53 protein-coding genes and 1 pseudogene are annotated in these 57671 nt (G+C 37.4%); 36 read left to right on the top strand and 18 right to left on the bottom strand.

What is annotated here, in order from left to right:
* Positions 1-95 precede the first annotated feature (95 nt).
* The 3 genes from Q360_RS24645 to Q360_RS25740 are packed head-to-tail and all read left to right on the top strand — an operon-like array spanning position 96 to position 1826.
* Complete coding sequence (locus Q360_RS24645) at positions 96-662, top strand: alpha-amylase family glycosyl hydrolase (RefSeq protein WP_051554643.1); 567 nt, start codon at positions 96-98, stop codon at positions 660-662.
* Between the two features lie 36 nt (positions 663-698).
* Positions 699-1673, top strand: a complete 975-nt coding sequence (locus Q360_RS24640) for an alpha-amylase family protein (RefSeq protein WP_051554642.1) — start codon at positions 699-701, stop codon at positions 1671-1673.
* Positions 1674-1826 carry a hypothetical protein gene (locus Q360_RS25740; RefSeq protein ID WP_156950064.1) on the top strand — a complete coding sequence of 51 codons (153 nt, stop codon included), beginning with the start codon at positions 1674-1676 and terminating at the stop codon, positions 1824-1826.
* On the opposite strand, the gene Q360_RS0108705 is transcribed toward Q360_RS25740, so the two are convergent.
* Genes Q360_RS0108705 through Q360_RS0108695 form a run of 3 tightly spaced genes read right to left on the bottom strand, consistent with a single transcriptional unit; the run spans position 1817 to position 4590 of the window.
* Positions 1817-2953 carry an ATP-binding protein gene (locus tag Q360_RS0108705; protein ID WP_027076742.1) on the bottom strand — a complete coding sequence of 379 codons (1137 nt, stop codon included), beginning with the start codon at positions 2951-2953 and terminating at the stop codon, positions 1817-1819. The two genes, Q360_RS25740 and Q360_RS0108705, sit on opposite strands and share 10 nt — an antisense overlap.
* Positions 2950-3705: an SDR family NAD(P)-dependent oxidoreductase gene (locus Q360_RS0108700; protein WP_027076741.1), complete on the bottom strand. Its 756-nt coding sequence runs from the start codon at positions 3703-3705 to the stop codon at positions 2950-2952. Before Q360_RS0108700 ends, Q360_RS0108705 begins: the two co-directional genes overlap by 4 nt.
* A gap of 9 nt (positions 3706-3714) precedes the next feature.
* Entirely contained in the window at positions 3715-4590 is an 876-nt protein-coding gene (locus Q360_RS0108695) for an aldo/keto reductase (protein WP_027076740.1), read from the bottom strand.
* 249 nt (positions 4591-4839) lie between these two features.
* Between Q360_RS0108695 and Q360_RS0108690 the strand changes: the two genes are divergently transcribed.
* The 15 genes from Q360_RS0108690 to Q360_RS25735 all read left to right on the top strand — a co-directional run bounded on the left by Q360_RS0108690 (position 4840) and on the right by Q360_RS25735 (position 22130).
* Positions 4840-5841: an AAA family ATPase gene (locus Q360_RS0108690; RefSeq protein ID WP_027076739.1), complete on the top strand. Its 1002-nt coding sequence runs from the start codon at positions 4840-4842 to the stop codon at positions 5839-5841.
* Positions 5842-5925: 84 nt separating this feature from the next.
* A complete protein-coding gene (locus Q360_RS0108685; protein ID WP_027076738.1) occupies positions 5926-6789 on the top strand; it encodes a DUF58 domain-containing protein in 864 nt (287 codons plus the stop codon).
* Complete coding sequence (locus Q360_RS0108680; protein WP_245603227.1) at positions 6786-8474, top strand: hypothetical protein; 1689 nt, start codon at positions 6786-6788, stop codon at positions 8472-8474. Before Q360_RS0108685 ends, Q360_RS0108680 begins: the two co-directional genes overlap by 4 nt.
* A complete protein-coding gene (locus tag Q360_RS0108675; protein ID WP_027076736.1) occupies positions 8475-9473 on the top strand; it encodes a vWA domain-containing protein in 999 nt (332 codons plus the stop codon).
* A 3-nt stretch (positions 9474-9476) separates the two neighbouring features.
* Positions 9477-10523: a VWA domain-containing protein gene (locus tag Q360_RS0108670; protein ID WP_027076735.1), complete on the top strand. Its 1047-nt coding sequence runs from the start codon at positions 9477-9479 to the stop codon at positions 10521-10523.
* A 1-nt stretch (position 10524) separates the two neighbouring features.
* A complete protein-coding gene (locus Q360_RS0108665) occupies positions 10525-11373 on the top strand; it encodes a tetratricopeptide repeat protein (protein WP_027076734.1) in 849 nt (282 codons plus the stop codon).
* A gap of 7 nt (positions 11374-11380) precedes the next feature.
* The gene (locus Q360_RS0108660) at positions 11381-13159 is read left to right on the top strand and encodes a BatD family protein (protein ID WP_027076733.1); all 1779 of its coding nucleotides are present in this window, start codon (positions 11381-11383) and stop codon (positions 13157-13159) included.
* A gap of 4 nt (positions 13160-13163) precedes the next feature.
* Positions 13164-13922 (top strand): tetratricopeptide repeat protein, encoded by a 759-nt coding sequence (locus tag Q360_RS0108655; RefSeq protein WP_027076732.1) that lies wholly within the window; start codon positions 13164-13166, stop codon positions 13920-13922.
* Positions 13923-14606: 684 nt separating this feature from the next.
* Positions 14607-15236, top strand: a complete 630-nt coding sequence (locus Q360_RS0108650) for a carbonic anhydrase family protein (protein ID WP_027076731.1) — start codon at positions 14607-14609, stop codon at positions 15234-15236.
* 189 nt (positions 15237-15425) lie between these two features.
* Positions 15426-17306, top strand: coding sequence for a SulP family inorganic anion transporter (locus tag Q360_RS0108645; protein ID WP_027076730.1), 1881 nt, complete (start codon positions 15426-15428; stop codon positions 17304-17306).
* Between the two features lie 150 nt (positions 17307-17456).
* A complete protein-coding gene (gene pheS, locus Q360_RS0108635; protein WP_027076729.1) occupies positions 17457-18476 on the top strand; it encodes a phenylalanine--tRNA ligase subunit alpha in 1020 nt (339 codons plus the stop codon).
* Positions 18477-18522: 46 nt separating this feature from the next.
* On the top strand, positions 18523-18918 hold the full coding sequence (locus Q360_RS0108630) for a hypothetical protein (protein WP_027076728.1): 396 nt from the start codon (positions 18523-18525) through the stop codon (positions 18916-18918).
* Positions 18919-19177: 259 nt separating this feature from the next.
* Positions 19178-19876 (top strand): carbonic anhydrase family protein, encoded by a 699-nt coding sequence (locus tag Q360_RS22840; protein ID WP_084273400.1) that lies wholly within the window; start codon positions 19178-19180, stop codon positions 19874-19876.
* 32 nt (positions 19877-19908) lie between these two features.
* A complete protein-coding gene (locus Q360_RS0108620; protein WP_027076727.1) occupies positions 19909-21570 on the top strand; it encodes a SulP family inorganic anion transporter in 1662 nt (553 codons plus the stop codon).
* 311 nt (positions 21571-21881) lie between these two features.
* Complete coding sequence (locus tag Q360_RS25735; protein WP_156950063.1) at positions 21882-22130, top strand: hypothetical protein; 249 nt, start codon at positions 21882-21884, stop codon at positions 22128-22130.
* Here Q360_RS25735 and Q360_RS0108610 read toward each other — a convergent pair.
* Positions 22117-22599 (bottom strand): CYTH domain-containing protein, encoded by a 483-nt coding sequence (locus Q360_RS0108610; protein WP_027076725.1) that lies wholly within the window; start codon positions 22597-22599, stop codon positions 22117-22119. The genes Q360_RS25735 and Q360_RS0108610 overlap by 14 nt on opposite strands.
* A 36-nt stretch (positions 22600-22635) precedes the next feature.
* On the opposite strand from Q360_RS0108610, the gene dinB reads away from it, so the two are divergent.
* Both dinB and Q360_RS0108600 read left to right on the top strand, forming a co-directional pair.
* Positions 22636-23739, top strand: a complete 1104-nt coding sequence (dinB, locus tag Q360_RS0108605) for a DNA polymerase IV (RefSeq protein WP_027076724.1) — start codon at positions 22636-22638, stop codon at positions 23737-23739.
* Between the two features lie 411 nt (positions 23740-24150).
* Positions 24151-24672 (top strand): PAS domain-containing protein, encoded by a 522-nt coding sequence (locus Q360_RS0108600; RefSeq protein ID WP_027076723.1) that lies wholly within the window; start codon positions 24151-24153, stop codon positions 24670-24672.
* A 69-nt stretch (positions 24673-24741) separates the two neighbouring features.
* On the opposite strand, the gene pyk is transcribed toward Q360_RS0108600, so the two are convergent.
* The 5 genes from pyk to Q360_RS0108575 form a co-directional block, all read right to left on the bottom strand.
* On the bottom strand, positions 24742-26184 hold the full coding sequence (gene pyk, locus Q360_RS0108595; RefSeq protein ID WP_027076722.1) for a pyruvate kinase: 1443 nt from the start codon (positions 26182-26184) through the stop codon (positions 24742-24744).
* A 2-nt stretch (positions 26185-26186) separates the two neighbouring features.
* The gene (locus tag Q360_RS0108590) at positions 26187-26651 is read right to left on the bottom strand and encodes an IPExxxVDY family protein (RefSeq protein ID WP_027076721.1); all 465 of its coding nucleotides are present in this window, start codon (positions 26649-26651) and stop codon (positions 26187-26189) included.
* Positions 26652-26764: 113 nt separating this feature from the next.
* Positions 26765-27499 carry a ribonuclease III gene (gene rnc, locus Q360_RS0108585; RefSeq protein ID WP_027076720.1) on the bottom strand — a complete coding sequence of 245 codons (735 nt, stop codon included), beginning with the start codon at positions 27497-27499 and terminating at the stop codon, positions 26765-26767.
* Positions 27500-27507: 8 nt separating this feature from the next.
* Positions 27508-28758, bottom strand: a complete 1251-nt coding sequence (gene fabF / locus Q360_RS0108580) for a beta-ketoacyl-ACP synthase II (protein ID WP_027076719.1) — start codon at positions 28756-28758, stop codon at positions 27508-27510.
* 110 nt (positions 28759-28868) lie between these two features.
* Positions 28869-29102 carry an acyl carrier protein gene (locus tag Q360_RS0108575; RefSeq protein ID WP_008269813.1) on the bottom strand — a complete coding sequence of 78 codons (234 nt, stop codon included), beginning with the start codon at positions 29100-29102 and terminating at the stop codon, positions 28869-28871.
* 283 nt (positions 29103-29385) lie between these two features.
* Between Q360_RS0108575 and purN the strand changes: the two genes are divergently transcribed.
* The 4 genes from purN to Q360_RS0108555 all read left to right on the top strand — a co-directional run bounded on the left by purN (position 29386) and on the right by Q360_RS0108555 (position 33749).
* Positions 29386-29958, top strand: coding sequence for a phosphoribosylglycinamide formyltransferase (purN, locus tag Q360_RS0108570; RefSeq protein WP_036195579.1), 573 nt, complete (start codon positions 29386-29388; stop codon positions 29956-29958).
* Between the two features lie 117 nt (positions 29959-30075).
* Positions 30076-30711, top strand: coding sequence for a ribonuclease H1 domain-containing protein (locus Q360_RS0108565; RefSeq protein ID WP_027076717.1), 636 nt, complete (start codon positions 30076-30078; stop codon positions 30709-30711).
* A 170-nt stretch (positions 30712-30881) separates the two neighbouring features.
* A complete protein-coding gene (locus Q360_RS0108560) occupies positions 30882-31808 on the top strand; it encodes a PfkB family carbohydrate kinase (protein ID WP_027076716.1) in 927 nt (308 codons plus the stop codon).
* Positions 31809-31850: 42 nt separating this feature from the next.
* Positions 31851-33749 (top strand): amidophosphoribosyltransferase, encoded by a 1899-nt coding sequence (locus tag Q360_RS0108555; RefSeq protein ID WP_027076715.1) that lies wholly within the window; start codon positions 31851-31853, stop codon positions 33747-33749.
* A 1561-nt stretch (positions 33750-35310) separates the two neighbouring features.
* On the opposite strand, the gene Q360_RS0108545 is transcribed toward Q360_RS0108555, so the two are convergent.
* Entirely contained in the window at positions 35311-35919 is a 609-nt protein-coding gene (locus Q360_RS0108545; protein ID WP_027076714.1) for a superoxide dismutase, read from the bottom strand.
* 119 nt (positions 35920-36038) lie between these two features.
* Here Q360_RS0108545 and Q360_RS0108540 point away from each other — a divergent pair, with 119 nt between their 5' ends.
* The 4 genes from Q360_RS0108540 to Q360_RS0108525 all read left to right on the top strand — a co-directional run bounded on the left by Q360_RS0108540 (position 36039) and on the right by Q360_RS0108525 (position 44605).
* Positions 36039-39140, top strand: coding sequence for a UvrD-helicase domain-containing protein (locus Q360_RS0108540; RefSeq protein WP_027076713.1), 3102 nt, complete (start codon positions 36039-36041; stop codon positions 39138-39140).
* Positions 39141-39147: 7 nt separating this feature from the next.
* On the top strand, positions 39148-40341 hold the full coding sequence (gene kbl / locus Q360_RS0108535) for a glycine C-acetyltransferase (protein ID WP_027076712.1): 1194 nt from the start codon (positions 39148-39150) through the stop codon (positions 40339-40341).
* A 114-nt stretch (positions 40342-40455) separates the two neighbouring features.
* Positions 40456-41796 (top strand): OmpA family protein, encoded by a 1341-nt coding sequence (locus Q360_RS0108530; RefSeq protein ID WP_027076711.1) that lies wholly within the window; start codon positions 40456-40458, stop codon positions 41794-41796.
* Positions 41797-41866: 70 nt separating this feature from the next.
* Positions 41867-44605 (top strand): PD-(D/E)XK nuclease family protein, encoded by a 2739-nt coding sequence (locus Q360_RS0108525; RefSeq protein ID WP_027076710.1) that lies wholly within the window; start codon positions 41867-41869, stop codon positions 44603-44605.
* Here Q360_RS0108525 and Q360_RS0108520 read toward each other — a convergent pair whose 3' ends face one another.
* On the bottom strand, positions 44606-45307 hold the full coding sequence (locus Q360_RS0108520; protein ID WP_036195530.1) for an SDR family oxidoreductase: 702 nt from the start codon (positions 45305-45307) through the stop codon (positions 44606-44608).
* A 105-nt stretch (positions 45308-45412) separates the two neighbouring features.
* Between Q360_RS0108520 and Q360_RS0108515 the strand changes: the two genes are divergently transcribed.
* The 4 genes from Q360_RS0108515 (at position 45413) to Q360_RS0108500 (ending at position 50024) form a co-directional block, all read left to right on the top strand.
* A complete protein-coding gene (locus Q360_RS0108515; RefSeq protein ID WP_027076708.1) occupies positions 45413-46750 on the top strand; it encodes a sugar porter family MFS transporter in 1338 nt (445 codons plus the stop codon).
* A 271-nt stretch (positions 46751-47021) separates the two neighbouring features.
* The gene (locus Q360_RS0108510) at positions 47022-48266 is read left to right on the top strand and encodes a mechanosensitive ion channel family protein (protein ID WP_027076707.1); all 1245 of its coding nucleotides are present in this window, start codon (positions 47022-47024) and stop codon (positions 48264-48266) included.
* A gap of 51 nt (positions 48267-48317) precedes the next feature.
* The gene (locus Q360_RS0108505) at positions 48318-49538 is read left to right on the top strand and encodes a sulfite oxidase (protein ID WP_027076706.1); all 1221 of its coding nucleotides are present in this window, start codon (positions 48318-48320) and stop codon (positions 49536-49538) included.
* A gap of 3 nt (positions 49539-49541) precedes the next feature.
* A complete protein-coding gene (locus tag Q360_RS0108500; RefSeq protein ID WP_027076705.1) occupies positions 49542-50024 on the top strand; it encodes a hypothetical protein in 483 nt (160 codons plus the stop codon).
* 1145 nt (positions 50025-51169) lie between these two features.
* Here the strand turns inward: Q360_RS0108500 and Q360_RS26340 are convergent.
* The 6 genes from Q360_RS26340 to Q360_RS26315 all read right to left on the bottom strand — a co-directional run bounded on the left by Q360_RS26340 (position 51170) and on the right by Q360_RS26315 (position 53200).
* On the bottom strand, positions 51170-51604 hold the full coding sequence (locus Q360_RS26340; protein ID WP_211251589.1) for an MFS transporter: 435 nt from the start codon (positions 51602-51604) through the stop codon (positions 51170-51172).
* A gap of 38 nt (positions 51605-51642) precedes the next feature.
* Positions 51643-51870 carry a hypothetical protein gene (locus Q360_RS26335; protein WP_051554641.1) on the bottom strand — a complete coding sequence of 76 codons (228 nt, stop codon included), beginning with the start codon at positions 51868-51870 and terminating at the stop codon, positions 51643-51645.
* A 99-nt stretch (positions 51871-51969) separates the two neighbouring features.
* Positions 51970-52362, bottom strand: a complete 393-nt coding sequence (locus Q360_RS26965; protein WP_027076704.1) for a glutamate synthase-related protein — start codon at positions 52360-52362, stop codon at positions 51970-51972.
* Between the two features lie 43 nt (positions 52363-52405).
* Complete coding sequence (locus Q360_RS26960) at positions 52406-52579, bottom strand: glutamate synthase-related protein (RefSeq protein WP_211251588.1); 174 nt, start codon at positions 52577-52579, stop codon at positions 52406-52408.
* A 114-nt stretch (positions 52580-52693) separates the two neighbouring features.
* A complete protein-coding gene (locus Q360_RS26320) occupies positions 52694-52939 on the bottom strand; it encodes a hypothetical protein (RefSeq protein WP_027076703.1) in 246 nt (81 codons plus the stop codon).
* 66 nt (positions 52940-53005) lie between these two features.
* Positions 53006-53200: a hypothetical protein gene (locus Q360_RS26315; protein ID WP_027076702.1), complete on the bottom strand. Its 195-nt coding sequence runs from the start codon at positions 53198-53200 to the stop codon at positions 53006-53008.
* A gap of 322 nt (positions 53201-53522) precedes the next feature.
* Here Q360_RS26315 and Q360_RS0108470 point away from each other — a divergent pair, with 322 nt between their 5' ends.
* From Q360_RS0108470 to Q360_RS0108455, 4 genes are all read left to right on the top strand, one after another.
* Positions 53523-53939: a hypothetical protein gene (locus Q360_RS0108470; RefSeq protein WP_027076701.1), complete on the top strand. Its 417-nt coding sequence runs from the start codon at positions 53523-53525 to the stop codon at positions 53937-53939.
* Between the two features lie 193 nt (positions 53940-54132).
* Entirely contained in the window at positions 54133-55167 is a 1035-nt protein-coding gene (locus Q360_RS22825) for a sensor histidine kinase (RefSeq protein ID WP_084273399.1), read from the top strand.
* The gene (locus Q360_RS0108460; protein ID WP_027076700.1) at positions 55164-55925 is read left to right on the top strand and encodes a LytR/AlgR family response regulator transcription factor; all 762 of its coding nucleotides are present in this window, start codon (positions 55164-55166) and stop codon (positions 55923-55925) included. The genes Q360_RS22825 and Q360_RS0108460 overlap by 4 nt, the downstream gene beginning before the upstream one ends.
* Positions 55926-56095: 170 nt before the next feature.
* Positions 56096-56767 (top strand): Rossmann-fold NAD(P)-binding domain-containing protein, encoded by a 672-nt coding sequence (locus Q360_RS0108455; protein WP_027076699.1) that lies wholly within the window; start codon positions 56096-56098, stop codon positions 56765-56767.
* Positions 56768-57140: 373 nt separating this feature from the next.
* Here the strand turns inward: Q360_RS0108455 and Q360_RS22820 are convergent.
* Positions 57141-57647 (bottom strand): annotated as a pseudogene (locus Q360_RS22820) (DDE-type integrase/transposase/recombinase); the annotation flags it as partial.
* Positions 57648-57671 lie beyond the last annotated feature (24 nt).

Genomic DNA, 57671 nt, shown 5'->3' with positions numbered 1-57671 from the left:
GGCTCTCTACCAACTTGTCTCTTATCAGTTCTCTATTTTTCTCACTTTACCCAAAGGAGGAGAGTGAGCTATTTTTTCATCAGCTTTTAAACCGTATGGAAGAACTGTTTTCTAACAGACCTAAAGAACTGAAAAAATTAGACCTAGGACGTTTACAAGATGGAAATTGGTACCAAAGTGAACGGTTAGTAGGAATGCAACTATATGTAGACCGGTTTAATAAAAACATACAGGGCTTGTATAACAAACTTCCTTACTTTGACGAGTTAGGCGTCAATTTCATTCATCTAATACCTATTACCACAATACCTTCCGGAGAAAACAATGGCGGGTATGCTGTAAACAGCTACCATGAAATAGATTCTAAATATGGTACTAATAAAGAGTTTTCTACTTTCACCAAGCAAGCACGGAAAGAAAATATGGTGCTCATGCTCAATTTTGTCGTAAACCATACTTCGGACGAATTTGAATGGGCAAAAAAGGCCAAGACCGGGGATGTAAAATATCAAAACTATTATTACACTTATCCTGATAGGCAGATTCCTGATGAATTTGAAAAAACCATACCCGAGATTTTTCCAAAGTCCGCGCCAGATACTTTTACGTACGATAAGGCAATGGATAAATGGGTAATGACCTGTTTCAATACCTACCAATAAGATTTAAACTATACCAATCCTGAGGTATTTATAGAAATGCTTGCCAATTTGGTAAGATTGGCAAATATGGGTGTAGATGTCATTCGCTTTGACGCACTAGCCTTTCTTTGGGGAAAAATAGGGACGGACTCACAAAACTTACCAGAAGCCCACCAACTTATACCCTTGTTTAGCATGTGCTTACACGTCATCGCTCCAGGAGTAATTCTATTAGCCGAAGCGATTGTTGCACCAAGAAATATTATAAAATATTTTGGCGAAGTTCCATTAAAGGGGAATGAATGTGAAGTTGCCTATAATGCATCGCTCACGGCCTTGCTTTGGAACTCTATTGCAACCAAAAAAACATCCTTACTTCATAAAAGCTTAGAAGAAATCCCGCCTAAACCAGTAGATGGCATATGGGTAAACTATATACGGTGCCATGATGATATAGTCCTAGGGTATGATGATGATTTTATAAGAGCGATTGGATGGTCCCCTAGCGAACATCGAAGTTTTTTGCTAGACTACTATTCCAGAGGTTTGGAGTGGTCCCCTGCCAAGGGCCTAATGTTCATGTATAATCCAAAGAACGGGGATGGTAGAATTACAGGAAGTGCAGCCTCTTTATTAGGTCTGGAAAAAGCACTGGAACAAAAAGACACAACAAAAATTAACCATGCGGTATCCAAAATTCTAATACTACACGGCATTATCCTTAGCTATGGAGGAATACCATTGATTTATGCCGGAGACGAAATCGGCACCTTGAACGACTATTCATTTACCAAGGACGATGACCACAAAAATGATAGCCGTTGGATAAACAGACCCATGCAAGATTGGAAGACTATTGAAAATCATAGGAGTCAAATTTTCAAAGGACTCAAGAAGATGATACAGCTTCGAAAAAAACTATCCGTTTTTGCCGATACGCGTACTGCTCTAATACATCCAAGTCCAAATGAACATATTTTCCTATTGAACGTAACGATAGAGAAACTAAAGTTTGGGTCGAATCAAATTTAGATGAGAATACGCAATTTCTGGATGTTTTTTGGTTATTTTCTATTGGCATATTCCTTAATTGACCTTATTAACGGAAGGAAATTAAACCTTAAAAATAATCATTTGGAACTAGGTGCTTATGAGCATTTATGGGTTGGGATAAATCAATTATAATCTACCTTTCTAAGAATTCGTAATGTGGCCTTTAAAGAGGTGTACACCTCTTTAAAATTTTCTTTAACAAGACTTCGGGCCAGTTCCATTTGCTCCAGTGCTTCTTCAAATCCGTTTAAGTAGCAAATCAAATAGGTATCGGGCAAGTAGGCTAAATCTTCCTTTTCAGATGTGCTCAAACTGATTCCACTCTTAATTTTTGAAAGGATGCAATTATTTGTATTGTAAGTATGGTGTAGTACTTTTTTGTTATAAAGCGGTGGCTCAAATACGAGCTCTGTTTGTATTTGATACGTACCGCTTTCTTTGAAGGTTATCGTTAATTGCTCTAAGGGATAATACCGCTGTTTCCCACCAAGTCCTAATCTTACAAACTCCATTGTTGTAAAAGAATTTTCGTCATACGTTATGGTAACCTCATCCAAATTGGAATAGAATAGTTTTACCTGCTCGTTAATTAATTCTATATCTACTCGGCTAAAATACGTTTGTCCTTTTACAGCTCTCTTTTTACCTGCCCAACACACCACAAACTGCTCCTTGAACACCTTATAATCACTTTCAAGGTCTTTATGACGGTTATTGATAAAATCAATTACCCCATCTAAGGTTAACTCTATATTGTTACGAGCATGTTGCTGAATAGTAGCTACCGCCTGAGAATTTAGGTCCCTTAGCTCAACATCATAAGCCTTGGGCATACTTATACTACCCTCTCTAAAGAACACAGATCCACCGTAGTATTTCCATATATTCTTACGCAAGGAGCACACCTTCCCATTGGACTTTATGGTGACCAGTCCTACCACCTTTCCTTCTTCCAAGTGCGGAAAAGGAATGTTCTCATAGGAAATTAAGGGCGGATTATCTAGATAGGCATTTACCAAGTTTTGAATTTTACTGTCGTCAAAAAAATCAACCCCGACAATATTATTATCCTCATCCTCTACCCCCACCACAATAAATGAATTATTCTTAGGGTTACTATTCGCCAAGGCGCAAACATGTTTGAGAAACTTAGCCTTTCCTTCTTTATGATTAATGGTAATAAAACGCTTTTTGTCATAGAAACTATTCTCGTCATTATGGGCGAGTAAGTTTTTAACCAATAAGCGTTTATTAATCATAAATTTTTATTGATGAGGGTGGATGAAGCCTGAGCTGTGGGCATCACAACAAGATCTGCGATATTTACATGATATGGCCTAGTAACCACAAAATGAATGATGTCCGCAATATCTTCCGGTTTCAATGCCTGATAGCCTTTGTACGCATTTTTGGCGCGTGCTTCATCCCCCTTAAAACGCACGTTACTGAACTCGGTCTCCACTAGACCGGGATTTACGGCTCCAACCCGAATGCCATGTTCATTCAGGTCCATCCGCATTCCTTGGTTTATAGCATCAACCGCATGCTTACTTGCGCAGTACACATTACCTTTCGGGTACACCTCCTTGCCTGCCGTAGAGCCTATATTGATAATATGTCCTTCTTTTTTAGAAATCATCTTGGGCAAAATGGCTTTCGATACATACAAGAGTCCTTTTACGTTAATATCCAGCATGGCGTCCCAGTCTTCGAGGCTACCCTCTTGGATGGTGTCCATCCCGTGCGCATTACCTGCATTATTCACAAGAATAGAAATATCTGCAAATGCTTCTGGCAAGGAATCTATTGCACTTTGCACAGCAACCTTATCCCTCACATCAAAATTTAGAAGGTGTACGTTAGTCTGCGCACCTAATTCCTGTTTCAATAAATCTAATCGTTCTTGTCGCCTACCGCAAAGCACCAAGTTATACTTATGTTTAGCGAAAAGCTCGGCCGTTGCTTTTCCAATTCCACTCGTTGCGCCTGTTACAAATACTGTTTGGTTCATATCTTTTTTTTATGCTACTTCATATCCGTTACTGGCTTCCAAAAGCAGAAACCAATCCTGTAATTCCATTTCAATTTCTAATGCTTTCATTGCCATTGCTAACCTGTCTGGTGTTGCCGTGCCCACCACTGGGCAGACCTCAGCTGGATGCTTCAATACCCAACTCAACAACAACTGGTCTTCGGTAGCATTGTACTTATTACAAAGACTTTTCAATACTTTTTTAATGCGCTTGGTCTTAAGGGAATCTTCCTTAAAATAACTTCCCAAGGGACTCCAAGACATGGCCAAACGTTTATTAATTATACAATCGTCCAAGGAGCCATCACCCATGACATTATTGGAGGTAAGGGAAAATTCCAGTTGATTTCCCTCTATGGGCATAACCGTTTCGATTAGGGCAATTTGAGAGGGATTAAAATTGGACACCCCAAATTGTCTTATCTTACCTTCTTTTTTTAATTTGGCAATTGCCTCCGCAATTTCACTAGGATGCATAAGCGGACTGGGCCTGTGTAGCAAGAACATATCTAAATATTCTGTTCGCAACGCTTTTAAAGAACGCTCGGCAGACCAAATAATATAATCCTTACTATAAGCATAATGTTTTATGTTGTTGCTTCTACTTTTAACATCGAATTGGATACCACATTTACTTATCAGTTGTATATCCTCGCGGTTAATATCGCTTGTTGCAAATGCTTTTCCAAACTGCTCCTCGTTTGTATAATCCCCATAGATATCCGCATGATCAAAAGTGCTAATATACTGCTCGAGACAATGGTGTATCAACTGCTCTATTCGCTGCTCCGAAAGTTGTTTCCCCCAGTCACCCCAAGTCATAGTTCCCGCGATTATTCTGGAATAATTGGTGGTTTTGGTCATCTATTTGAGATTCACTTTATAATTAATACTTATTCATTTAAACGGATTGAAATCGTCAATGTCCGCCTAATTGCTGTTTGTAGGTTTTCATGGCCAAGTGAAATTAAAAAGAATCCCTTAAATACTTCATAAAAATAGGGGCTTTTCCTTTTTTTTAACCAATCGTTAACAGCTACTCAGTGAATAAATTTTCAATTTGCGTAACTGTTAAATTAATAGCCTATCATTACTTAATATATATTTTAATAAATGGAAGAAAATACACCAGTTGACATTAGCGCTGTAAATGAGAAAATAGCTCAGGAAAGCGCTTTCATAGATTTACTAATTCCCGAAATGAATAAAGTAATTGTGGGTCAAAAACATATGATCGAAAGGTTGCTTATTGGACTTTTAGGGCAGGGTCATATTTTGTTAGAAGGTGTTCCGGGATTGGCAAAGACCTTGGCAATCAACACGCTTTCTAAAGCTGTAAAAGGAAGTTTTAGCAGGATACAGTTTACACCAGATCTTTTACCTGCGGACGTTGTGGGTACCATGATTTACAACATGAAGGAGAATGACTTCTCTATTAAGAAGGGACCGATTTTTGCCAACTTTGTATTAGCCGATGAAATTAACCGTGCTCCAGCAAAGGTGCAATCTGCTCTTTTAGAGGCGATGCAGGAGAAACAAGTCACTATTGGGGACACTACGTTTATTCTTGACAAGCCCTTCTTGGTTATGGCTACACAAAACCCGGTAGAACAGGAAGGCACCTATCCCTTACCGGAAGCCCAAGTTGACCGTTTTATGTTAAAAACGGTAATAGATTACCCAAAGATGAACGAGGAGCAAATGATCATGCGCCAAAATCTTCTTGGCGCATATGAAACTGTTAATCCAGTAGTCTCCGTAAAACAAATCCTAAGTGCACAAAAAGCGGTTCGCGAAGTGTACATGGACGAGAAGATTGAAAAATATATATTGGATATTGTCTTTGCAACCAGGTATCCAGAAAAATATAATCTAGAAAATCTAAAACCACTTATAAGTTTTGGGGCATCACCAAGGGGAAGTATAAACCTTGGTATTGCTGCTAAATGTTATGCTTTTATAAAACGAAGAGGATATGTGGTGCCAGAGGATGTTAGGGCCGTAGTGCTTGATGTGCTTAGACACAGAGTAGGCATTACCTACGAAGCGGAGGCAGAAAATATCACCTCAGAAGAAATTATTAACAAGATTGTAAACGAAATCGAAGTACCCTAGGAGCAGCAGATTACAGATAGAACTAGCAGCTACTTTATTTCTGCTATTAAATACTGTTCCCTCTAAACTGTTTACTAAAACCAAATGGATACTAAGGAATTACTCAAAAAAGTACGTAAAATAGAGATAAAGACGAGACGTCTTTCCGACCATATTTTTGGTGGGGAATATCATTCTACGTTTAAGGGAAGGGGTATGACCTTTAGCGAGGTTAGGCAATATCAATTTGGGGATGATGTTCGGAGTATAGACTGGAATGTTACAGCTAGATATAATGAACCTTATATTAAGGTGTTTGAGGAAGAGCGCGAGCTTACCATGATGCTTGTAGCGGATATAAGCGGTTCTGAACTATTTGGAACTACCAATCAATTTAAAAACGAAATAGTAACCGAAATTTCCGCAACCTTGGCCTTTAGCGCGTTACAGAACAATGATAAAGTAGGGCTTATTCTGTTTTCGGACCAAGTAGAGCTTTTTATTCCACCCAAAAAAGGGAAGACCCATGTACTACGAATCATTAGAGAGTTACTGGAGTTTAAGCCAAAAAGCAATAAAACAGATATTACCCAAGCCTTAAAGTTCTTGACCAATGTAATGAAGAAGAAAGCAATTGTTTTTGTGCTATCGGATTTCATAGCATCGGATTACGAACGTAGCTTGAAAATTACAGGCAACAAACACGATGTCACAGGAATACGAGTGTACGATGAGCGAGAGGAAAATATTCCAAATTTGGGTATGGTACAGATGATGGATGCAGAAACAGGTGCGTTACAATTAATAAATACAGGCTCCAAAAAAGTCCGCAATACCTATGCAGAATTTCACAGGGAAAGGCTTGATTATTTTAAAGAAACATTCAAAAAATCAGGTTGTGGCGTTTTGGACTGTCGTGTAGATGAGAGTTACGTTAAAAAATTATTGGGCTATTTTAAACGAAGATGATGATGCTAGAGACCAATACTAAAACCTACCCATGCCCTTTTGGGCAACGCTACCGCAATTCTGCTTCTAAACTACTAGGCTGTATTCTTGTCATTTTGTTATTGATAGGATTTCAGGGATTTTCTCAGTCCAAACCAACCATAAAAACCCAAATTGATACTACCTATATTAGAATTGGCGAACAAATACAATGGCAGGTCTCCGTCGAAATAGATTCTACTGACCAAGTCATCTTTCCAGAAGGCCAAACCTTTTCACCACTAGAAACGGTAGAAGCCTATGCCACAGATACTACAAGAAAAAAAGACCGTCTCACCTTACAAAAAATATACGCGCTTACACAATTTGATTCCGGTTCTTATAAACTACCAAAACAACGTATAGAAATTAATGGAGTCGGCTATTTTACAGATTCGCTCCAAATAAACGTTGAAACAATTCCTGTGGATACCTTAGCGCAGAAGATGTATGATATTAAACCCTTGATAGCGGTTGAAAAAACAAATCCCGATTGGTGGAAGTACCTATTGGGAGGGATTCTAATTCTAGCTATTTTAGGTGGACTCTTTTATTGGTTTGTTCTCCGAAAAAAACTATTGAGCGAAGAGGAAAAAGAAGCCCTATTGCTGCCATACGATCGTGCGCTGCTGGAATTAAAACGTTTGGAAAATTCCAAATACCTCATTCAAGACGAGTTTAAAGAATACTATTCCGAACTTACAGATATCGTGCGTTCCTATTTGGAAGAAGACGCCCAGATTTCGGCCATGGAAAGCACTACAGGCCAGTTGATAGACAAACTTGAACTATTGAGCGATTCGGGAGAATTAGAGTTAGAAAAAGACACTATTGATCAGTTTAAGAATATTCTACAGACCGCAGATTTAGTAAAATTCGCAAAATCGAAACCTTCTATGTCAGTTGCCGAACAAGATTGGAAAACTGTAGGTCAAATTGTAGAAAAAACCCATAAGGCCATCCCCGAACCTACAGCGGAGGAACTCATGCAACTGGAGGAGTACCAAGAAGAATTGGAGCGTAAAATAAAGAAGAAAAAAGTCATCCTGGGGTTAGCGTCCTTAGCAGCATTATTGATTGTTGGCGTTGCCATAGCAGGTTTCAAATATGGCTTTACCTATCTTAAGGATTCTGTAATAGGCAATCCCACTTTGGAATTACTAAAGGGTAGTTGGGTGTCTAGCCGATACGGGTTTCCTCCTATCATTGTAGAAACGCCTAAAGTCCTTGTAAGACAAGAAATTAAACTTCCACCAGAGGCAAAGGCAAACATTAGTGAGATACAAGCATTCGCCTACAGAAGTGCTGTAGGGCTTTTCACAGTAGCTACAACCTCAGTTACCTTGAGCCAAGAAGCAGAACCTGATTTTACCCAGACGATAGAACAAATAATTAAAAACTTCGAGGTCCAAGGAGCCAAGAACATTATAACAAAACAAGAAGACTTCGTTACCATTAGTGGTGTTAAAGGCCTAAAAGTGTATGGCAGTGGTAAATTTGCTGTACCAGAATCCAAGGTATTAATCAAAGGAAAATATGCCGTTTTGTTATTTGGCGGTAAAGGGTTTCAGCAATATATTATTTTAACCTGGCTAGACGATGACCCTTACGCACAAGACATTGTAGATAGAATATTAACCACTGTTGAAGTAAAAACAGAAATTTAGATGTTAGAGAACATAACATTCGCAAATCCAGACTTCTTTTGGCTATTTCTATTATTGCCATTCGCTGTTATATGGTATTCCTTTAAACAAAAGGAAGAAACGGCATCTGTTCGAATTTCAAGTTTAAAAGGATTTAGTTATACTAGTTTTTTGCCAAAACTTAAACCCCTTCTTTTTATACTTCGCCTGTTTGCGCTTGGTGCCATTATCGTAGCAATGGCAAGACCACAAACCGAGGATATTTCTACCAGAACAAAAACTACGAAGGGAATAGATATTGTTATGGCCATAGATGTTTCTTCGAGTATGTTGGCCCGTGACCTAAAACCTAATCGCTTGGCGGCATTAAAGAAAGTAGCAGCCGATTTTATTAAACAAAGACCTAACGATCGCATTGGATTAGTGGCCTATGCCGGTGAAGGGTACACCAAAACTCCCATAACCACGGACAAGACCATCGTACTTAACTCCCTTAAGGATATTACGTATGGGCAATTAGAAGACGGCACTGCCATAGGCATGGGGTTAGCAACCTCAGTAAACAGATTAAAAGATAGCAAGGCTAAAAGTAAAATTATTATTCTTTTAACGGACGGTGTCAATAATTCTGGCTTTATTGAGCCCCAAACCGCTGCCGACCTGGCAATTGAATTTGGCATAAAGACATATACGATAGGTTTAGGCACCAACGGAAATGCCCTTACGCCTATTCAATACAATCCAGACGGCTCTTTTAGATACGGTATGCGGCAAGTAGAAATAGATGAGGAATTACTAAAAGACATAGCCAAAGTGACGGGTGGTAAATATTTTAGGGCCACCAATAATGAGGCCTTAGAGGAAATTTACGATGAAATAAATAAATTAGAAAAAACCGAGATAGAAGAATTCAAGTACTACCGCTATGAGGAAAAATTTAGACCTTGGATATGGGTTGCGGGTATTTTGTTACTTCTTGAATGGTTACTAAGAAACACAGTATTTAGAAGTTTTGTATAAATCATGATACAGTTAGACGAGAAAATATATTTTTATTTGCTGCTCATCATACCGGTGGTCATCGTACTGTTTCTGATTTTGCTCGTCTGGAAAAAAAAGACACAGCAGAAATTTGCGAACGACTTCCTTTTGAAAAGGTTGACGCCCAATCGCTCCTATTACAAAGGTACCCTAAAATTGATTCTTTTTCTTTTAGGCCTTTGTGGGTTGATTATAGGTCTTGTGAATCCTAAAATCGGTACCAAGCTAGAAACGGTAAAAAGAGAAGGTGTAGATATTGTTTTTGCAATAGATGTTTCCAAAAGTATGCTGGCAGAAGACATTGCACCCAACAGAATAGAAAAGGCCAAGAGATTGGTATCGGAAATCATTAACCAATTGGCAAGCGACCGCATCGGTATTATTGCCTATGCAGGACAAGCTTTTCCGCAACTTCCTATTACCACAGATTATGGCGCGGCAAAAATGTTTTTACAGAGTATGAACACAGATATGTTGAGCTCGCAAGGTACCGCCATAAACGAGGCCATAGAATTGGCAACTACCTTTTACGATGATGATGAACAGACCAACAGAGTCCTTTTTATAATCTCTGATGGGGAAGATCACTCTGAAGGTACTACGTTGAACTCCGTAGAAGATGCCGTAGATGAAGGTATTCGCATTTATACTATAGGTGTTGGAAAACCCAAAGGAGCTCCCATTCCCCTAAAACGCAACGGTATTCTAGAAAGTTTAAAGAAAGATTCTCAAGGCGAAGTAGTAATTACCAAATTAAACGAAGAAATACTGGTTGACATATCGGATGAAGGTAATGGGAAATATATTGATGGCTCCAACACAGAAGAGGCCGTAGAATTCATAAAAGAAGAGTTGCTTCAAATGGATAAGAAAGAATTTGAGGCCAAGCAATTTGCTGAATATAAAAATCAATTTCAATGGTTTCTAGGAGCAGGTTTTTTGCTGCTATTTCTAGAGATTTTTGTTTTAGACCGAAAAACAAAATGGTTAAAAAAATTGAATTTGTTCAACGAAAAACAGATAGATTAAGATGAAAAAAATCACATACCTAATTCTGATTTTTATTGTGTCAACACCACTCTTTGCACAAGAAGAGGACTTAAAGGCAAAAGAAAAAAGTCTTAAAAACTCAAAAAATTATACCTGGGAAGGAAATAAAAAATTGTCAGAAGATAATTTTATAGCTGCCGAAGCTGATTATAGGGTAGCTATTTCCGAAAGTCCAGAAAATGCGATAGCCCCTTTTAACCTCGGTAACGCATACTATAATAATGAAACCTATAGTGAAGCCTTTGGTAGGTTTAAAGAAGCCGGCGTGAGCGCTACAGCCAAAACAGAAAAGCACAATGCCTACCATAATATGGGTAATGTTTTTATGAAGCGTAAGGACTATGCCAAAGCGGTGGAAGCCTATAAAGAAGCCTTACGAAACGACCCTACCGACGAGGAAACCCGATACAATTTAGCCCTAGCCAAAGAACTCTTGAAAAAAGACGAAGAAAACAAAGACAAAAATCAAGATAACAAAGACGAACAGGATAAGGAGGATAAAAAAGACCAGGATAAAGAGGGGGACAATGAGGACGAAAAAGACCAAGACAAGAAAGACGAGGGCGATAAAGGGGATGAAGGAGATCAAGACGATAAGGGCGACAAGAAAGAAGATGAAGGTGATGGCGATGATAAAAAAGAACAAAATAAAAAACCTGAACAAGGAGATAACCAAAAAGATCAACCTCAGCCCAAACCCAACCAACTCTCCAAACAACAAGTAGAAAACCTGTTAAGGGCGATGCAAAATGCAGAAAAAAAAGTACAGGAAAAAATTGATGCAAAGAAAGTGCAAGGAGCAAAAGTAAAAACAGAAAAGGACTGGTAGAATAAAAATGGATTTTAAAAAAAGTATCGTATTCGTAAGCATATTTCTGTTTGGCTTCCTCTTAAAAGCACAGGACATGGCTGGCGTTACGTTTGAAATGAAGTTGAGCAAGCCCAAGCTAGGGCTTAACGAACGCTTAAGAGTAGATTTTACCATGAATAAGGACGGAGATAATTTTAATCCACCCGACTTTGCTGGTTTTAAAGTGCTCATGGGACCATCTCAATCTATAAGCTCTTCATGGGTAAACGGTGTGCGCAGTTATTCCAAATCCTACTCCTATACCTTGGCTCCAACAGCCAAGGGAAAACTAAGGATTAACCAAGCAACTATCATAATCGGTGGAAAAATCTATAAATCGCTCCCTGAGGAAATTGAAGTTACCGCTGCCGTAGATAAGCCTAGCGACCAGATGACTGCAGACGATATAGCTGATGAAAACCTTCATTTAGTAGCTGAAGTTTCTAAGAGTAATCCCTACATGAACGAAGCGATTACCGTAGTATATAAACTATATGTAAGCCCATCTATAAGCGTATCCAACTATCAACCTTTAGACAATCCGAAATACAATAATTTTTGGAGCCAAGATATTAAAGTTACCAGCCTAAATGCCAAAAATGGAACTTTTAAAGGAAAACCCTATCGCTATGTCATATTAAAGAGGGTGGTTTTGTATCCTCAGAAATCTGGCAAGCTAGAAATAGAACCGCTTTCGTTGGATGTTACCGTAGACGTTCCGACGAATAAACGTGATTTTTTTGGTGGTAGAGTTTATGCTCAAACTAACAAAACAGTTTCTGCCGGTAATAGAAACATTAATGTAAAAGCACTACCGTTAGAAAATCAGCCAGCGGATTTTAAGGGTGCTGTAGGCGATTTTAATTTTTCAGTCACCACGAGCAAGCCAAGTCTAAACGCTTCGGAGTCCTTGCAAGCAGTAGTTGAAGTAACGGGAAAAGGAAACTTAAAACTATTTAAACTACCTGAATTGAATCTTCCCAGTTCCTTAGAGGTATACGAACCAGAATTTACAGAAGGTGTGCGCACCACACTAGGTGGTATGCAGGGAAAAATAAACAACAGCTATACTATTGTGCCTTCCTTTAAAGGTAAGTATCCATTACCATCCATACCTTTTAGTTTCTTTAACCCGAAGACAGAGACCTATACTACTTTAAAATCTAGTGAAATTATCATAAACGTTTTGGAAGGGCCTAACAGTGCTGCGAGTAATACCCTTAATTCGTCTAGCACAAACAAGCAAAGTGTAATTGCAGCTAATCGTCAGTTTAACTTTATAAAGCTAAACGCGAATCTTAGTCCCATTGGCAGTGCGTATTTCTTTAGGTCTACTCTATTTTATTCACTGTTATTGATACCATTACTATTCATTCCTGTTGCAATCTTGTTTCGTAAAAAACGAGAAGAAATTGCAAGTGATGTAATGGGAAACAAAGCAAAAAAAGCAAACCGGTTGGCCAAACGCTACTTATCAAAAGCAAAAAAAGAATTGGGTAACAAGGAGTCCTTTTATGTAGCTTTGGAAAAGGCCCTGCATAATTATCTAAAAGCTAAATTAAAAATAGAAACATCAGAGTTCAGTAAGGACAAGATATCTGAACTTCTACTACAAAAAAATGTAGATGAAGCTACAATAAACGGCTTTATAGCATTACTAAAAAACTGCGAAGCGGCAAGATATAGTCAATTTTCCAATGTACAGATGCAGCAAGACTACGAAAAAGCAAGTGAAGTAATATCGCTAATAGATAAGCAAGTATAAAATCGTGAAAAACATCATCATCATATATCTTTTATTTTTAACCTTTATTGGTACAGCTCAAAATACGCCTGCTTTTGATCAAGCTACTACCTCTTACAACAATGGAGTGTATGAAATAGCCATTGAACATTATAAAACTATTTTGGATAGTGGTGCACATTCGGCTGAACTGTATTATAATCTTGGCAATTCCTATTACAAATTAAACGATATTCCTAATAGTATCTATTACTATGAAAAAGCACTGGTATTAGCACCTAATGATACTGAAATACTGAATAATTTGGGGTATGCACAGCAAATGACCTTGGACGCGATAGACACGCTACCGAAAACCGGTTTGTCCCGATTCTACAAAAAAATAACCAATGCACTTCACTTTGACCAGTGGGCCTATATGGCTGTTTTTTTTATGATTCTGTTTGTATTACTGTATATTTTATTCTATTATTCTAAGTACTCTTCAAGAAAAAGGTGGGCATTTATTGGAAGTATTACCTGCTTATTTATTTCACTAATCACCATTACATTCGCCTATATGGCTCAAAGTGATTCTAATGCGAACCAACCTGCAATTATCTTCACGGACGAAATTGGTATTCAGGCAGAGCCTAATACCACAAGTGGTGAGGTTTTTGTTTTACATGCAGGTACCAAAGTCAACGTATTGGAAGAGCTAAACGACTGGAATAAAATAAGGCTAGCCGATGGGAAAACTGGTTGGGTAGCTTCTGAGCATCTAAAATTGTTAAAGGATTTTTAGTTAATTTTAACATATTCCAATAGTATTACTTTTATATTTACTTCTTTAGTATGAGCGTGTTACTATGAAGCTTTCTGTCGTTATATTTTTTTTCATCTTGTTTACATGTATTATTCCTCCTACGTGCCTTTTAGCCGAAGGAAGAAAGTTAAAGAGACCTTGAAGTGTCCTATTTTACGTGTAACCTTATTGTTGTTTATAACAATGAAACAAAAGTATGTCTATCGAACGTTACCATGACAAATCTTTAGAGGTGATTCTTGCACTACCCAAATAAAATGGATGCTTTTATAAGACTACGCTTCGCAAAACTAATTTTAACATATTTCTGTATCGTAAATCATTTATATAGCATTGTTTTTTTAAGGGTTAACTAATACTACTTTATGGTCTCTTACAAACATGGTAGTATTAATTTATATTGATTTTACAAATGGCTATGGCCTATGTATAGGGTGACACGGTATTGAACACAGTTTCAAAACAATACAATCGGCACGTTATGTAGTAAAAAAATAAAAATAGTACTTAGCTAATAGAATAATAATTTTTTAAGGAGAGTAGCTATTGCCAAATGACTAGAGATTAAGATTTCTTTAACAACATTTATTTAAAACACAATACTGGATAAATGCCGAGAAATAAAAGTAAGATTAGTCATGTACTCGATTAACGAAAATAAATATGAAAACACATACAAAAGAAACACAATCAACTATTACCCCAGCAAAGTCATTACAATTCCTAAAGGAGGGAAACCAAAGATTCCAAGATAACTTAAAAGCGAATAGAAACCTGTTAGAACAAGTTAATGATACGAGCGAAGGACAATTCCCCTTTGCTACTATTTTAAGTTGTATTGATTCAAGAGTTTCAGCAGAATTAGTTTTTGACCAAGGACTTGGTGATATCTTTAGTATAAGAATTGCAGGTAACTTTGTTAACGTAGATATTTTGGGTAGTATGGAATTTGCATGCAAGCTTGCCGGAACCAAATTAGTCGTTGTTTTAGGTCATACCAGTTGTGGTGCTATTAAAGGTGCTTGCGATCATGCACGAATGGGTAACCTTACTGCTTTAATAAACAAATTGGAACCTGCTGTTGCTGCGGTTAAAGAACCAAAGGATGAACAGATTAGAAACTCTAAAAACCTTGAATTCGTAGACAGGGTCTCCGAAGAAAACGTTCATCTAACCATAGAAAATATTAGGGAACGTAGTCGAATTTTGGTTGATATGGAGCAGAACGATGAAATAAAAATTATCGGAGCAATGTATGATCTTTCTACCGGGACTGTATCTTTTTATGAATAAAAAATTAAGTAGTCCTGCATAAACAAAATCATGTGTTCTTTTCTTTGAAGAAGCTTAACACTACTCACACATATACCACACTGCTGAAGAGAATGCTTAGGACATAAAAAATAATTAAGAAGACCATCAAATGGTAAAACGAACTGTTAAACGACATGGCTCGAATACCATATAACACTGTATTCCATGATTAAAAACTTATTTTCAAATTTTAAAGGAGATCTCCTAGGAGGTATTACTGCTGGTATAGTTGCGTTGCCCTTGGCACTTGCCTTTGGTGTAAGCTCAGGCCTTGGCCCTACCGCTGGACTTTACGGCGCTATTTTCATCAGTTTTTTCGCAGCGCTTTTTGGTGGCACTGCTACACAAATTTCAGGGCCTACGGCTCCAATGACAGCTGTAAGCATGGTTATAATTGCCGGTATTATAGCCACTTTTGATGGTAGTATAGAAAAGGCTCTACCTGCCATTTTAACGGTGTTTTTATTGGCAGGCCTAATGCAGATTGCACTCGGAATGATTGGTATTGGCAAATATATAAGGTTTATTCCCTACCCTGTTGTATCTGGTTTTATGACTGCAATAGGTGTAATCATTCTTGTTACTCAGATACTCCCCGCTCTAGGCTATTACCCCAAAGAAGATATGTCATGGGTAACCCCCTTCAAACCTCAGGCAGAGGAGTTAATACTGGAAAACATACTTAAAGAAGAGGCAAACGAAGGTATATTGGTTCTTGAAAATTTTGAACAGACCATTGCTCGTTCTGGAGAGATTACGGAAACCACTATCATGGAAGAGGCTGGAACCTTAGCAGCCAAAGAAGCCTCAGGTGTTTTAGGAGCCCTTAAAGTGTTGCCAAAAGCTCTAAGCAATATCAACTGGTTGGAATTGGCTTTGGCATTAATCACCATTCTCATTATTTATGGTTTCAAGCGCATTACCACAACCGTACCAAGCACGTTGGTCGCCCTTTTATTAGTTTCCGGATCCGCGTACATCTTAGGGCTCGATTATCGTTCCATTGAAGAAATACCTCAGGGTTTTCCTATGCCTAATTTTGAAATCTTTACTGAATTTAAATTGTCTACGGTAACCCCATATATTTTTACTGCGTTGACCCTAGCGTTGCTTGGCGCTATAGACTCGCTATTAACCTCTGTAGTTGCAGATAATATGACCAAGACAAAACACAAGCCTAATAAAGAACTAATTGGTCAAGGTATCGGTAATAGTATCGCTGCTCTTTTCGGAGGTCTTCCTGGAGCTGGAGCTACCATACGCACTGTCGTCAATATCAATTCAGGAGGCAAGACACGTTTGTCTGGTATGTTCGCAAGCGTATTATTATTAGTTATACTCTTAGCCTTGGGGCCAATAGCCTCCCAAATTCCTGCTGCAGTATTGGCAGGTATTCTAATAACAGTGGGTATTTCGGTTATGGACTATAAAGGACTTAAGGCAATTCCTAACCTGCCAAAAGACATCAATATTGGACCTTTAAGGTTAAGCTCCGAAGTCATTATTATGATTGTAGTATTGGTGCTCTCTACATTTTGGAACCTTGTATATGCGGTGGGAATAGGTCTTATAATTGCCTCATTAATGTTTATGAAAAAAATGGGGGATTTGATGGCTTCAAGATCTGATGTAAAATCGTTAACCGACGAGAAAGTTTGGGCAGACGAAGCAAACTTTCCTTCTGCCTTAAAAGAAGAAGTATTTATCAAGCATATTAGGGGGCCATTGTTCTTTGGAACAACGGGTGATTTTCAGACTTTGACAGATCAAATTCCGAAAACGGCCTCCTATGCTGTAATACGCTTAGGCCGAATGCAATACATGGACCAATCGGGACTTTATGCGATGGAAGATGCGCTTCAAGAATTAAATAAAAATAATATTACGGTCCTTTTTGTAGACTTATTACCACAGCCGAGATATATGATGGAACGTATCGATATTATTCCCGATTTTATTCCTGAAGCTCATATTTTTGACACTTTCGAGAACTGCACCACTTGGATTAAGGACCATGTGAAAGACACTATCGAACTTTTAGACGCTTAAACAGTACATCAAAAATAAGACTGTCATCTTTTGAGGTATTAAAAAGAATGGGGGCGTATTAAATTCTAGGCGTTTTGAGCACCAAATGTTGTTAGCAAACAAAATAAAGGTTCCGTAAAATGTATTAAATTTGTACCATTAAATAAATCCATGATTAATACATTAAAAGAGCATATTGCAGAAGTCGAAAAGTTCTCTGCGGACACGAAAGAGGCTATTGAAACGTTTCGCATTAAATACCTAGGTAAAAAAGGATTATTAAATGATTTTTTTGCTGAGTTCAAAAATGTGCCCAACGCACAAAAGAAAGAATTTGGCCAAACCATAAATGAATTAAAACAAACCGCTACAGACAAGGTCAACGAACTAAAGAATGCCTTGGAAACCACATCCGAAGAAAAGGGCAACTATGGCGATCTTACAAGACCTGGGCACCCAATTGAATTAGGAGCTAGACATCCTATATCAATCGTAAAAAACCAAATTATTGAAATTTTTTCGCGCATAGGTTTCAATGTTTCAGAAGGTCCGGAAATCGAGGACGATTGGCATAATTTTACTGCCTTGAATTTACCGGAATACCACCCAGCTCGCGACATGCAAGATACTTTTTTCGTACAGACTGATCCAGACATTCTGTTGCGTACACATACTTCATCCGTTCAAGTGCGTTACATGGAAAATAACAAACCTCCAATTCGTACAATATCTCCGGGTAGAGTATACAGAAACGAGGCCATTTCTGCACGATCCCACTGCTTTTTTCATCAAGTAGAAGGATTATACATTGATAAGGATGTGTCCTTTGCAGATTTAAAACAAACCTTACAATACTTTACCACTGAGCTTTTTGGCAAGTCTAAGATTCGCCTAAGACCCTCCTACTTCCCATTTACCGAGCCTAGTGCAGAAGTAGATGTGTACTGGGGACTTGAAACAGAATCGGACTATAAAATGACAAAAGGCACTGGTTGGCTAGAAATTATGGGCTGCGGTATGGTAGATCCCAATGTGCTTAAAAATTGTGGTATAGATTCAGATGAATATTCTGGGTTTGCCTTTGGAATGGGAATAGATCGTATTGCATTGCTACTACATCAAATTTCCGATATACGTTTACTGAGCGAAAACGACATTAGATTCCTTGAACAATTTAAAAGCGCATTGTAAAGTTTATGCCAAACCTCCCGCATAGCTTAATATCCACATTTTTTTTATGAAAAAGGACATCGAAATATTCATTGCAAAAGATGTACATGTGGCATTGATACACGAATGGAACGAGGAGTTTTTGTGCAAAGAATGGAATGCTTATGTGCTAAACGATACAGATTCTCCCATAGAGATGGTAATGGCAGTTTCCAAAGGCTTTGATGATGAAAGAAAAACATCTACCATCCGCCATGCTCTTGGCGTTATTGCGTCAAAATCTTTTAAAAAAATAGAGGGAGTACAAGAAGATGTTCTTGCCCTTAATAACGAGTTTTTTGTTACATATTATGCTGGCAACAAACTATATGAAAAACGATTTCTCTTTGGTCGTGGTAGCGTAACCGCTGACGCTTTAAAAACCATACCCCTTATTGAAAAGGATGGTATTATAGCAAAATAGACATTATCCCATATATTCTATTAAACCTTTTGCGTAGCATATCTAAAAGTACAGGCCATTACTATCGTTCTTTTCCCTCCAACCATTTGTTTTATAATTATGTTAGACATCACTGTTTTACAGCACTATAATTAAATAATTTTTATTCACATTGTTAGTTCTATTAATGTATTCCATAATCTTTTGTTATGGAATACATTTCAGAATTAACGATTCAGCGATTACTTTTATGGGGTAATAACCCTTTAAGAGATTAGCTATGAGTCCATTCAAAAAATTAACCATACATGTAGAGTCAGAATCAGGGGAAATTCGGACAAGAGAAATAACTCCTTTAATAGAAAAAGTACTAACCGCAGCCGAGCAAGCGGCCTTAACTCCAGACGTTGTAATTCAAAGTTTAAAAGAAGGTAACCAAAGGTTTGTAGAAGGAGAACTTACCGCACGTGACCATACCAAACAAATACGGAAGACCGTAGATGGCCAGTTTCCGAAAGCGGTTATACTATCTTGTGTAGACAGTCGTGTACCGGTAGAAGATGTGTTTGATAAGGGTATTGGTGATATTTTTGTGGCTCGCGTTGCTGGTAATTTTGTAAACGAGGATATTTTAGGGAGTATGGAATTTGGATGCAAGGTGTCGGGTTCAAAAGTGATTTTAGTTTTAGGACATGAACACTGCGGCGCTATAAAAGCGGCGGTAGACAATATAAAAATTGGAAATATAACCGCTATGCTGTCTAAGATAAGACCTGCAGTAAAGTCTCTGAAGTATGATGGGGACAGGACTTCTAAGAACCCTGAATTTGTACACATGGCTTGCGAAAGCAATGTTAAGAAAACACTTATAGATATTAGAGCCAATAGTCCAATTTTAAAAGAGATGGAGAGCTTAGGAGAAATAAAAATTATTGGTGGCATCTATGATATGAATACAGGAGCGGTAGATTTTCTTTAAAAACAAACCTTTACCAACCCTAAACCCTGATTATGTTTAAAGATGTTTTTGATTTCAATAATATTAAAGGTGACGTTACTGGTGGTCTTGTTGCAGGTGTGGTGGCACTTCCATTAGCTTTGGCCTTTGGTGTTCAATCTGGACTAGGAGCCATTGCAGGACTGTATGGAGCTATTGCCGTGGGTATTTTAGCGGCAATTTTTGGTGGCACAGCAACACAAGCTAGTGGGCCTACTGGTCCAATGACCGTCGTATCAGCAGCGTTGGTGGCCAATGCCATTGAAGTGGCTGGTAGTTTACAGGATGCCATGGGTATCATACTGCTTAGTTTTTTTATTGGTGGAGCCTTACAGATTGTTTTTGGGTTGATAAATATTGCTGGGTATATTAAGTACTTTCCATACCCGGTAATCTCAGGTTTTATGAGTGGGGTTGGTTTGATTATTATTATACTTCAAATATGTCCATTTGTAGGTTTAGATTCTGCTAAATCTACCCTTAAAGTAATGGCAGACTTACCACGATTATTTAGTGATGTTAATTGGAAAGCGTTGGTTTTAGGAGGGATGACGGTAGTTATTTATTATTTATTTCCAAAAATAAACAAAGCAGTACCGAGTCCCTTGGTCGCATTGATTGCCGTTTCTGTTTTTGCCTATTTTATACAATGGGATGTTCCCATTATTGGTGAGATTCCTTCAGGATTGCCTTCATTGCAATTAGACGGTTTATTCACAATTGATCCTAGCGCTTACTTTCTAGTCTTAGAATATGGTATGGTACTCGCAGTTTTGGGGTCTATTGACTCCCTATTGACCTCTGTCATTGCTGATAACATGACCAAAACCAAGCACAATAGTAACCGTGAATTGATAGGCCAAGGAATTGGTAATATGGTCGCAGCTTTAATTGGCGGCATCCCAGGTGCGGGTGCAACAAAAGGGACGGTTGTAAATATAAACTCTGGTGGTAGAACCCGCTTATCCGGAACCTTACACGGTGCTTTTTTATTAACTATTTTATTAGGTTTGAGTTCTCTAGCAGCCTTTATTCCATTAGCTGTTTTAGCTGGAATTTTGATACCTATCGGGTTTAAAATTATTGACCTAAAAGGACTTCGCCATTTAAAGGTAGTCCCTCGGGCAGATGCAGCTGTTCTTATTTTAGTACTACTTTGGACTACTTTTGGAAGTTTGATTCAAGCAGTGGGTATTGGGGTAACCCTTGCCGCCCTCCTATTTATGAAGCGAGCCAGCGATATTGGCGAGGAAGGTATGCAAGCAGGTACTTTAGCAGGGTTTGATGGCGAAAAACCATGGGAAGATGAGCTTGACTTTTTTGAAAAGTTTAAAGACCAGATTTATATAAAACATTTATACGGTCCTTTGTTTTTTGGTTTTACTTCTCACTTTCAAAATCAAGTAAAAAACATTGATGAAGGTGTTAAAATACTTGTGATTCGAATGGACAGAGTACCTTACATAGATCAGTCAGGGGTATACGCATTAGAAAACGCGATTCTAGACTTAGCTTTAAAAAACATCAAAGTAGTAATTACGGGATTGCAAGAACAACCTAAAGACTTGTTAACGTCTATTGATATAATTCCAGATTTAGTTCCAGAAACTCAGGTTTTTCTTCATATAGAGGATAGCTTTAATTGGGTACGAACGCATTTAAAAGGTTTTGAATAAACAACCAAAAATCATTGTTTCATTCTACTATCAAGCTGATACAGTTATCTAGGATTCTTATTTTCTGTGCACCCTTTCGTAAAAATTACATCTAAACTACATGAGGGTAAGCCAATTATTAATATTGTTTTCGTTATTATTTCTTGCGAGTTGTAATGAAAAAACTGAAGAACAGGACGATTGCACCATAGTATCTTGCGCTGGACAAACACTAAGTATAGAGCTGGTAAATGCAGAAGGTGAGAACCTTATAACAAACGAAAGCTATAGTTTAGAAACTATAAAGGTTTTCACCGGTGAGACACAGGTAAATGACCCTGGTAACGGTACAGATACGAGTAGGAACAATAGCTATTTCTGGTGTTACAGGGACCATTGCCTACCACGTAATATTAAATACGTTCGAAACAGATACCTTGGTGTTGAACTTCAAAAAAAATAGTCTAGGAAGGGAATGCTGCAGACCAGCATATATTCTAGAGATTGCTACGTATAATGGAACTCCCATAGCAATAATTAGCTCAGACTCGGTACCGAAAAAAATAATTATAACAAAATAGTCTTCCAAGTAGTATAGGGTGTGTGGCTTAACTGAGAGTTGTAATACTTGATTTGCCCAGTTACTTCCTCTCCTAGCCATCCGGGCTTTTGAAATACTTCTTGTTCCGAACTTAGTTCAACTTCTGCTACCGTCAAACCCGAATTCAATCCCTGAAACTCATCCACTTCAAAAATATGATTGCCACAGAGAATCTCAAATCTGATTTTCTCCAAAATCCCTTTTTCACAAAGTTTAAGCAAGGCTTCGGCCTCTGGTACAGGGATTTCCTTTTCCCATTCAAATCTAGAAGTACCTGCAAGATTGGATTTTCCTTTTACCGTAATAAATCCTTTTTCACCTCTTATACGAATCCGCACCGTTCTATCTGGACTCGTGTTTAAAAATCCTTGCACGATCCTGGTCTTACCGGTAGCATCCGCCTTAAATTGGTTAGATAATGTTAAAAATTTACGTTCGATTTCAATCATTCTGTAAACTAGGTTTAGTTGTTATAAATTTACGATATGGAATCCAATTTTCCCTTGCGAAAAATAATTCATGTAGACATGGATGCCTTTTATGCCTCCGTAGAGCAGTTGGACAATCCTAAACTTAGAGGGAAACCAATTGCGGTAGGCGGAAGTTCCCAGCGTGGTGTTGTTGCCGCCGCAAGTTACGAAGCACGGAAATTTGGTGTGCGTAGTGCCATGAGCAGTGTTTTAGCCAAACGGAATTGCCCAGAACTTATTTTTGTAAAAGCACGATTTGATAGGTATAAAGAAATCTCACAAAAAATACGCTCCGTTTTCTTTGAATATACCGATTTAGTGGAACCCTTGTCCTTAGACGAAGCATATTTAGACGTAAGCACAAATAAAAAGGGTAACCCTTCTGCAACGTTAATAGCTAAGGAAATTCGGCAACGAATTTTAGAGGAAACTGGTCTAAATGCATCTGCCGGTATTTCCATAAATAAATTTATCGCCAAAGTTGCAAGCGATATCAACAAACCCAACGGACAAAAAACAGTTAATCCAGAGGAGGTACTCCAATTTTTAGCCGATTTAGAAATTAGAAAATTCTATGGCGTTGGGAAAGTTACTGCTGCCAAGATGTACCAACTCGGTATTTTTACTGGAAAGGATTTGAAAACAAAATCAGCCGATTTCTTAGGAGAACACTTTGGAAAGAGCGGCCACTACTATTTTAACGTGGTAAGAGGCATTCACACAAGCGAAGTAAAGCCTCATCGAATACCAAAATCTGTTGGTGCTGAACGTACTTTTAACGAGAATCTTAGTAGTGAGATTTTTATGTTGGAACGCTTAGACCAGATAGCAACGGAACTAGATCGACGCTTAAAGAAATCGGATATCGCTGGGAAGACCATTACACTAAAAATAAAGTATAGTGATTTTACACTGAATACTCGAAGCAAGACCTTGACCTATTTCATCTCGGATAAAGATCTTATTCTAGAAACGGCCAAGGAATTATTGTACCAAGAAGAACTTCAAAATTCCGTGCGCTTATTGGGTATTTCATTGGCTAATTTAAACACGGCTAAAAAAGAAAAGACAAAGACAGCGCAAGAAGCTATCTTGGTTCAATTAAAATTCGACTTTTAATAAATGAGGCATATTCCTATTAAGGTTGAGCAACTTTCCTAGCTTGAGTATTAATAAAATCTTTTTGATTGTAGTCAAAAGATTACAGATGACTTTGCATCTCTTTTATAGTGTGTAAATACTATCTGAGTTAATGGATAAAAGATTTTAACCTGTTTCCACTTCCTTAAATAAGACCGAAAAGTGAAGCTAGTTTACTTTCATGATACATACCAAAAGGGATGAATTAGGGCTTTTATTCATAGCTTTAGTTTGGGTTTTTGTTTACCCTTTATATTATTATAGGAAATTAAGTCCTATGAAGCATTAAACAAGACTGTTAATCCTTCCTATTAATTTGATACACATCACTAGTTTTTATAACTTTATTGTTATTTATTATGAAAAAGAATTTGATACCGCTTAAAGCTTATGGATATTAAAGACTACGATGATGCCGTACGAAAGTTTTACAAAAAATTAAAAATTACTCAACTACCCGTATCTTCCTGGGATTTTTATGCTGTTAATTTTGACAAAGTCTGCGATGCATCCAATGATATAACCTTTCTTTCTAAACTTGCAAAGGAAAATTCGTGGGAATTCGACAATAATATATTCGAACAGGAGCTGCAGGAAAAGGAACATATAATAGTAGTTACAGATGCTAAACTTAATATCGTTTACGCTACAAATAATATTTGGCAAATGAACGGTTACAGACCAGAACAGATTATAGGCAATAAACCAAAAATGTTCCAAGGTGAAAAAACTTGTAAAAAATCGTTAAAACTCATCTCCACAGCTATTAAAGAAGAAAAATCATTTGAAACGATAGTAACTAATTACAAGCAGGATGGTTCAACGTATAACTGTTGGATTCATGGCCAACCGATATTCGACAAAAAAGGTAAGCTAATTAATTTCATAGCCTTTGAACGCGAAGTGGCGTAGTGCTCATAAGTTAGATAAAATAGAAAAACCCGCAATATGCGGGTTTTTCTATTTTATCTAACTATGGGATTAAAAATTACAACTTTCTATTTCGGTGACACGTAAAGTATTTACCATACCCTTATCCTTCATGGGCATAGCAGCCAAACTAACGAGCATATCCCCAACTTCCAAAAACCCTTTTTTGCAGGCCAATTTATTTACATCATCTATAGTTTCATCAGTAGAAACATACTTGTCATAATAGAATGCCTTTACGCCCCATAATAAATTCAGTTGCGTAAGTATACGTTTGTTAGAGGTAAAAACCAATATATGTGCACTTGGTCTCCAAGCAGATATTTGAAAGGCTGTATATCCACTATTAGTCAACGTAGAGATGGCTTTCGCTTTTATCTCGTTTGCCATTAACGCAGCGTGGTAACAAACAGATTTTGTGATAAAACGTTTGGTTCTAATATGCGGAGGTTCGTGAGGAACTTTTATCAATTCACTACCCTCTACGCTTCTTAAAATACTAGTCATCTTTTCGATAACCTCCACTGGATAATTACCTACGGATGTTTCTCCGGAAAGCATTACAGCATCAGCACCGTCCATTACTGAGTTGGCTACATCGTTTACCTCTGCCCTTGTTGGCGTAAGACTGGTAATCATGGTCTCCATCATTTGGGTAGCAATGATTACTGGTATTCTTGCCTTTTTGGCTCGCAACACTAGTTGCTTTTGAATCAATGGAACTTCATGTGCAGGAACCTCAACACCCAAATCTCCACGTGCAACCATTAAACCGTCACAATAAGCAACGATTTTATCTATATTCTCAACTGCTTCTGGCTTTTCGATTTTTGCTATAATCGGAATTTTATGCTTGGAATGTTTACTGATAATATTTTGTAAATCGATAAGGTCTTGAGCAAATCGCACAAAGGAAAGCGCAATCCAATCTACCTCAAGCGAAACTGCAAATTCCGCATCTTTAATATCTTTTTCTGTAAGTGCAGGAAGCGATATATTGGTATTGGGAAGGTTTACACCTTTCTTGGATTTTAAGGGGCCTCCTTGTATCACTTTTGCCTTAACCTCAGTCTCACCATTGGTAGCAACGACCTCGAACATTAATTTTCCGTCATCCAAAAGGATACGTTCCCCAGGTTTAACATCCCTAGGAAACTGCTTGTAGTTCATATACACTCGCTCCGCATTGCCCTCAAAAGGCTTACCCGTAACGAAAGTAATCTCATCTCCAGGGCTTACTACAACTTCACCTGCCATAACGCCTACACGTAACTTAGGTCCCTGTAAATCTGCAAGTATAGAGGTGTTCATTTCCAATTCTTCATTCAACTCACGAATCATTGCAACGCGCTCCTTTACGTCTGCATAGTCTGCATGTGAAAAGTTGATTCTGAAGACATCCACTCCAGCTAACATCATGCTTCTAAGCACCTCTTTTTTACTTGTGGCCGGCCCTAAAGTGGCTACTATTTTTGTTTTTTTATTAGTTGGCATACTTAGAATATTAAGTTTTTCTTTGATTTTAATTTATCTGTTTCTACCGAATAAGCCGTAATTACCTTTGGCATTTTCGTTAGAATTTTCACTATTACATCACTTTTCAGACCTTCTTCCTCCTCTATTTTTAGAAAATAATCTACCTCCTTATATTCTGGGACCAAGCGAGGTCTATTATAAGTTGTTTCGTTCTGAAATAAGTCATTATTTACTAGTAACTCTTGTTTTGTGCTATGATTTGCAATAAGAACCCAATACCTGTCATGGAATTGATCTACCCAATCAAACCAGGGAAAGGAACTTTTTTCCGATAGGTCAAAATCGTTATTGGACCTTTTAAACTTTGCTTTAAGGGCTTGGTTTAGATGATATACAATCGCATAATCCTCCATGGCGCTATGAATTGCAATCAAAAGAAATGAATCATCATAAAAATCTTCGTTTATTTTGTAGACTGCTGCCATAGTTAAAACAAGACGTAAATATAGAACTATTCACCAATAAAGCCTAAAAACAAAAGCCCTAAAGAGGTATTATAGTTTACGAAAACGTTAGCATATTGTTATAAGAGAAGTATTTACTTCTTCATCTTGTCTTGAAGTGCAAAAAAAGCCCTTTTAGAAGCACGTTCTTCTGCCTTCTTTTTAGATGTAGCCCTTGCTTTTGCCACAACGTCACCACCTATTGATAATTTAACTGCAAAATGTTTCAATGAATCGTTACCTGTATCTTCGTAAACATTGTATTTAAAAGTCTTTTTTTGTTTTTGGCACCATTCTATAACCAAACTTTTATAACTGATAACCCTGCCTTCTAACTGTTCTATATCTACATAAGGCTCAATGACTCTTTTTTTTATAAATTTCTCGCAGTATGGATAGCCCCTGTCCAAGTATATGGCTCCTACCAAAGCTTCAAATACGTTACCATGGATGTTCTCCCCAAAATGAGATTTAGGAATCCTACTCTCAACTAATTCAATCAATTTTAGGTCTTTCCCTAGCTCGTTTAAATGTTCTCTACTTACTACTTTGGAACGCATTTTTGTGAGATAGCCTTCGTCACCGTTAGGCACTTCGCTATATAGGTGTTTGGAAATAATGGTGCCTAACATAGAGTCGCCTAAAAACTCCAAGCGCTCATAATTCATAGGGTTGCCCTCCTCATCCCTTTTGTTCATAGACCTATGAAGAAAGGCTTTTTTGTAATATTCTAAGTTTTTAGGCTTAAAACTAAGTATTCGGGTAATTCCTAAAAAAAAACCCCCATCCTCTTTCGGATGGGAAGTGAATATATTTTTAGGGAATTCCATTACCTGTTTTACTTTAGTTTCTTAAAGACGACACAAGCATTATGTCCTCCAAAACCAAAGGTATTACTCATCGCAACGTTAATCTCTCTTTTTTGTGCCTTGTTTAAGGTTAGGTTTAGACTAGGATCAATATTTTCATCTACCGTGGTGTGATTAATCGTAGGGGGCACAATACCATGTTCCATAGACAATATCGACGCAATGGCCTCAATGGCTCCTGCGGCTCCTAATAAATGTCCTGTCATGGATTTTGTAGAATTTATATTTATGTTCTTGGCGTGTTCCCCAAAAACTTCTGAAATAGCTTTCAATTCTGCTACATCTCCCAAAAGGGTAGACGTACCATGTGTGTTTATGGCATCAACATCTTCTATTTCCATTCCGGCGTCTCGCAAACAATTCTGCATTACTCTAACCACGCCAATACCGTCTGGATGGGGGGCTGTCATGTGATATGCGTCACTTGAAAGGCCACCACCAGCCACCTCGGCATATATTTTTGCTCCCCTTGCCTTTGCATGTTCGTATTCTTCAAGAATCAATGCTCCAGCTCCTTCACCAAGTACAAAGCCGTCTCTAGTAGCATCAAATGGTCTCGAAGCCGTTTCTGGACTATCATTTCTGGTAGATAAAGCGTGCATTGCTCCAAAGCCGCCCATACCTGCAATCGTCACTGCTGCTTCGCTACCGCCGGTAACAATGACATCGCAATGTCCTAAACGTATGTAGTTAAGTGCATCTATCATAGCATTTGCCGCAGATGCACAGGCAGACACCGTAGTATAGTTAGGCCCCATGAAACCATGTTTTATAGAAATATTACCTGGTGCGATATCCGCTATCATTTTAGGAATAAAGAACGGATTAAAACGTGGTGTACCATCACCAGCTGCAAAATTCAACACCTCGTTCTGAAAAGTTTCGAGTCCGCCTATACCAGCGCCCCAAATAACCCCAACTCGAAATTTATCAATTTTATCCAAATCCAGTTTGGAATCTAAGATGGCCTCATCAGAAGAAATAAGGGCATATTGCGCAAACTTATCCAGCTTACGACCTTCCTTTCTTTCAAAATGGTCCTCTATATTGTAATTTTTGAGTTCACAGGCAAATTTAACCTTGAATTTTTCGGCATCATAATGTGTAATAGGAGCAGAGCCACTTTTACCGCTCACAAGACCGTTCCAATACTCCTCAATATTATTACCAATTGGGGTAAGTGCCCCTAATCCGGTAACCACAACTCGCTTTAATTGCATTGAACTTTATTTTTGTTTAAACTATAAATCAATGTAAATTAAAAAAAATTATCCATGCGGAGCATTTACCACATGGATAATTTTAAATTCTATCTAAGAGAAATCATAAATTACTTCGCTTCTTCTATATAGCTAATTGCTTGGCCAACTGTCGCGATGTTCTCAGCTTGATCATCTGGGATTTGAATATCAAATTCCTTTTCGAACTCCATGATTAACTCAACAGTATCCAAAGAATCTGCCCCTAAATCGTTAGTAAAGCTAGCTTCAGTTACCACTTCGTTTTCATCAACTCCTAACTTATCAACGATGATAGCTTTAACTCTTGATGCAATGTCTGACATAATAATATTGGTTTTAAAAATTTAAATTGATGGCAAAAATAAAAAACTTTGGTTTAATAACACCTTTTGTCGTTAAAATGTGAGGGAATTTAATCAAATTAAATACAAGAGTGGTAATTTTACAGTATTAAATATTTTGTTTTGGTAAGGTTTGCGCTTTAAAAAAAATAATTGAATAACAGATATTTACTAATTAAATGGTGGGTTCTCAATTCTTTTACTCTGTTCTTTTTGCTTGGCTATTGCTAAAAAACTGTATGTCATTATACTAAATCCTTTTCTTTTGAAACCCAAACAAATTGTATTACTTGCCTCTGGTTCCGGTTCCAATGTGGAAAATATAGCTACGTATTTTGAGCGCGACCCAAACATTACCATCGCCGCTGTACTCACTAACAAGAGGGATGCTAAAGTCTTAGATAGGTGTAATAGACTAAAAATAAATGCATTGTACTTTAATAGACAAGCCTTCTCTGAAAGTAGTTGTGTTCTAAACATCCTAAAGTCATTAGAACCAGACTTGATTATATTAGCGGGCTTTCTTTGGAAGATTCCACAAAACTTAGTAGATGCCTTTCCCAAACAAATTATAAACATACACCCAGCGCTACTGCCAAACTATGGCGGAAAAGGAATGTACGGTATTAACGTTCACAAAGCAGTTAAAGCTAATAAGGATGACGAAACAGGAATTACTATACACTTTGTGAATCAAAACTATGATGAAGGCGCAATTATTCATCAGACCAAAACAATTGTGCTACCGGAAGATTCGGTTGAGCAAATAGCGAAAAAAGTACATGAACTTGAGTATCAACATTTTCCTAGAGTAATCGAAAAATTGTTAACTAAATAAAGCTCTATAAAAAAAGATATTAGCAGGAACTCAGTTGAAGACCGTCTTCGTTATGAGGTCATTCGACTTTATTTTCTGCTAAGCTTAGCCGAAACACAAAATTTGACAGGTTAGATAATGGCAAAAAAAAGTAAATTTTATGTAGTTTGGCAAGGCAAACAACCGGGCATACATAAAACATGGATTGCTTGTAAAAAGGCGATAGAAGGCTACAAAGGTGCAGAATATAAATCTTTTGAGAACTTTACCTTAGCACAGAAAGCTTTTAATGGAAATTATGCTGATTTTAAAGGAAAGAAAAAGGGAGAATCACTCCTCTCGTCACAAGAATTATTGAAAATTGGGCAGCCCAACTACCACTCTATTTCCGTGGATGCCGCTTCAAGCGGAAACCCTGGCATAATGGAATACCAAGGGGTTGACACCGAAACAGGTAAAAAATTATTTAAACAAGGACCTTTTCCACAAGGTACTAACAATATTGGGGAGTTTTTGGCCATCGTACACGGACTTGCCTTTTTGAAAGAGCGCAACAGTGACCGTATTATCTACACAGATTCTCGTACCGCCATGAGCTGGGTTCGGAAAAAAAATTGTAATACCAGATTACCAGAAACAGCTAAGAATAAAGACTTATTCGATTTGATAGGGCGTGCCGTAGACTGGTTAAAGAAGAACCAATATAGCACACCAATTACAAAATGGGAGACGAAAGCATGGGGTGAAGTACCTGCAGATTTTGGGAGAAAGTAGAAAGATTTTAAGCGCTTTCAGAAAAATTAAATTTAATCCTGTTTTTAGGGTACTACAGATTGCTACTGAACAACAGCCTTACTATATTGATAACTATTCCTCCTGTCTCAAAAAACCAGTATGCAATAGGCAATGAAAACTGTATATTTGCAACCAAATTTCAATAGTATATGGGTAAGTTGGTGATTGTGGGTACCGTGGCTTTTGATGAAATTGAAACGCCGTTTGGAAAAACGGATAAAATACTGGGCGGCGCAGCCACCTTTATAAGTTTAGCCGCTTCGCAGTTTGATGTAGATTCTGCCATTGTTTCCGTAGTAGGTGAAGATTTTCCAAAGGAATATCTGAATATTCTTAGCGATAAAAACATCAATATTTCTCAACTGGAAATCGTTAAAGGTGGAAAGACCTTTTACTGGAAAGGCAAATATCACAACGACCTAAACTCACGAGATACCCTAGTAACAGAATTGAACACCTTGGCAGATTTCAATCCTGTTGTTCCTAGCGACTACTCGGGTGCAGAAGTGGTGATGTTAGGAAATTTGCATCCCGGCGTTCAGCTAAGTGTAATTAATCAGATGGAAAAACGACCAAAACTCATCGTATTGGATACTATGAATTTTTGGATGGATAATGCCTTAGACGCTTTGCTTGAGACCATAAAACATATAGATGTAATTACCATAAACGATGAGGAAGCACGCCAACTTACTGGAGAATATTCCTTGGTGAAAGCAGCACATAAAATTTATGGTATGGGACCAAAATACGTAGTCATTAAAAAAGGGGAGCATGGCGCTTTATTGTTCCATGAGGAGCAAATTTTCTTTGCCCCTGCACTACCATTAGAGGAGGTTTTTGACCCTACGGGTGCAGGAGATACATTCGCAGGAGGATTTTCAGGTTTTCTAGCAGCTACTGGCGACATCTCTTTTGAGAACATGAAGAAAGCAGTTATCCATGGGTCCAATTTGGCATCGTTCTGTGTAGAACGTTTTGGAACCGAACGCATGGTGAATTTGGATAAGAAAGAAGTAAATAAGAGACTACACCAGTTTAAAACGTTAACACAGTTTGAAATTGAATTACAATAATAATAAACCCCTTAACAGGGGTTTTTTTAATACCCCTATAAAATGAGTGACGCTATAAAGCACGAATGTGGTATCTCGGTCATCAGATTACTAAAGCCTCTTGAATACTACAAGGAAAAGTATGGGTCAGCATTTTATGGAGTAAATAAAATGTACCTCATGATGGAAAAACAGCACAACCGCGGACAGGACGGTGCTGGTTTTGCTAGTATTAAATTAGATGTAGGCGCGGGACAAAGGTATATGAGCCGTGTACGCTCCTGCAAACAACAGCCCATACAAGATATTTTTGCGCAAATAAACGACCGCATTAATAAAGAACTCAAAGAACATCCGGAATATGAAGATGATGTAGCTCTACAAAAAAAAAACATTCCTTATATAGGTGAATTACTTTTAGGCCATGTACGTTATGGTACTTTTGGAAAGAACAGTATAGAAAGTGTACACCCTTTTATAAGACAAAACAACTGGATGCACCGCAACCTTATTGTAGCTGGAAACTTCAACATGACCAATGTACATGAACTGTTCGATAATCTTATTCAATTAGGTCAGCATCCTAAAGAAATGGCAGACACCGTTACTGTCATGGAAAAGATAGGGCATTTTCTCGATGATGCTGTCGCCAAGCTTTATAAGGAAATAAAAAAAGAAGGATACACAAAACAGGAAGCCTCTGCTATAATTGCAGAGCGATTAAAGGTTTCTAAAATCCTGCGCAGAGCAGCTAAAAATTTTGATGGCGGTTATGCCATGGCTGGTTTGCTAGGGCATGGTGATGCTTTTGTTCTTCGAGATCCTGCTGGAATACGCCCTGCCTATTATTATAGGGATGACGAAGTTGTGGTGGTTGCTTCCGAAAGACCTGCTATACAAACGGTATTCAATGTCCCCTATGAAGAAGTAAAAGAATTAGATCCAGGACATGCTATTATTATAAAGAAAAATGGAACCTCTAGCATAAAAAGAATTTTAGAACCTACAGAGCGGAAGGCCTGTTCCTTTGAACGTATCTATTTTTCTAGAGGTAGCGACAAGGAAATTTATCAGGAACGAAAAGAACTGGGTAAACTAGTGTTTCCTCAGATTCTGAAAGCGATAGACCATGATATAAAAAATACTGTATTTTCTTATATTCCTAATACGGCTGAAACTTCCTTCTTTGGAATGGTTAAAGAGGCACAAAATTACCTAAACAAGAAGAAGGAGGAGCAAATACTTGCTATAGGCGCAGAAATAACTAGTGAAGAGCTGCATGCTATTTTAGAGGTACGCCCAAGAATAGAAAAAGTAGCTATAAAAGATGCTAAACTAAGAACTTTTATTACACAGGATGATAGCAGGGACGATTTAGTAGCCCATGTTTACGACATCTCCTATGGTTCGGTGAAAAAAGGAGATAATCTGGTGATTATTGATGATAGCATTGTAAGAGGGACAACTCTTAAAAAAAGTATATTACGTATTTTGGATCGCTTGTCTCCAAAAAAGATTGTAGTGGTTTCTTCGGCACCACAAATTAGATACCCAGACTGTTATGGGATTGACATGGCTAAATTGGAGGACTTTATTGCATTTAAAGCAGCATTAGCTTTACATCATGATCATGAATCCATGAACGTAGTGGACAAAATATATAAAAAGTGTAAAAACCAAGTGCAATCCAAAGACATAGATGTAGTCAATTATGTGCAAGAATTTTATACGCCGTTCTCCGCGAATCAGATTTCAGCCAAAATAGGTGAACTTCTAAGTTCGGACGCTATAAATGCAGAGGTGCAAATAATTTACCAAACTATTTCTAACCTCCATATAGCTTGCCCGAAAAATTTGGGAGATTGGTATTTTACAGGAAATTATCCAACACCGGGAGGTAATAGAGTAGTAAACAGAGCCTTTATTAATTTTTATGAAGGCAAAAATGAACGGGCATACTAGTTTTTAATAGCTACAAAACAAAAGGTGTTGTGTATTTCAGCGATATAATAGGTATTTCAACGTTACAATAGCCTATTTGAATCTAACGAATCTACTTTTAAATTTACCATGGTATAAGTAGGTTAAGTTCATGGTAAGATTTGGGGCAAAAAAGGTGGAGACTTCTCCACCTTTTTTATTTAACATTCATCTAAGCTAGCGTTGCATCAATACCAACCTTTGATAAGGGCGTTATATTCTAATCCCAAAATCTATCTTGGCAATATACCGTTTCCAAAAGAACACTTCCTTGTTCACTATTATTAATAGCTCCTTGCCTACGCTTCATATTCAGTATTTACATCAAAATAATTCGATTATAGTGCTTCCACGTAACAATGTTAATTGCTATACTGTCCTTCCCATTCGCTTAACGATAACTGCTTTTAAACCTGATATTTTGGATGTTTGACCGACGCCTTCTTTAAATATAAATATGCACCATACCTTTAAACAACCATAGCATAAGTAGGTTAAGTTCATGGTAAGATTTGGGGAAAAGGCGGAGCAATGCTCCGCCTTTTTATTTTTATAAATTCCTACTATACTACCATTCTTCCTTCGGTTATTAACAAACATCATTTAAACCAATACTGTTGATCAGCTACTCATTTTTATCAAAAAAGATATCCTAACCATTTATTGACTTTAGTACTAATAGACATCACCCATCTGTTAAAGAATTTTTTACTTACCTAAATTTAGGCTTAAACTTTAGCGTTACAGATTTCATTCCACCCCAAATGAATTTACTTGTGTCGTAATTGAGGCCGGGGATAATTAAAATATCCAAGATTCAATTGCCATGTTGCTTTATGCCAAGATTGTTTGGAGGTTGCCATCTTCAAAGCTTTAGCTTAACCCTAAAGTTTCCCCCAACAGCCGTTAATTAGTTGAAAGTGTAATCATCTACTTAAATATACAGGTATATATGTGAAATATATTTTTAATCCCAGACATCAAATACGCTAGTTTGAAAAACATCAAGAACCTAGGCGTTAAACTCTCGTCATACCTGTTTTTCATAGCGTCGTGGTATAACACAGGTTCTAAAAAGCCATCTTACAACATCTCTAATAAGATCAAATGAGGGTATTTCAACCTGAGAATCGGATGCTTAACGAATTCCTTTTTTTAGTGTAAACCACTACCATAGATTTGCAAGGCCATAGCATAAGTAGGTTAAGTTCATGGTAACATGTGTGAAAAAAGGTGGAGCATTGCTTCGCCTTTTTTATTTAATTATATTTATTACCTCAAAGTAATATTTACATTCCTTTTTTATTAGCACCATATTAGAAAAAGAAACTAATTTTTTTTAACATTTCTTTTTTTATTTCCCACAATACCATTAATTTAGTCGTGCCATAGCATAAGTAGGTTAAGTTTATGGTAAGATTTGGGACGAAAAGGGTGGAGATTTCTCCGCCCTTTTCTATTTCTAACATGTACAAAAAAACCACTTAGAAAGGTGTTCTAAGTGGCTTAATATCAAATAATTAACAAGTTTTTTTTTAAAATATTACTTGTTTTCCACATATAGTTTAACTACTTCTTCCCAGTTAATGACGTTAAAAAATGCATTTACGTAATCTGGTCTTCTATTCTGATAATTAAGATAATATGCGTGTTCCCATACATCTAATCCCAAAATAGGGAAGCCTTCGCACGCTACACCAGGCATTAATGGGTTATCCTGATTTGGTGTCGAACATATCTCCAATTTACCACCTTGGTGTACACAAAGCCAAGCCCAACCAGAACCAAATCTAGTTCCGGCTGCGGCACTAAATTTATCTTTAAACTCCTCAAAAGAACCAAATGAGCTATTTATGGCATCCGCCAACTCTCCGTTCGGTGTTCCTCCTCCATTAGGAGATAATACATTCCAGAACAAAGTGTGGTTATAAAAACCCCCGCCATTATTTCTAACGGCGCCATTGGCCATATCCATGCCATTTAAAATATCTTCAATTGACTGCCCTTCCAAATCGGTTCCTGCTATAGCTCCGTTTAATTTGGCGGTATATCCGTTGTGATGTTTAGTATGATGTATTTCCATGGTCCTTGCATCTAGATGCGGTTCTAGTGCATCATAGGCATAGGGCAGTTTTGGTAATTCAAAAGCCATAATTTTTTATTTTATAGTTAATATTATTTTACATTCAAATTTACAGTTTTTAACATTTATATTCCCCTAATAATTTGTTAAGAACTGTTTGATATTGCTTATTTTGCAACTAAAACAAAGTGCAGGAAAGCTCCTTTAACATATATAACGCTTCAGCAGGTTCCGGAAAAACCTACGCACTATCCAAGGCTTATTTAAAAATCGTCCTTTCTTCACCACGCAGTTTCAAACGCATTTTAGCGATAACGTTTACCAACAAAGCAGTAAACGAAATGAAAAAGCGTATCCTGGACAGCCTTTTTATTTTTAGTAAAACAACATCGCTTAAGGAAGCTTCCCCACTGTTTATAGATGTCATGGAAGAGTTGGACATGACCCAAGAATCCCTTAAAAAACTAAGTAAAACTAGTCTTAGGGAACTATTACACAATTATGCTTTTTTTGATATATCTACTATTGATAAATTTACCCATAGGCTCATTCGAACCTTTGCAAAAGACCTTAAAATTTCTCAAAACTTTGAGGTAGTCCTTGATACGGACTTGCTACTGGACGAAGCGGTTTCTAGGGTCATAGCACAAGCAGGAGAGGATATGGAACTAACTAAGGTTCTAATGGATTTTGCATTGGAAAAAATAGATGACAATAGAAGTTGGGACATTGCGTTTGACCTTACTAAAATTGGAAAGCTATTATTTAACGAGAGTAACATATCACACATAAAAAACTTAGAAAACAAGTCAATCGCAGACTTTACAGCACTAAAAAAGAACATCTCCAACGCTATTTCCACCTACCAAAAAGAAATAATTACCAACGCAAATCTGAGTTTAGAACTCATAGAAAGCAATCAATTGGAGTTTAGTAATTTTTCATCAAGTTACTTTCCAAAATTCCTAACGAAAATAGCAGAAGGAAACTTAAACCAGGACTTTAAAAGTGCTTGGAAGCAGAATTTTGAAACGAAGCCTCTCTATAACAAATCCTGTAAAGAGCCGACCAAATCTACCTTAGATGGCCTTCATGCAGAGTTCAGTATTATTTTTAGAGAGATAGAACACAAATTGATGCGCTTTAATTTTTTACAAAACGCATACAGAAACCTTGTCCCACTTACCTTACTAAATGCTATACAAAAAGAAATAAAAAGTATTCAAAAGGAAAAAGACCAACTATCTATCTCAGAATTCAATACGATTATATCAACCGAAATCAAAAATCAGCCTGCTCCATTTATATACGAACGTTTAGGGGAAAAGTACCGACATTATTTTATCGATGAATTTCAGGACACCTCACAAATGCAATGGAACAATCTTATTCCGTTAATAGGGAATGCTTTGGAAAGTGAGGACGAACAAGGCCAAACAGGATCTCTTTTTCTCGTAGGGGATGCCAAGCAGGCTATTTACAGATGGCGCGGAGGAGAGGCTGAGCAATTTCTAGAATTGGCTACCCTACAAACGAATCCCTTTTCCGTTCCAGGAGCAACTCGAATGCTTCCTAAAAATTATCGCAGTCATGACGAAATCGTTCATTTCAATAATAACTTTTTTCAACGTATAAGTTCGTTTTTAGAGCACCCAAAATACAGGTTGTTCTTTGAAGAAGGAAACCGGCAAGAAACTAATCATAAAGAAGGAGGGTATGTACAGCTCTCATTTTTAGAAAATGCCGATGACGCGACATATGGTCTAAAAACGATGCAACACATAACAGAATCCTTGTCCCAAGGCTTTGAATTTAAGGATATTTGTATCCTAGTACGCAAAAAAAAGCACGGCGTGCTATTGGCAAATCATCTCATGAAAGAGGCTGTCCCTATAGTTTCTTCGGAATCGCTACTACTTTCCAGTAGTCCTAAGGTTAAATTTTTAATCTCCCTCGCCAGACATACCTTACAGCCAAACGAAGCGGAACTTAATTATGATGTACTACGCTTTCTAGCAAGTGAGCAAAAGGATACGCATACATTTATAGAAGCAAACCTAAAAGAACCTGAAAAACTTCTCCTAAATTCCTATGGTTTTAACGGAAAGCTTTTTAGGGAGTCCGCTATATACGACGGTATGGAGCACGCAATCAAAGTTTTTGATCTAGCACCAAACTCGGATGCACACCTTACCGCTTTTATGGATGCTATTTTTGAAGTGCAACAAAAGGATGGAGTAGACATCCAATCTTTTTTAACGTATTGGGACAAGAAAGGGATGAAGCTAAGCATAAGCACTCCCGAAACTACCAATGCCGTGCAGATAATGACCATACATAAATCCAAAGGCTTGGAATTTCCAGTCGTTATTTTCCCATATGCCAATACCTATATTTTTGAAGAAATAGAACCAAAACTATGGGCCACTGTTGCTCCCTCTTCGTTTTCTGGATTTAAAGAACTTCTCCTTTCTAAAAAACAAGAGTTACGTGAATACGGGAAACAAGAAGCATTGCTTTTTGATGAAGAACAGCAAAAGCTACACTTAGATGCTTTTAATCTTCTATATGTGGCACTTACAAGGGCAGAAACTTCACTTTACATTATAAGCGAGAAGGATTTAAATAAAGACGGCTCCCACAAGCCAAACTACTTCTCTGGACTATTCATTCACTTCCTTCAATCGCAAGGGCTTTGGGACAAGAGCACGGAAAACTTCACCTTTGGTGAGCTTCCAGAACACTTAGAAGTTAAGAATGCGGAACGTACACACCTAGAAATACCTTACTGCTATACGCACAAGAACAGGCCTAGTTTCAAAATTTTAACTAAAGCAGGTATGCTTTGGGATACCACCCAAGAAGAGGCTATTAAAAAAGGCAATACGATACATTATATACTAAGCCAAATTTATAGTTATAAAGATGTGGAGGATGCTATAAAAATTGCCTTACAAAAAGGGTATATAATGTCAGATGAACTAGCTAGGATAAAAGACAAGGTTCTACAGGTTGTTACCCATCCAAAACTAATACCTTTGTTTATAGAAGAAAATACGGTATTCAATGAAAAAGATATCCTCTTGGCCAACGGACAAAAATTAAGACCTGATCGGGTGGTGCTTATAAACAATAAAGCTTCCATTCTAGATTATAAGACAGGAAGAGTAAATTCAGCATATAAAGAACAAATACTATCCTATGCCAATGCCTTAGAAACTATGGGGTATATGGTGGACAAAAAAATCATTGTTTATATTGACACAGTTATAACTATAGAATTTATTTAATAACAACATGTACGGAAAAATTAAAAATCATTTACAAGAAGAATTAAAACAAATTAAGGCAGACGGACTTTTTAAAGAGGAACGCATCATTGTTTCTCCCCAAGATGCCGTTATAAAGATTTCTACTGGAGAAGAGGTGCTAAACTTCTGTTCCAATAACTACTTAGGGCTTTCCTCGCATCCAGATGTGGTACAAGCTGCTAAAGACACTTTGGACAGTCATGGTTTTGGCATGTCCTCGGTGCGATTTATTTGTGGGACACAGGACATCCATAAAACGCTAGAGGAAAAAATCGCTGATTTCTACGAAACGGAGGATACTATTCTTTACGCAGCAGCATTCGATGCCAACGCAGGTGTCTTTGAACCTTTGCTCACCGCAGAGGATGCTATTGTATCAGACTCCCTAAACCATGCATCTATTATAGATGGTGTTCGCTTGTGCAAGGCAAAACGATATAGATATGCTAATAGCGATATGGCAGACCTCGAAAAACAACTGCAACAAGCCAATGAAGACAACGCACGATTTAAAATAATTGTTACTGATGGCGTTTTCTCTATGGATGGCTTAGTAGCCCCCTTAGACAAAATTTGTGACCTAGCAGACAAATATGACGCGTTAGTCATGATAGATGAATGTCATGCGACAGGGTTTATTGGAACTAAAGGAATTGGCACCTTAGAAGAGAAAAATGTAATGGGCCGTATCGATATTATTACAGGAACTTTAGGGAAAGCATTAGGAGGTGCCATGGGTGGGTACACTACCGGTAAGAAAGAGGTTATAGAATTATTACGCCAACGATCTAGACCCTACCTATTTTCGAATTCCTTGGCACCTACTATTGTGGGAGCTTCCATTAAGGTATTCGATATGCTTAAAGATGACACTTCGTTGAGAGACAGCCTGCAGGACAATACCGCATACTTTAAAAAAGGTATTAAGGCTGCTGGGTTTGACATTATCGATGGAGAATCTGCCATTGTACCCGTAATGTTGTACGACGCAAAACTTTCCCAAGTAATGGCAGATAAACTTTTAGAAAAAGGTATCTACGTGATAGGATTCTTTTACCCTGTAGTGCCCAAAGGTAAAGCGCGTATACGAGTACAGCTCTCAGCAGCTCACACTAAAGCACATTTAGATAAGGCTGTTAAGGCCTTTACAGAGGTAGGTAAAGAATTAAAAATCGTTTAAATGGCCTATTTATTCAATCAAATGCGTTAAAAAAAATAGGAAATTGATTTTGTTAATAATATTTAACAAGTTACATTTGCGACAAATAAACACTTAAACTTAAAAAATTTGAACATGAAACATCTTAGCAAATTAATGCTTGTTGCCCTACTTATTGTAGGTTTTAACAACGTACAAGCGCAAGACGAAAATAATCCTTGGCAAGTACAGTTCGGGGTTAACGCAATTGACGTATACCCTACTGGGGATGTAAGTTCTTTTGGTAACGAATTCTTAAACGCGAACGATCACTGGAACATCCTTCCTTCTATTTCTTTCATTGGCCTATCTAAATCTGTAGGTGGTGGATTTTCTGTTGGAGCAAGAGGTTCTTTAAACAAAATTAGTAAATTAGGCGACGTAGCTGTTGACGACTTATCTCATTACGCTTTAGATGGTACAATAAAATATAATTTCATTAAAAACACTGTAGTTGATCCTTTTGTAGAAATTGGTGGTGGTTACACGTGGATAGATGAAATTGGTGCTGGTACCGTAAATGGTGGTGTTGGTGTTAATATCTGGTTTACAGAAAACCTAGGTCTTACCTTACAATCTACTTACAAGAATGCTTTTGAAGATTATGGTGTCACTCATTTCCAACACTTAGCTGGTCTTTCTATCAAGTTTGGTGGAACTGACACTGACGGTGATGGTATCTACGACAAGGATGACGCTTGTCCAGAAGTTGCTGGCTTAGAAGCTTTCAACGGTTGTCCTGATGCTGATGGCGATGGTATAGAAGATAGCAAAGATAGCTGTCCTAACGAAGCTGGATCTAAAGAAATGAACGGATGCCCAGATGCTGATGGTGATGGTGTTGCTGACAAAGATGATGCTTGTCCTAACGAAGCTGGTCTTGCTGCCTTAGCTGGTTGCCCAGATGCTGATAGCGATGGTGTTGCTGATAAAGATGATTCTTGTCCTAACGAAGCCGGTCCTTCTGAAAACAAGGGATGCCCTTGGCCAGATGCTGACGGTGACAGTGTATTGGATAAAGATGATAAATGTCCAGATGTAGCTGGTACAGTTGCTAATGCTGGTTGTCCTGAAGTAACTGCGGAAGTTCAAAAGCAATTGAATGATTATGCTAGAACAATCTTGTTTGACACAGGTAAAACTTCTATTAAAGCAGAATCAACTAGTGTAATGGTTGATATCATAGGTATCCTTAAAGAGTATCCAACAGCTAAGTTTACAGTTGAAGGTCACACGGATAGTGTAGGTAGTGCTAAATTGAACCAAAGCCTTTCTGAATCAAGAGCACTTTCTGTAAAAGAATTCTTAGTAGAAAAAGGTATTGAAGAATTCAGATTATCCGCTATTGGATATGGTGAAGACAAACCAATTGCTACTAACAACACCAGAAGTGGTAGAAAACAAAACAGAAGAGTTGAAATTAACTTAGGAAAATAAGTTATCAAAAACTAAGTGTTTTAATATGTAAAAAGCTCCGCATTACGCGGAGCTTTTTTATTTTTACACCATGCGAACTTTTATAGATGACGTAATTGACAAAGTATGGGAAGAGCAACCATCAATATCGGATGTAGTCTTTGTACTGCCTAGTAAACGTGCAGGCACCTTCCTAAAGGAAGCTATATCTAAAAAAGCGGGCAAAACAATATTTGCCCCGATAGTTTATAGCATAGAAGAGTTTGTTGAAAACGTATCTGGCCTATCATATGCTACGAATACCGAACAAGTCTTTGAGCTATACACCGCTTACCTTCAAACAGGTAGTTATCAAAAGGAAACCTTCGACACTTTCCTAACATGGGGAGAAACGCTACTACAAGACTTTAACGAAGTAGACCGCTATCTAATAGATGCAAAAGCGCTATTTTCAAATATTAGCGCTATACAAGAAATCAATCATTGGTCTACCAAATCTGAAAAAACAGTACTGATTGAAAATTACCTAAGCTTCTGGAAAAACATCCTCCCTATATATAACACCTTCAACGAAAACTTAATCAACCAAGGAATTGGGCACCAAGGTCTGGTGTATAGGCAAGCTTCAGAGAACTTAAACAACTATCTAAAAAAGAAAACCAATACACATATATTTTTAGGGTTTAACGCGCTTAACGAAGCTGAAAGCAGCATTATACAAACCATATTAAAAACTTCTCCCTCAGAAATCTATTGGGATATAGATCCTTATTTTTTAACAGATCATCTACACGATGCAGGCCTCTTTATACGGCTACATAAAGCCAACTGGCCCTACTTTAAGAGTGCTAATTTAAAAGGTGCCAGTCACTATTACCTTCAAAACAAACATATTGAAATAATAGGTGTTCCTAAAAATGTATCACAAGCAAAATATATAGGCAACTTACTATCAGACCTACAAAAACACAACCCCGAATCCTTAAGGAATACTGCTTTAATACTTGGTGATGAAACATTATTGACCCCAATACTTAACGCTGTTCCTATTTCTATACCCTCTGTAAACATTACGATGGGGCAAAAATTAGAACTTACCCCTTTAGCTGGTATGTTCCTAGGTTTATTTAAGCTACATGAAGTAGTCAATAATAAAGGTTGGTTTTTTAAAGATTTTATAAGTTTTATCACCCATCCATATTGCACGGTACTGCTCAATCATCACAAGATTGACTTACCTAAAATTTTAAATACAATAAAAATTAGAAATTGGACATTCGTTACAATAGCTGACCTTGAAAAAATAATAGGAACAAAACATCCAGTAATGCAGCTTCTTTTTTCGAGGGACCAAAACACGCCACAGCACTTTTTGGAAAAATGTAACAACCTTGTTACACTACTAAAAGAAACGTTCATAAAAGAAGAAAACAACTTGGCCTTGGAGCAACTTTATAAGTTTCATACCCTGTTCGTACAAATCAATACGCTAGCTGCTGCGTATAACTATATTACTAACCTAAAAGCCCTAAAAAATCTTGTTGAACAGCTTTTATCGAAAGAAACCCTGGACTTTCAAGGGGACCCTTTAGAAGGCTTACAACTCATGGGTATGCTAGAGAGCAGGAACCTAGATTTTGAAACTGTTCTACTCACTTCGGTAAATGAAGGAATCCTTCCCTCGGGAAAATCTAATAATTCGTTTATCCCATTTGATTTAAAAATAGCACACGGACTTCCAACATACAAAGAAAAAGATGCAGTTTATACCTACCACTTCTATCGGTTACTTCAACGAGCCAAAAATGTTTATCTGTTGTACAACACAGAACCGGATGTTTTGGAGGGTGGTGAAAAAAGTAGACTCATCTCCCAGCTATTAACCGAGGACAATAGAAGTGACATCATAGAAAAAATAGCTTCTCCTAAGTTACAACCAATCATTAACACCTTAGATTCCATCACCAAATCGGAAAACTTATTAAATAGGATTCAAGACTATTCCAGTTCGGGTTTCTCCCCTAGCTCCCTGAGTAACTACATTCGTAATCCCATCGATTTTTACAAACAAAACCTATTGGGTATAAATGACACCTTAGTCGTAGAGGAAACTATAGCCGCTAACACTTTCGGCACTATCGTTCACGACACCTTAGAAGAATTATACACCCCATATATTGGTGTAGACCTATCAAAAGATCATCTTCTTGAAGCTAAAAGCAAACTCCTAAAAACAATACAACGTAACTTTCAGAAGACCTATTTAGATGGTGATATTAGCACAGGAAAAAACTATTTGTCCTTTCATGTAATCCATAAATACATTTCCAACTTTATAGATTCTGAAGTAAAACAATTGGAACACCAGTCCATAAAAATTATCGCCCTTGAAGAGACCATGCGAATATCCCTAAACATTGACGGAATAAAGCAGTCGATAGCATTGAAAGGAAAACTAGACCGTATAGATGAGGTAGACGGCACCATCAGAATAATAGATTACAAAACTGGTAAAGTAGAGCGAAAAAATGTTGAAATCATATCATGGGAAAATTTAATCGATGACTACAAATACAGCAAAGCATTTCAGTTATTGTGTTACGCTTATATGTACGCTCAAAAAAATCCAAACCAGCCGATTGAGGCTGGTATTATTTCATTAAAAAATATCAAGGAAGGTGTGCTTATTTTCGCTAAAAAAGAGGCCACAAGAGGACCTAAACAAACCTTAATAGGCAATGACATTCTATCTGAATTTGAAGTAGTATTGCATAATCTTATCCGGGAAATATATGACCCTAATACCCCTTTTATAGAAAAAGAAGTGTAACTACTTCTTATCCGGTCTTGTGGGTCGTACTTCTATTTTACTAGGTAATGTCCTGGGGTTCATTTCTAATAAGTCTACAACTAGGGCACCAATATCTTCAGGTTGTATCTTCCAAGCATCCTTTTCATCCGGTTCATTATTGTTAAAATGCGAAGCAACAGAACCTGGCATAATGGTGGTTACTTTCACGTCATATTTTCTTAAATCCAACATCGCAGCTTGGGTAAACCCTACGACCCCAAATTTTGTAGCATTATACCCAGTACCAGAAGCAAAAAAGTTGGTTCCTGCCAAACTAGCGACTGTCATGTAATACCCTTTAGAAGCTTTCAATGCCTCTACTGATGCTTTCAAGGTATGAAAAACACCGTTGAGGTTAACGTTTATCATCTGATGCCAGTTAGCTTCAGTGAGTTCATCTACCGGAGCAAAATGTCCAACTCCGGCATTCGCCAAAACTACATCTAGCTTCCCATAGGCCTCAAGAATCACTTTTACTGCTTTTACCTCATCCTGTAACACAGCAACATCTGAGACTACACCAATCGCATTATCATTATCCAAGTCTTTTAATGCACTATTTACACCTTCCTTTGTCCTACCACTAATAGCCACCTTCATTCCAATAGCTAATAAAGATTGGGCAATACCATATCCAATTCCTTTTGTTCCTCCTGTGATATATGCTACTTTTCCTTTCATGCCTGTTATATTTACAGTCCTATTTTCTACAAAGATACTTATCTCAGAAGTGAAGCGTGTTAAAGTTTTCTTTCGTTATATTTAGAAATTGTTAAAATTATTTCTATGAACAAAATTGTGGTATGGTCAATTACAGTAGCTTTAGCAGGCTTTTTATTTGGTTTTGATACCGTTGTTATTAGTGGAGCTAACGAGCCTATAAAACAATTATGGGACACCTCACCTCTATTTCACGGTACGTTTATTATGAGCATGGCGTTGTGGGGAACGGTATTCGGGTCTCTCTTTGGAGGAATTCCTACCAACAAACTCGGACGTAAAAAGACCTTGTTCTGGATAGGTATCTTATTCTTTATCTCTGCAATAGGTTCCGCGCTCGCACAAGACCCGTATTCTTTTTCGTTGTTTCGATTTATTGGTGGTGTCGGTGTTGGTATATCTTCAGTAGCCGCTCCCATATACATCTCTGAAATCACATCTAAAGAAAATCGAGGTAAACTGGGTGGACTCTATCAATTCTGGTTAGTGTTTGGGATTTTGATTGCCTTTGTTTCCAACTGGTTACTAAAGGGTTTTGACGGCGCAAACGATTGGCGTTGGATGCTAGGTGTCGAGGCTATTCCTGCGTTTATTTATACCATTATGGTGCTTAAGGTACCCAACAGTCCAAGATGGTTGGCTTTACATAAGAATGATGATACGGCTGCACTTAAAGTTTTGGAGCTGATACATTCCAAAGAAAAGGCAACCGAACAATTACTTGAAATAAAATCGGATTTAGGTCATTCTAAAAAAAGTGAAAACCTTTTTCAAAAGAAGTATTCTAGAATACTCTGGTTAGGCTTTTTAATTGCATTTTTTAATCAGTTATCAGGAATAAATTTTGTGCTCTATTATGCGCCAGAGATTTTGGAACAAGCAGGACTCGGTGGAAAAGAATCCCTATTCAATTCGATTTCTATTGGTATCGTAAATCTATTATTTACCATAATTGGTGTTCGCTTATTGGACAAACTAGGTAGACGACAGCTTATTATTATTGGGTCCATAGGATATATTATAAGTTTAGTTATGGTGGGATTATGTTTTCAAATGGAGCTAGGTTCTACGCTAACACTTGTTTTTATCTGCTCCTTTGTAGCATCCCATGCTATTGGACAAGGCGCCGTAATCTGGGTCTTTATTTCAGAAATTTACCCAAACAGTATCCGTGCATACGGACAATCTTGGGGCGTTAGTGTACATTGGGTATTTGCCGCGGTAATCACTTTAGTTACCCCATTTTTCTTAGATGCCTCAGAAGGAGTATTGAGAAACGCTGTGTGGTATATCTATTATTTCTTTGGTGCCATGATGGTTCTTCAATTGATTTGGGCAATAACTAAAATGCCAGAAACAAAGGGGATATCCTTAGAAGAATTGAGTAAAAGATTAACTAAATAAAATATCTTTCAATAGGCTATGCGCGATAGTAATCTAAAGTATTAAATCCTATAGCCTGGTTTTGGTTAACCCCTTAAGCGTCACTAAAAATAGCTGTTCTAAACAACCTACTATTGCGCAAACAGCAAACACCTAGACCTTGCCAACAGGTAATTATTTAGCTAAATGTATTTTTTAAACGCGCTGTTTAGCGTATCCTTGTTACGTGTCCATTAATAGAAGCGATAAGGGCGTTGGATATAATGCGCTATGCCCAAAACAAACATATCACATGAAAGAAAGCAACCTTAGTCTACTATACGATTATTTACTAAAAACAGGAATGAATGAAAATATTGCTGCATATCTTAATATGGGTATACTTCTTATTCTGATTTTTGTTCTAGCCTACATCCTAGACCTAATGGCTTTTAAGATACTACGTTCGGCATCTGTACGGTTAGCAAGAAAATCTAAGACCAATTTTGATAATTTTCTAGTTGCGCATAAGGTCCCACGTAATATCGCCCATATCTTACCACTATTCCTGTTATTCTATTTGGTTCCCATTGCTTTTGAAAGCTTTGACTATGCTAGCCAAATTGCCCAAAGAATACTTCAGGTTTTATTTGTGGTCCTAACGATTACCATAGTCAAAAAAATATTCAGAAGTACTAATGACTACCTAAAGACCAAACCACGATTTAGTGATAAACCTATGGATAGCTACATACAGGTATTCATGATTTTTGTATGGTCTGTTGGTATGCTAACCATTTTGGCTATCGTAACACAAGTTAGCATATGGAAATTCTTTACGGCATTAGGAGCTGGATCCGCCATTATTCTATTGCTATTTAAGGATTCTATTTTAGGACTCGTGGCAAGTATCCAAGTTAGTATTAACGACATGGTGCGCATTGGTGATTGGATTTCATTTGAAAAATACGGTGCAGATGGTGACGTAGTAGAGATTAGCCTAGCTACGGTAAAAGTCCAGAATTTTGATAAGACCATTACTACGATTCCTACCTATGCACTTATTTCGGATTCCTTCAAAAACTGGCGTGGCATGGAGGACTCTGGAGGTAGACGAATTAAAAGAGCGATTATTATACGTCAGAAAAGCATCCGTTTTTTATCGGATAGCGATATAAAAAACCTCCAAAAAATTCAATTAATTCGACCCTACATAGAAAATAGGTATCAGCAGATTACGGAGTTCAACCTCCAAAATAATATCAACAAAGATTTGGCTATAAACGGTAAGAATCTAACTAATTTTGGCCTTTTTCGAAAATACATTTCAGAATACCTTGAAAATCATTCAGCAATCAATAAAAATATGACCCTAATGGTGCGTCAACTGGCACCCACACCACAAGGTATTCCGTTGGAGATATATGCGTTTAGTGCCGATAAAAGGTGGGAAAATTACGAGTATGTTATGGCTGATATTTTTGACCATCTCCTTGCGGCCCTCCCATACTTTGAATTAGAAGTATTTGAACTTCCGGTATCTTTAGAATTAAAATAGCACCCCTCTTATTAAATAAATAGTCTTATATTGACAAGTATATAATTAACTATGGAACGAAGAAAATTCATAGGTCGTACAGCCCTTATTGCCTTTGCCAGTGCATTAGGCTCCGAAATTGTTTTTGGTAAATACCTTCCGGTTGGGTATACTCCATTGGGTTTACAAAATCCAGACCCGTTTAAGTTGTTCCATAAAGATAGTGGTATGGTACTCTTGAACGACAAACCATGGAACATGGAAGCACAGGCACATCTTTTGGATGATAAGATAACACCCAATAAATATATATTCATTAGGAACAACGGGTTAGTTCCCGAAAACATAGCTATAGCTAATTGGACACTTACCATAGATGGCGAATCGGTTACCCAAAAGAAAACCTATACGCTGGCCCAATTAAAATCTAAATTCAAACAACATACTTACCAACTTACCTTGGAATGCGGCGGTAATGGCCGCGCAGAGTATAATCCTCCAGCAAAAGGAAATCAATGGACTATAGGTGCTATATATTGCGCCGAATGGACAGGTGTTCGATTGCGCGATGTACTGGAAGATGCGGGTATAAAAAATGATGCCGTTTACATAGGATACCATGCAGCAGATAAACACTTGAGCAGGGACCCAGAAAAAGAACCTATTTCCCGAGGTGCTCCAATGGCAAAAGCCCTACAAGACGAAACCTTGCTTGCATTTACAATGAATGGAGCGGATATTCCCTTAGTTCATGGTTATCCCTTGCGATTGGTGGCAGGGGGCTGGCCTGCATCCGTATCGGGCAAATGGGTAGAACGTATTAGCATACGTAACAAAGTTCATGATGGAGCAAAGATGACAGGGAGTGCTTACAGAGTTCCTTGTAATCCTGTGGGACCAGGAGAAAAAGTTTCGGAAAAAGACATGTGTATTATAGAATCCATGCCTGTGAAATCATTGATTACCTACCCAAAAACAGGGGCCATGATTAGCGAAGGAAAAAAAATAAATATTAGAGGTCATGCTTGGGCAGGGGAACTGGAGGTTTTAAAGATGGAGTATTCCATAGACTTTGGTTCCACATGGAAAGTATGCTCCATTGAAAAACCAGTAAACCGTTTGGCTTGGCAGCACTTTTCTGCACAAGTAGATTTTCCTAAAAAAGGGTACTACGAAGTATGGTCACGAGCAACCGATAGCCAAGGAACTGCGCAACCCATGCTTATTCCTGGATGGAATCCAAAAGGATACCTAAATAACGCTTGCCAACGCATAGCGATAAAAGTTTCCTAAGGCATGAAGGATAAGTTTAGCAAGTTTATAAAAAGTATAGGTAGTATTAATAAACTCAGCATAATCATTTGGGGTTCTCTTGGTGTAATAACCATAATTGGTATTTATCTTTTGCTCGACCCTACATTATCTGCCTTCAAAAACCAAATACCAAATGAGACAGTGGTCGCTATACCGAAGGAAGATGATTATAATAAAATAGAAAACGGTATTCACGTGCGTACTGGATTTATAGATGCTCCCGGACTTATGGAGACAGTAAATAATTGCACCAATTGCCATTCCTCAAAGCTGGTCACGCAAAACCGCATGAACAAAGAACGTTGGGTAGCCACCATACGTTGGATGCAGGAGACCCAAAACTTATGGGATTTAGGTAAAAATGAGGATGTTATTGTTAACTACCTAGTGACCAACTATCCACCATTGGAAACAGGAAGACGTGAAAACTTAGCCAATATAGCGTGGTATATGCTTGAAGAGTAAAATCACTCTTTTGTCTTTACCACATCCAAATCAACTAGAACATAAGATTAAAATATCTATGTGTTGGAGGCCATCCTAGAAGTGCACTATAAAAAGTTTTATAATCGAATAATAATAAGTGCTGGTTGATTCAAAATTCCAACTAACCTAGACTCTAAACACTGTAGATTAAGCTATAAAAATTTCTGAACTTAATTCCATACAATCGTAGTTTTTCAATAAAAGTGATATACGATTGGGTTAACATTTTTAATATGTTGCTATTTCTCTTCATGGTTTTTTATTTTAAAGCTACATAAAAATACTTTGTATTTACAATTACTTAACGTTAAATTTACATACAAATTATAATTCTTACTGTATTTTCTACATCCAAAATTCTTGTTTTCCTTTTCACCAGGACAACATCTTGGTTTTTGTTACCGAAATTTTTATTAAACACAAATTCGGAATTTTGAAAATATGGTTGTCAAATCAACGATTACTTACTGAACAAGATACTGTGATACGACAAATTAGTAGCTCAGGTTTAAAAAACAAACAGACTGGTTTAGGATATTTCTACTTAACCAGCCTTTTCCGGTTTCCCGGCACCAAGACCTACGAATAATTTAATAAAGGCTATTATAAAAAGTAAAAGAATAGCATAAGTCCATGATTGCGTGACATCAAAAACAGCCCATAAACTGCGCCATCCCAGAAAGTTCTGTGGCAGACTCCAAATCCGTTGATCGCAAAACAATGAAAAGAAGAGCCAGCCCAAAGGTGCCGCCTAAAACAAATCCTATCAGCGACATTCAAAAAGCAACTGACCCAAGTGCAAGGATGAATAGGTCTGTGAGCCCTGCAGTTTCTGTAAGTACCAAAAACAATATAATCTTACGCTGATCCTTTTTCTTCTATGCCAAGGTGGGAACTACTAGGGAGCCAAAAATTCCTGTTGCTTGGCAAAGAGATAGCATCCAACCAAAAAAAGAGGCATCATAACCCCTACTTTGGCGTATGGCTGGTAACCATGCCAAGACAACATAGCAAGTTAGGGACTGTAAACCTATGAACAAAGCTACCTGCCAAGCTAATTTTGAACGTGTTAAGTTTCTAATAGCATGGGTAAAGCTGCGACTTGGGGCCGATTTCTTAGGACGTTACAATTCCGGCAACCATACTATAGCAGCCACTATTGCTAATACGGCCCAAACTCCTAAAGAATCGCGCCAACCCAAACCTGCCACTTCGGCAAATGGCACACTCAAACCCACCGTCAAAGATGCACCCAACACCATAACGCTGGCATATAAGCTAGTAATAAATCCCGAACTTTTAGAAAAGTTACGTTTAGTCAAACTTGGAAGCAACACGTTTCCAAAAGCGATAGCAATACCCAAAAGCAAGGTGCCAAAATAAAGAGCAGGAACCCTGTCTATAGACCTTATTGCAATACCTATGCCTAACAAAAGCATTGCGCCCAAAAGCGTTACACCTATGCCAAATCTTCTGGCAAATAGCGGAGTTGCTATAGATACAACTCCAAAAGCGAGCAAAGGCAAGGTAATCAACAATACCAAAAGAGAATTGGACAACCCTTGCCTTCCCTAATATTGGCTATCAAAGGGCCAACTCATATCAAAGCCGGAAGCAGGTTTCTGGCGATACAAATAATTCCTGAGAGTAATAGAATGTTAATAGGCTTTTTTAAATTGCCAGATTCGAATGCTTCCATTACCCATTTTATGATTCTTGTTAGCTGAAAATACCGAGCGTAGCTATCTGGTATTTTGGCGATATCCTGAAGACTCCCTTCAGGCATGTCCGGATAAATCTCACCATAGCTATTTACTTTATACATGCGCTTACTTATATGTTCACGTCTTAATTCCTCTTACCCTTAAATACCCGCAGCAAAAATTAGTTCTACACAACTTTTTATCGTTGCCTTATAGCAATTTTATACCCTAGTCGCCTTATCCGCTACACCAAGTCCTTTCATTAGCGATTTATGTTCGTTAGCTATGCCAACTAGACAGTTATTCGTATTGCACTTTAAGTCTTGTATACTACCAACATCATAGCGCGCGCTATAACAACCGTCTATACCAAGCCCCGTTGCCCTTGCCATTCCAAAGCCAGTAATAATTTTACCAGCAGCGATAACTTTTTTTTGCTGTCGTAGCCCAAAACCAACAAGGGTATCATGTACAAATATTAGGTCCTTTTGCATTGGCATTCCCATTGAATTTGAAAACGCTACTGGGACAGCACCTGTTGCGCCTTCGCCTTCATCTACCAAAATGAAATCGGGTGCAATTCCAGTAAAAATCATGGCTTCACAAAAATCCATAAATTCTTGCTTTCTTCCAATACAAAGCTTGAAACCAAAAGGTTTACCACCAGACGAACTGAAAAGGATCATTGAAAGCAGGATGGGATGGTAGTGAATAGTCGGCTATGCCGGGCTGTACGTGTCTTATTTTTGCTATTTCAGGTGTGTTTTTTATAGCAAGTAAGCTACCCCCGTGTCCAGGTTTAGCTCCTTGCGAAAGTTTTATTTCTATCATTTCCACCTCGGCCCTTACTTCATTTTTCTAAAACGTAATTTCTTTAAATGCACCATCCTCTTTCCTGCAACCAAAACACTCTATTCCTACTTGCCAAATAACATCTCCTCGCGACTAAAGATGATAATCACTAATGCCAGAGATATTCAAAAGACTTGAAGAGTAGGATTGTTTACAGTCTTTCCCTCCTATTATAATTCGAGGAAATTCTCCTAATTCTTGAGGGTTACTTTTTGCATACATCGCATTCTCCATCCATTCATAGCCCGTTTCGTACGGATTGATTTGCGTACCAAAAGGCACCGTATCTGTTTCTCCTTTCGCCCTACGATATACCGTAGACCTTAAGATGCGGTTCAAGGGCTTTCCATCCGTATCGGTCTCTACAAAATATTAAATAATTTCTGGTCGTATAGATTCAAACATCTATCTAAACCTCCCAACCAAGGGATAATTTCGTCTTATGGTATGGTCTTTTTGAAACATATCAAAAATACCCATCAAAACTAAGGGAGCTACCAACACAAAACTCCATAACACGGGTGGCCAAATAGAAGAAATATAGACTATAGCGGTAACAAAGACAATGGAAATACAAACAAAGGACGCTTTATCTTTCATAGTAGCTATTATACTAGCTTTCAAAAAGATACTATGAAACGAATGAAAAAAATACACCTTCTAAATACCTAAATAATAGTATTCTTTTCAATTAAAGCAGACCTTTCTAAAGGAAAGAGAAAGGCCTATACTGCATCTTTATTGAGTGTGAGTTAACGTATATATACTGGCTGTGGTCTAAGTTGGAATAAGGTATTAATAACTCGCTTCGCTAAAAAGTCGTTTCAAGTTTCAATTTGGACGTTTCACGTAAAAAGACCAGCTTTAGGGGGATAACCAACCTACCTTAGCTGTTCAATTAAGACAGGTTAAATATAATAATATGAAAAAAGCATCAACAATTCTAAGTTTACTATTCTTGGGTGCTACATTGGTATCGTTTAAAGGATATCCACAGTACCAAACACAAAATAACCATATCAATATATACGATATCGATTTAATCGAAGTCGAAGAAGAACTAGAATTAGGTTTCGACACCGCTCCATACTTGCCAGAAGGCTTTAACGCGTATGCAGGAATGGAGACAACTCTTGACAATCTTGGACTCGTAGAAATCGAGGAAAATATAGACTTAGGCTTCAATACAAAAGAGTATTTGCCAGAAGGCTTCAATCCTTACCAAGGAATGATATTTGCTATAGAAGACATCGTAGTCATTGAAGAGGAAGAAGAGTTTATATTGGATTTTAATACTAAAAAATATCTTCCTAATAGTTTTAATGCATTATCTAAATAATTTTTAACCGTTTAGTTTGAACTATTAAAAAACTAAACGGTTTACACCCCTATTATTTTCGAGCGGAGTTGAGAGTTTTTAGAATTCTGGACCTCGCTCGAATTATTTTAACTACTTCCTTTAGCACAATCTTCGATAAAAGCAGTTCCCTTAAAATTGGCGTATTTTTGAAATAAACCTAGCATAATTATCCATGGCTCTAAGACACGTTAAACAATCATCGATAATTAAAATCGCCTTATTGCTGGCCATTTTAGTGTCTGTCCCCAAAACTATCTTTATTTATAATATGGTAAGCCAAGGCGGTGAGGAATTCTCTGTGGCTTGGATTGCAGATTTCATCTATCGTTTTGTTTTCTTCTTTTTGTTCTCTTGGGCAATTTTACAGCTCAATGCAAATGTTGGCTATGCGAAATACCAATGGTCTACCGCAGTACGCCTAAATGTTATGGTACTGATTAATATTGCAGTATTGATTGCAACCCTAAGCTTTTTTGAATTTCTGTATCCTTATGTAATACAAATAGAAATGAATCCAAAAGATAAGGGTTTCCTCGCCTTTACTTACACTATATTGCTATTGGCACTATTTTTTATTGGTAGAATATTAAGATTACAGGTTGAAAAACAAGAAAGCAGAATAGAAAACGAACACCTAAAACAACAGAGTTTACAGAACGAGCTTATAGCATTAAAAAACCAGCTTGATCCCCATTTTTTGTTCAACTCTCTCAACTCATTAACCTCCCTTATACGTGAAAATGAGCAGGCTACCCAGTTCGTTAAGAAGCTATCCTATATGTACCGTTACATCTTACAAAGTGGTGATAGCGATTTAGTAAGCGTTAAGGACGAACTAACATTTTTAGAAAGTTATACTTTTTTGATACGCACCAGATACCGCGACCGGTTTGCTATAGAGGTCAACATAGAACCAAGGTATTTAGAACTGCAGATACCTCCATTGGCATTACAACTATTGGTTGAAAATTCGGTAAAGCATAATGAAATATCCGAAACCAATCCTTTAAAGGTGAATATCTATTCCAAGGATGGCTCTATTTATGTAGACAACCCAATTCGTTTAAGAAAAACATTTGCGGAAGGCACTAAAAACGGCCTCTTAAACTTAAAAAAAAGATACATCCTCTTGTTGCGCAAGGAACTTACCGTACGCACAAAAAATGATATCTTTAGCGTGCAACTTCCTTTAACAAAACACTTATGAACGTCGTAATCGTAGAAGATGAACTAGCCGCTAGCGATAATCTTACGTATCTGTTACAGCGCATAGATAGTGACATTAAGGTCATAAAAGTATTGGATTCCGTAAAGAGCTCCGTAGCCTATTTCTCCAAACAACAAACAGCTGAATTAGTGTTTATGGATATTCATTTGGCAGATGGTATTTCATTCGAAATTTTTGAACAGATTACCATCACAATTCCAGTGATTTTTACCACAGCCTTTAACCAGTATACACTTAAAGCATTTAAAGTAAATAGTATAGATTACCTTCTAAAACCCTTGGACCAAGACGAACTGACCGATGCACTGCAACAATTTAAGGAACAGAAGCAGGATAAAGGTATTGCAGACGATCAGATTAAAGGATTATTAGATTTCGTAAAGGAAAAAGAGCGCACCTATAAGACTACATTTCTCATAAACCATAGAGATCAGCTTATTCCGATAAAAACACAAGATATTTCTTATTTTCAAATAGACACAGGTGTTGTAAAAGCTACTACCTTTGATAATAAATCCTACGTAATAGATGGCAAACTAGAGGAATTAGAGGAGGATCTAGATCCTAATAACTTTTATAGAATCAACCGCCAATGCATCTTACGACGCGATGCCCTTTCTAAAATAAAACAATACTTCAACGGAAAGCTTATTGTAGAGGTGACTCCGTCATCAGCAGAACAAATTGTAGTAAGCAAAGCCAAGGCAGCCGAATTTAAGACTTGGGTAGCTTCTTAAAATCCAAATTAATAGGTTGTGGAATATCGTTTTGGAACGAATACTTTTATACAACTAGAATAAAAACTACTGCCAAAGACGTTAAATTATATTTAACGTCTTTGGCAGTAGTTTTTAAAGATATACCTTACTAAATCATCAATTTTAATCTTATACTGATTTTTAATTTTATGAAAAAAGTAGATAAAACAGCGATTATTTTAGGGGCAACCGGATTAACGGGTAGCATCCTTCTCCATCTCCTTCTCCATGATGACCGCTATACTAGAATAAAAGTATTTACAAGAAAATCACTCGAAATTAGCCACCCAAAATTGGTGGAATTTAAGTGTGACATTTTAAAACTAGCCGAACAAGAACAAAATTTTACTGCTGATGAAGTGTTCTGTTGTACAGGTACTACAAAAGCCAAAACACCCGACGAAGAAAGGTACAGAACCATAGATTATGGAATTCCAGTAGCTGCCGCATCGCTTTCCAAGAAAAATGACATTCCTTCTTTTTTAGTTGTTTCAGCCATCGGTGCAGACCGAAAGAGTTCTATTTTCTACAATAGAATAAAAGGAGAAATGGAAGCTGCAGTTTTGGACATTGGCCTTCCAAAAACCCATGTCCTGCAGCCTAGTCTCATTGGTGGCAATAGAAATGAAAGCAGACCTGGAGAATATCTCTTTAAACAATTTATGAAAGTTTTTAAATTTGCTATGGTGGGGTCTCTAAGGAAATACAGAACTATTTCACCTAAAAGTATAGCCGAAACCATGTTGTGGTTGGCTAATAATCCCTATATCGAAAATCGGTTGCCATCTGACATCATTAGTAAGCTCGCAGAAAACAAATAATACTCTTGAAGCTAATCCTAAATTATTAACCAAATCAATCCCCAATAAAAGGAAAATCAACATAAAAAAAGTGTGCTACAGGCTTTTTTGAATACTTATTAATGTTGCACCACGACTAGCGATGGCGGAAAGAGATTTCCCAAATGCTCGGACACAAACGTATTGGTGCTACACAAGCATATTTATCTAATTTGATAAAAAGCAAAATGGATGAATACCAATACAAAATTTTCGGAAAGCTATCGCAATAATAAATCCTTTCGATTCAATCTGAAAAGTAATAAGCGATTTGTTTTTCTTCTTCTCCCTATCCACAAAGAAGCACCCGAAAGGGTGTGGACTTGCAACAAAAAAATGGACAATTAGATAAGAGTTATGCAGCTACATTTTGATTATACATTTCTAGTTCAAATTCTTCAATAGTTTTATACCCCAAAGTGGAGTGTATTCTTCATCTATTATACTATGTTTCAATCCATTGAAAAACAGACAGCTATGCCTAATATCTAAAGCTGTAATTGTGTTTATATACCCATTCTACTTTCAAACTCTTAAAGAATGATTTAGCTACAGCATTATCCCAACAGGTACCTTTTCTGCTCCTACTTTGTTTTACCAATCCATTATCGCTTTTTAGACTATTGGTAAATTTATAACTGGCATATTGAGGTGCTCTATCTGAGTTAAAAATAAATTGTTCTGTAATTACATTAGATTTTATAGCCATATGCCATGCAGCAATAATGGTATCCTGTGTTGTTACATTATCGCTCATAGACCAGCCAAGGATTTTTCTACTGAACAAATCAATAATAACAGTTAAAAACATCCAACCCTGTTTGGTTTGAACATAGGTGATCTCCGATACCAAGACCTGGTTGCCCCAAAAACCTTAAAGTCCTGG

It is taken from the genome of Maribacter antarcticus DSM 21422 (genome assembly GCF_000621125.1).
Classification (GTDB): Bacteria; Bacteroidota; Bacteroidia; order Flavobacteriales; family Flavobacteriaceae; genus Maribacter; species Maribacter antarcticus.
This window is presented reverse-complemented; position numbering and strand designations above follow the sequence as displayed.

What these genes read in the sequence shown, in the direction of transcription:
- Q360_RS24645 (WP_051554643.1), top strand. Translation starts at nt 96, where the DNA reads ATGGAAGAACTGTTTTCTAACAGACCTAAAGAACTGAAAAAATTAGAC.
- Q360_RS24640 (WP_051554642.1), top strand. Translation starts at nt 699, where the DNA reads ATGCTTGCCAATTTGGTAAGATTGGCAAATATGGGTGTAGATGTCATT.
- Q360_RS25740 (WP_156950064.1), top strand. Translation starts at nt 1,674, where the DNA reads ATGAGAATACGCAATTTCTGGATGTTTTTTGGTTATTTTCTATTGGCA.
- Q360_RS0108705 (WP_027076742.1), bottom strand. Translation starts at nt 2,953, where the DNA reads ATGATTAATAAACGCTTATTGGTTAAAAACTTACTCGCCCATAATGAC.
- Q360_RS0108700 (WP_027076741.1), bottom strand. Translation starts at nt 3,705, where the DNA reads ATGAACCAAACAGTATTTGTAACAGGCGCAACGAGTGGAATTGGAAAA.
- Q360_RS0108695 (WP_027076740.1), bottom strand. Translation starts at nt 4,590, where the DNA reads ATGACCAAAACCACCAATTATTCCAGAATAATCGCGGGAACTATGACT.
- Q360_RS0108690 (WP_027076739.1), top strand. Translation starts at nt 4,840, where the DNA reads ATGGAAGAAAATACACCAGTTGACATTAGCGCTGTAAATGAGAAAATA.
- Q360_RS0108685 (WP_027076738.1), top strand. Translation starts at nt 5,926, where the DNA reads ATGGATACTAAGGAATTACTCAAAAAAGTACGTAAAATAGAGATAAAG.
- Q360_RS0108680 (WP_245603227.1), top strand. Translation starts at nt 6,786, where the DNA reads ATGATGATGCTAGAGACCAATACTAAAACCTACCCATGCCCTTTTGGG.
- Q360_RS0108675 (WP_027076736.1), top strand. Translation starts at nt 8,475, where the DNA reads ATGTTAGAGAACATAACATTCGCAAATCCAGACTTCTTTTGGCTATTT.
- Q360_RS0108670 (WP_027076735.1), top strand. Translation starts at nt 9,477, where the DNA reads ATGATACAGTTAGACGAGAAAATATATTTTTATTTGCTGCTCATCATA.
- Q360_RS0108665 (WP_027076734.1), top strand. Translation starts at nt 10,525, where the DNA reads ATGAAAAAAATCACATACCTAATTCTGATTTTTATTGTGTCAACACCA.
- Q360_RS0108660 (WP_027076733.1), top strand. Translation starts at nt 11,381, where the DNA reads ATGGATTTTAAAAAAAGTATCGTATTCGTAAGCATATTTCTGTTTGGC.
- Q360_RS0108650 (WP_027076731.1), top strand. Translation starts at nt 14,607, where the DNA reads ATGAAAACACATACAAAAGAAACACAATCAACTATTACCCCAGCAAAG.
- pheS (WP_027076729.1), top strand. Translation starts at nt 17,457, where the DNA reads ATGATTAATACATTAAAAGAGCATATTGCAGAAGTCGAAAAGTTCTCT.
- Q360_RS0108630 (WP_027076728.1), top strand. Translation starts at nt 18,523, where the DNA reads ATGAAAAAGGACATCGAAATATTCATTGCAAAAGATGTACATGTGGCA.
- Q360_RS22840 (WP_084273400.1), top strand. Translation starts at nt 19,178, where the DNA reads ATGAGTCCATTCAAAAAATTAACCATACATGTAGAGTCAGAATCAGGG.
- Q360_RS0108620 (WP_027076727.1), top strand. Translation starts at nt 19,909, where the DNA reads ATGTTTAAAGATGTTTTTGATTTCAATAATATTAAAGGTGACGTTACT.
- Q360_RS25735 (WP_156950063.1), top strand. Translation starts at nt 21,882, where the DNA reads ATGACCCTGGTAACGGTACAGATACGAGTAGGAACAATAGCTATTTCT.
- Q360_RS0108610 (WP_027076725.1), bottom strand. Translation starts at nt 22,599, where the DNA reads ATGATTGAAATCGAACGTAAATTTTTAACATTATCTAACCAATTTAAG.
- dinB (WP_027076724.1), top strand. Translation starts at nt 22,636, where the DNA reads ATGGAATCCAATTTTCCCTTGCGAAAAATAATTCATGTAGACATGGAT.
- Q360_RS0108600 (WP_027076723.1), top strand. Translation starts at nt 24,151, where the DNA reads ATGGATATTAAAGACTACGATGATGCCGTACGAAAGTTTTACAAAAAA.
- pyk (WP_027076722.1), bottom strand. Translation starts at nt 26,184, where the DNA reads ATGCCAACTAATAAAAAAACAAAAATAGTAGCCACTTTAGGGCCGGCC.
- Q360_RS0108590 (WP_027076721.1), bottom strand. Translation starts at nt 26,651, where the DNA reads ATGGCAGCAGTCTACAAAATAAACGAAGATTTTTATGATGATTCATTT.
- rnc (WP_027076720.1), bottom strand. Translation starts at nt 27,499, where the DNA reads ATGGAATTCCCTAAAAATATATTCACTTCCCATCCGAAAGAGGATGGG.
- fabF (WP_027076719.1), bottom strand. Translation starts at nt 28,758, where the DNA reads ATGCAATTAAAGCGAGTTGTGGTTACCGGATTAGGGGCACTTACCCCA.
- Q360_RS0108575 (WP_008269813.1), bottom strand. Translation starts at nt 29,102, where the DNA reads ATGTCAGACATTGCATCAAGAGTTAAAGCTATCATCGTTGATAAGTTA.
- Q360_RS0108565 (WP_027076717.1), top strand. Translation starts at nt 30,076, where the DNA reads ATGGCAAAAAAAAGTAAATTTTATGTAGTTTGGCAAGGCAAACAACCG.
- Q360_RS0108560 (WP_027076716.1), top strand. Translation starts at nt 30,882, where the DNA reads ATGGGTAAGTTGGTGATTGTGGGTACCGTGGCTTTTGATGAAATTGAA.
- Q360_RS0108555 (WP_027076715.1), top strand. Translation starts at nt 31,851, where the DNA reads ATGAGTGACGCTATAAAGCACGAATGTGGTATCTCGGTCATCAGATTA.
- Q360_RS0108545 (WP_027076714.1), bottom strand. Translation starts at nt 35,919, where the DNA reads ATGGCTTTTGAATTACCAAAACTGCCCTATGCCTATGATGCACTAGAA.
- kbl (WP_027076712.1), top strand. Translation starts at nt 39,148, where the DNA reads ATGTACGGAAAAATTAAAAATCATTTACAAGAAGAATTAAAACAAATT.
- Q360_RS0108530 (WP_027076711.1), top strand. Translation starts at nt 40,456, where the DNA reads ATGAAACATCTTAGCAAATTAATGCTTGTTGCCCTACTTATTGTAGGT.
- Q360_RS0108525 (WP_027076710.1), top strand. Translation starts at nt 41,867, where the DNA reads ATGCGAACTTTTATAGATGACGTAATTGACAAAGTATGGGAAGAGCAA.
- Q360_RS0108520 (WP_036195530.1), bottom strand. Translation starts at nt 45,307, where the DNA reads ATGAAAGGAAAAGTAGCATATATCACAGGAGGAACAAAAGGAATTGGA.
- Q360_RS0108515 (WP_027076708.1), top strand. Translation starts at nt 45,413, where the DNA reads ATGAACAAAATTGTGGTATGGTCAATTACAGTAGCTTTAGCAGGCTTT.
- Q360_RS0108510 (WP_027076707.1), top strand. Translation starts at nt 47,022, where the DNA reads ATGAAAGAAAGCAACCTTAGTCTACTATACGATTATTTACTAAAAACA.
- Q360_RS0108505 (WP_027076706.1), top strand. Translation starts at nt 48,318, where the DNA reads ATGGAACGAAGAAAATTCATAGGTCGTACAGCCCTTATTGCCTTTGCC.
- Q360_RS0108500 (WP_027076705.1), top strand. Translation starts at nt 49,542, where the DNA reads ATGAAGGATAAGTTTAGCAAGTTTATAAAAAGTATAGGTAGTATTAAT.
- Q360_RS26335 (WP_051554641.1), bottom strand. Translation starts at nt 51,870, where the DNA reads ATGTATAAAGTAAATAGCTATGGTGAGATTTATCCGGACATGCCTGAA.
- Q360_RS26965 (WP_027076704.1), bottom strand. Translation starts at nt 52,362, where the DNA reads ATGGATTTTTGTGAAGCCATGATTTTTACTGGAATTGCACCCGATTTC.
- Q360_RS26960 (WP_211251588.1), bottom strand. Translation starts at nt 52,579, where the DNA reads ATGATAGAAATAAAACTTTCGCAAGGAGCTAAACCTGGACACGGGGGT.
- Q360_RS26315 (WP_027076702.1), bottom strand. Translation starts at nt 53,200, where the DNA reads ATGAAAGATAAAGCGTCCTTTGTTTGTATTTCCATTGTCTTTGTTACC.
- Q360_RS0108470 (WP_027076701.1), top strand. Translation starts at nt 53,523, where the DNA reads ATGAAAAAAGCATCAACAATTCTAAGTTTACTATTCTTGGGTGCTACA.
- Q360_RS22825 (WP_084273399.1), top strand. Translation starts at nt 54,133, where the DNA reads ATGGCTCTAAGACACGTTAAACAATCATCGATAATTAAAATCGCCTTA.
- Q360_RS0108460 (WP_027076700.1), top strand. Translation starts at nt 55,164, where the DNA reads ATGAACGTCGTAATCGTAGAAGATGAACTAGCCGCTAGCGATAATCTT.
- Q360_RS0108455 (WP_027076699.1), top strand. Translation starts at nt 56,096, where the DNA reads ATGAAAAAAGTAGATAAAACAGCGATTATTTTAGGGGCAACCGGATTA.